Origin of the sequence: Sneathiella glossodoripedis JCM 23214 (genome assembly GCF_000616095.1) — a bacterium.
Taxonomy (GTDB): domain Bacteria; phylum Pseudomonadota; class Alphaproteobacteria; order Sneathiellales; family Sneathiellaceae; genus Sneathiella; species Sneathiella glossodoripedis.
On record NZ_BAMS01000002.1, the window covers coordinates 1 to 56,560 of the forward strand.

General features: G+C 47.6%; 55 protein-coding genes, 3 tRNA genes and 5 pseudogenes (1 of these 63 cut by a window edge). 38 read left to right on the top strand and 25 right to left on the bottom strand.

The genetic code is table 11. The features are described 5' to 3' along the window. Positions 1–195: 195 nt before the first annotated feature. Positions 196–2,300: pseudogene (locus tag JCM23214_RS25345) on the top strand (sodium-translocating pyrophosphatase). A gap of 73 nt (positions 2,301–2,373) precedes the next feature. Here JCM23214_RS25345 and JCM23214_RS07965 read toward each other — a convergent pair. Continuing rightward, positions 2,374–2,820, bottom strand: coding sequence for an outer membrane protein assembly factor BamE (locus JCM23214_RS07965; RefSeq protein WP_037493277.1), 447 nt, complete (start codon positions 2,818–2,820; stop codon positions 2,374–2,376). Between the two features lie 151 nt (positions 2,821–2,971). Between JCM23214_RS07965 and JCM23214_RS07970 the strand changes: the two genes are divergently transcribed. The 10 genes and pseudogenes from JCM23214_RS07970 to JCM23214_RS08015 all read left to right on the top strand — a co-directional run bounded on the left by JCM23214_RS07970 (position 2,972) and on the right by JCM23214_RS08015 (position 9,445). Continuing rightward, the gene (locus tag JCM23214_RS07970; protein WP_025898492.1) at positions 2,972–3,547 is read left to right on the top strand and encodes a ubiquinol-cytochrome C chaperone family protein; all 576 of its coding nucleotides are present in this window, start codon (positions 2,972–2,974) and stop codon (positions 3,545–3,547) included. A gap of 164 nt (positions 3,548–3,711) precedes the next feature. Then, entirely contained in the window at positions 3,712–4,281 is a 570-nt protein-coding gene (locus JCM23214_RS07975; RefSeq protein WP_025898493.1) for a YceD family protein, read from the top strand. 65 nt (positions 4,282–4,346) lie between these two features. Then, positions 4,347–4,532, top strand: coding sequence for a 50S ribosomal protein L32 (rpmF, locus tag JCM23214_RS07980; protein WP_025898494.1), 186 nt, complete (start codon positions 4,347–4,349; stop codon positions 4,530–4,532). Between the two features lie 53 nt (positions 4,533–4,585). Next, a complete protein-coding gene (plsX, locus tag JCM23214_RS07985) occupies positions 4,586–5,683 on the top strand; it encodes a phosphate acyltransferase PlsX (protein ID WP_025898495.1) in 1,098 nt (365 codons plus the stop codon). A 51-nt stretch (positions 5,684–5,734) separates the two neighbouring features. Next, positions 5,735–6,705: pseudogene (locus JCM23214_RS19705) on the top strand (beta-ketoacyl-ACP synthase III). 194 nt (positions 6,706–6,899) lie between these two features. Next, complete coding sequence (locus JCM23214_RS07995) at positions 6,900–7,196, top strand: integration host factor subunit alpha (RefSeq protein ID WP_025898496.1); 297 nt, start codon at positions 6,900–6,902, stop codon at positions 7,194–7,196. A gap of 23 nt (positions 7,197–7,219) precedes the next feature. Beyond that, positions 7,220–7,690, top strand: a complete 471-nt coding sequence (locus tag JCM23214_RS08000) for a MerR family transcriptional regulator (RefSeq protein ID WP_025898497.1) — start codon at positions 7,220–7,222, stop codon at positions 7,688–7,690. A gap of 96 nt (positions 7,691–7,786) precedes the next feature. After that, a tRNA-Pro gene (locus JCM23214_RS08005) sits at positions 7,787–7,863 on the top strand. A 79-nt stretch (positions 7,864–7,942) separates the two neighbouring features. After that, positions 7,943–9,037: a COX15/CtaA family protein gene (locus JCM23214_RS08010; protein ID WP_199899428.1), complete on the top strand. Its 1,095-nt coding sequence runs from the start codon at positions 7,943–7,945 to the stop codon at positions 9,035–9,037. A gap of 15 nt (positions 9,038–9,052) precedes the next feature. Next, a complete protein-coding gene (locus JCM23214_RS08015) occupies positions 9,053–9,445 on the top strand; it encodes a VOC family protein (protein ID WP_025898499.1) in 393 nt (130 codons plus the stop codon). On the opposite strand, the gene JCM23214_RS08020 is transcribed toward JCM23214_RS08015, so the two are convergent. Genes JCM23214_RS08020 through JCM23214_RS08030 form a run of 3 tightly spaced genes read right to left on the bottom strand, consistent with a single transcriptional unit; the run spans position 9,446 to position 12,020 of the window. Next, a complete protein-coding gene (locus JCM23214_RS08020; RefSeq protein ID WP_025898500.1) occupies positions 9,446–10,723 on the bottom strand; it encodes an O-acetylhomoserine aminocarboxypropyltransferase in 1,278 nt (425 codons plus the stop codon). After that, positions 10,723–11,214 carry a CoA-binding protein gene (locus tag JCM23214_RS08025; protein ID WP_025898501.1) on the bottom strand — a complete coding sequence of 164 codons (492 nt, stop codon included), beginning with the start codon at positions 11,212–11,214 and terminating at the stop codon, positions 10,723–10,725. The genes JCM23214_RS08020 and JCM23214_RS08025 overlap by 1 nt, the downstream gene beginning before the upstream one ends. Continuing rightward, entirely contained in the window at positions 11,214–12,020 is an 807-nt protein-coding gene (locus JCM23214_RS08030) for an enoyl-CoA hydratase (protein WP_025898502.1), read from the bottom strand. Before JCM23214_RS08030 ends, JCM23214_RS08025 begins: the two co-directional genes overlap by 1 nt. 157 nt (positions 12,021–12,177) lie before the next feature. Here JCM23214_RS08030 and JCM23214_RS08035 point away from each other — a divergent pair, with 157 nt between their 5' ends. The 3 genes from JCM23214_RS08035 to rpsI all read left to right on the top strand — a co-directional run bounded on the left by JCM23214_RS08035 (position 12,178) and on the right by rpsI (position 13,751). Further along, the gene (locus JCM23214_RS08035; protein WP_025898503.1) at positions 12,178–12,603 is read left to right on the top strand and encodes a PaaI family thioesterase; all 426 of its coding nucleotides are present in this window, start codon (positions 12,178–12,180) and stop codon (positions 12,601–12,603) included. Between the two features lie 171 nt (positions 12,604–12,774). Next, positions 12,775–13,239 carry a 50S ribosomal protein L13 gene (gene rplM, locus JCM23214_RS08040; protein WP_025898504.1) on the top strand — a complete coding sequence of 155 codons (465 nt, stop codon included), beginning with the start codon at positions 12,775–12,777 and terminating at the stop codon, positions 13,237–13,239. A gap of 2 nt (positions 13,240–13,241) precedes the next feature. Beyond that, the gene (gene rpsI / locus JCM23214_RS19710; protein WP_037493173.1) at positions 13,242–13,751 is read left to right on the top strand and encodes a 30S ribosomal protein S9; all 510 of its coding nucleotides are present in this window, start codon (positions 13,242–13,244) and stop codon (positions 13,749–13,751) included. A gap of 92 nt (positions 13,752–13,843) precedes the next feature. On the opposite strand, the gene JCM23214_RS08050 is transcribed toward rpsI, so the two are convergent. The 5 genes and pseudogenes from JCM23214_RS08050 to JCM23214_RS19720 form a co-directional block, all read right to left on the bottom strand. Then, entirely contained in the window at positions 13,844–14,563 is a 720-nt protein-coding gene (locus tag JCM23214_RS08050) for a transporter substrate-binding domain-containing protein (RefSeq protein WP_025898506.1), read from the bottom strand. A gap of 338 nt (positions 14,564–14,901) precedes the next feature. Further along, positions 14,902–16,164, bottom strand: coding sequence for an ABC transporter permease (locus JCM23214_RS19715; RefSeq protein WP_148301802.1), 1,263 nt, complete (start codon positions 16,162–16,164; stop codon positions 14,902–14,904). Next, entirely contained in the window at positions 16,161–17,090 is a 930-nt protein-coding gene (locus JCM23214_RS08060) for an ABC transporter permease (protein ID WP_025898507.1), read from the bottom strand. The genes JCM23214_RS19715 and JCM23214_RS08060 overlap by 4 nt, the downstream gene beginning before the upstream one ends. 6 nt (positions 17,091–17,096) lie before the next feature. Further along, positions 17,097–18,209: an ABC transporter ATP-binding protein gene (locus JCM23214_RS08065; protein ID WP_025898508.1), complete on the bottom strand. Its 1,113-nt coding sequence runs from the start codon at positions 18,207–18,209 to the stop codon at positions 17,097–17,099. 110 nt (positions 18,210–18,319) lie between these two features. Next, positions 18,320–19,464, bottom strand: a pseudogene (locus JCM23214_RS19720) (substrate-binding domain-containing protein). 518 nt (positions 19,465–19,982) lie between these two features. Between JCM23214_RS19720 and JCM23214_RS08075 the strand changes: the two are divergent. Continuing rightward, complete coding sequence (locus tag JCM23214_RS08075) at positions 19,983–20,678, top strand: nitroreductase family protein (protein ID WP_025898509.1); 696 nt, start codon at positions 19,983–19,985, stop codon at positions 20,676–20,678. A 7-nt stretch (positions 20,679–20,685) separates the two neighbouring features. On the opposite strand, the gene JCM23214_RS08080 is transcribed toward JCM23214_RS08075, so the two are convergent. Beyond that, positions 20,686–21,330 (bottom strand): CatA-like O-acetyltransferase, encoded by a 645-nt coding sequence (locus tag JCM23214_RS08080; protein ID WP_025898510.1) that lies wholly within the window; start codon positions 21,328–21,330, stop codon positions 20,686–20,688. Positions 21,331–21,346: 16 nt separating this feature from the next. Continuing rightward, a complete protein-coding gene (locus JCM23214_RS08085; protein ID WP_025898511.1) occupies positions 21,347–21,997 on the bottom strand; it encodes a LysE family translocator in 651 nt (216 codons plus the stop codon). 145 nt (positions 21,998–22,142) lie between these two features. Between JCM23214_RS08085 and JCM23214_RS19725 the strand changes: the two genes are divergently transcribed. The 4 genes from JCM23214_RS19725 to JCM23214_RS08105 are packed head-to-tail and all read left to right on the top strand — an operon-like array spanning position 22,143 to position 24,644. Further along, on the top strand, positions 22,143–22,625 hold the full coding sequence (locus JCM23214_RS19725) for a GNAT family N-acetyltransferase (RefSeq protein ID WP_159104318.1): 483 nt from the start codon (positions 22,143–22,145) through the stop codon (positions 22,623–22,625). A 50-nt stretch (positions 22,626–22,675) separates the two neighbouring features. After that, positions 22,676–23,008, top strand: a complete 333-nt coding sequence (locus JCM23214_RS08095; protein WP_025898513.1) for a hypothetical protein — start codon at positions 22,676–22,678, stop codon at positions 23,006–23,008. A 28-nt stretch (positions 23,009–23,036) separates the two neighbouring features. Next, positions 23,037–24,098: an N-acetyl-gamma-glutamyl-phosphate reductase gene (argC, locus tag JCM23214_RS08100; protein ID WP_025898514.1), complete on the top strand. Its 1,062-nt coding sequence runs from the start codon at positions 23,037–23,039 to the stop codon at positions 24,096–24,098. A gap of 24 nt (positions 24,099–24,122) precedes the next feature. Further along, positions 24,123–24,644, top strand: a complete 522-nt coding sequence (locus JCM23214_RS08105) for a gamma carbonic anhydrase family protein (RefSeq protein WP_025898515.1) — start codon at positions 24,123–24,125, stop codon at positions 24,642–24,644. Positions 24,645–24,706: 62 nt separating this feature from the next. Here the strand turns inward: JCM23214_RS08105 and JCM23214_RS19730 are convergent, their stop codons facing one another. Then, positions 24,707–26,473, bottom strand: a complete 1,767-nt coding sequence (locus JCM23214_RS19730) for a PHA/PHB synthase family protein (RefSeq protein ID WP_199899431.1) — start codon at positions 26,471–26,473, stop codon at positions 24,707–24,709. An 88-nt stretch (positions 26,474–26,561) separates the two neighbouring features. Here JCM23214_RS19730 and JCM23214_RS08115 point away from each other — a divergent pair, with 88 nt between their 5' ends. The 7 genes from JCM23214_RS08115 to JCM23214_RS08145 all read left to right on the top strand — a co-directional run bounded on the left by JCM23214_RS08115 (position 26,562) and on the right by JCM23214_RS08145 (position 33,926). After that, entirely contained in the window at positions 26,562–27,887 is a 1,326-nt protein-coding gene (locus JCM23214_RS08115) for an OmpA family protein (RefSeq protein WP_025898516.1), read from the top strand. A 101-nt stretch (positions 27,888–27,988) separates the two neighbouring features. Continuing rightward, complete coding sequence (locus tag JCM23214_RS08120) at positions 27,989–29,209, top strand: LL-diaminopimelate aminotransferase (protein WP_025898517.1); 1,221 nt, start codon at positions 27,989–27,991, stop codon at positions 29,207–29,209. 1 nt (position 29,210) lies between these two features. Continuing rightward, positions 29,211–30,491 (top strand): homoserine dehydrogenase, encoded by a 1,281-nt coding sequence (locus tag JCM23214_RS08125; protein WP_025898518.1) that lies wholly within the window; start codon positions 29,211–29,213, stop codon positions 30,489–30,491. Positions 30,492–30,533: 42 nt separating this feature from the next. Continuing rightward, entirely contained in the window at positions 30,534–31,490 is a 957-nt protein-coding gene (glpX, locus tag JCM23214_RS08130; RefSeq protein WP_025898519.1) for a class II fructose-bisphosphatase, read from the top strand. A gap of 14 nt (positions 31,491–31,504) precedes the next feature. Beyond that, positions 31,505–33,289: a single-stranded-DNA-specific exonuclease RecJ gene (gene recJ, locus JCM23214_RS08135; RefSeq protein ID WP_025898520.1), complete on the top strand. Its 1,785-nt coding sequence runs from the start codon at positions 31,505–31,507 to the stop codon at positions 33,287–33,289. Positions 33,290–33,406: 117 nt separating this feature from the next. Beyond that, a tRNA-Glu gene (locus tag JCM23214_RS08140) sits at positions 33,407–33,481 on the top strand. A gap of 142 nt (positions 33,482–33,623) precedes the next feature. After that, positions 33,624–33,926 (top strand): hypothetical protein, encoded by a 303-nt coding sequence (locus JCM23214_RS08145; protein WP_025898521.1) that lies wholly within the window; start codon positions 33,624–33,626, stop codon positions 33,924–33,926. On the opposite strand, the gene JCM23214_RS08150 is transcribed toward JCM23214_RS08145, so the two are convergent. Beyond that, positions 33,927–35,159, bottom strand: a complete 1,233-nt coding sequence (locus JCM23214_RS08150) for a pentapeptide repeat-containing protein (RefSeq protein WP_159104319.1) — start codon at positions 35,157–35,159, stop codon at positions 33,927–33,929. A 188-nt stretch (positions 35,160–35,347) separates the two neighbouring features. On the opposite strand from JCM23214_RS08150, the gene JCM23214_RS08155 reads away from it, so the two are divergent. Further along, positions 35,348–35,602: a hypothetical protein gene (locus tag JCM23214_RS08155; protein WP_025898523.1), complete on the top strand. Its 255-nt coding sequence runs from the start codon at positions 35,348–35,350 to the stop codon at positions 35,600–35,602. Between the two features lie 11 nt (positions 35,603–35,613). Here the strand turns inward: JCM23214_RS08155 and JCM23214_RS08160 are convergent, their stop codons facing one another. Next, the gene (locus tag JCM23214_RS08160) at positions 35,614–35,952 is read right to left on the bottom strand and encodes a PilZ domain-containing protein (RefSeq protein WP_025898524.1); all 339 of its coding nucleotides are present in this window, start codon (positions 35,950–35,952) and stop codon (positions 35,614–35,616) included. 236 nt (positions 35,953–36,188) lie between these two features. On the opposite strand from JCM23214_RS08160, the gene JCM23214_RS08165 reads away from it, so the two are divergent. Next, a complete protein-coding gene (locus JCM23214_RS08165; RefSeq protein WP_025898525.1) occupies positions 36,189–36,449 on the top strand; it encodes a hypothetical protein in 261 nt (86 codons plus the stop codon). 91 nt (positions 36,450–36,540) lie between these two features. On the opposite strand, the gene JCM23214_RS08170 is transcribed toward JCM23214_RS08165, so the two are convergent. From JCM23214_RS08170 to JCM23214_RS08180, 3 genes are all read right to left on the bottom strand, one after another. Beyond that, complete coding sequence (locus JCM23214_RS08170) at positions 36,541–37,290, bottom strand: substrate-binding periplasmic protein (RefSeq protein ID WP_025898526.1); 750 nt, start codon at positions 37,288–37,290, stop codon at positions 36,541–36,543. Between the two features lie 237 nt (positions 37,291–37,527). Then, positions 37,528–37,863, bottom strand: coding sequence for a hypothetical protein (locus JCM23214_RS23310; protein ID WP_025898527.1), 336 nt, complete (start codon positions 37,861–37,863; stop codon positions 37,528–37,530). A 262-nt stretch (positions 37,864–38,125) separates the two neighbouring features. Continuing rightward, positions 38,126–38,199: transfer RNA gene (locus JCM23214_RS08180), tRNA-Gln, on the bottom strand. A 228-nt stretch (positions 38,200–38,427) separates the two neighbouring features. Between JCM23214_RS08180 and JCM23214_RS08185 the strand changes: the two genes are divergently transcribed. The 4 genes and pseudogenes from JCM23214_RS08185 (at position 38,428) to JCM23214_RS22295 (ending at position 43,199) form a co-directional block, all read left to right on the top strand. Further along, positions 38,428–39,528, top strand: coding sequence for a Ppx/GppA phosphatase family protein (locus tag JCM23214_RS08185; RefSeq protein ID WP_199899432.1), 1,101 nt, complete (start codon positions 38,428–38,430; stop codon positions 39,526–39,528). Then, positions 39,528–40,244, top strand: a complete 717-nt coding sequence (locus tag JCM23214_RS08190) for an RlmE family RNA methyltransferase (protein ID WP_025898529.1) — start codon at positions 39,528–39,530, stop codon at positions 40,242–40,244. The genes JCM23214_RS08185 and JCM23214_RS08190 overlap by 1 nt, the downstream gene beginning before the upstream one ends. A 167-nt stretch (positions 40,245–40,411) precedes the next feature. Beyond that, positions 40,412–41,874, top strand: a pseudogene (guaB, locus tag JCM23214_RS19735) (IMP dehydrogenase). Positions 41,875–41,894: 20 nt separating this feature from the next. Next, positions 41,895–43,199 (top strand): RsmB/NOP family class I SAM-dependent RNA methyltransferase, encoded by a 1,305-nt coding sequence (locus JCM23214_RS22295; protein WP_025898530.1) that lies wholly within the window; start codon positions 41,895–41,897, stop codon positions 43,197–43,199. Between the two features lie 3 nt (positions 43,200–43,202). Here JCM23214_RS22295 and JCM23214_RS08205 read toward each other — a convergent pair whose 3' ends face one another. After that, entirely contained in the window at positions 43,203–44,117 is a 915-nt protein-coding gene (locus JCM23214_RS08205; protein ID WP_025898531.1) for a pirin family protein, read from the bottom strand. A gap of 183 nt (positions 44,118–44,300) precedes the next feature. Between JCM23214_RS08205 and JCM23214_RS08210 the strand changes: the two genes are divergently transcribed. Next, a complete protein-coding gene (locus tag JCM23214_RS08210) occupies positions 44,301–44,783 on the top strand; it encodes a tetratricopeptide repeat protein (protein WP_025898532.1) in 483 nt (160 codons plus the stop codon). A 101-nt stretch (positions 44,784–44,884) separates the two neighbouring features. Continuing rightward, a complete protein-coding gene (gene guaA, locus JCM23214_RS08215; RefSeq protein WP_025898533.1) occupies positions 44,885–46,432 on the top strand; it encodes a glutamine-hydrolyzing GMP synthase in 1,548 nt (515 codons plus the stop codon). A 173-nt stretch (positions 46,433–46,605) separates the two neighbouring features. Here guaA and JCM23214_RS23450 read toward each other — a convergent pair whose 3' ends face one another. After that, positions 46,606–46,776: a hypothetical protein gene (locus JCM23214_RS23450; protein ID WP_159104320.1), complete on the bottom strand. Its 171-nt coding sequence runs from the start codon at positions 46,774–46,776 to the stop codon at positions 46,606–46,608. A gap of 904 nt (positions 46,777–47,680) precedes the next feature. On the opposite strand from JCM23214_RS23450, the gene JCM23214_RS08230 reads away from it, so the two are divergent. From JCM23214_RS08230 to der, 4 genes are read left to right on the top strand one after another with little or no spacing between them, the layout of a single operon-like run. Then, positions 47,681–48,322 carry a tetratricopeptide repeat protein gene (locus tag JCM23214_RS08230; RefSeq protein ID WP_025898534.1) on the top strand — a complete coding sequence of 214 codons (642 nt, stop codon included), beginning with the start codon at positions 47,681–47,683 and terminating at the stop codon, positions 48,320–48,322. 42 nt (positions 48,323–48,364) lie between these two features. Continuing rightward, entirely contained in the window at positions 48,365–48,811 is a 447-nt protein-coding gene (locus JCM23214_RS22300; protein WP_051548094.1) for a hypothetical protein, read from the top strand. Next, positions 48,742–49,707, top strand: a complete 966-nt coding sequence (locus JCM23214_RS19745) for an outer membrane protein assembly factor BamB family protein (protein WP_051548095.1) — start codon at positions 48,742–48,744, stop codon at positions 49,705–49,707. Before JCM23214_RS22300 ends, JCM23214_RS19745 begins: the two co-directional genes overlap by 70 nt. Before the next feature lie 8 nt (positions 49,708–49,715). Continuing rightward, positions 49,716–51,053, top strand: coding sequence for a ribosome biogenesis GTPase Der (der, locus tag JCM23214_RS08240; protein WP_025898535.1), 1,338 nt, complete (start codon positions 49,716–49,718; stop codon positions 51,051–51,053). Between the two features lie 38 nt (positions 51,054–51,091). Here the strand turns inward: der and JCM23214_RS19750 are convergent, their stop codons facing one another. The 6 genes and pseudogenes from JCM23214_RS19750 to JCM23214_RS08270 all read right to left on the bottom strand — a co-directional run. Further along, on the bottom strand, positions 51,092–52,141 hold the full coding sequence (locus tag JCM23214_RS19750; RefSeq protein WP_025898536.1) for a hypothetical protein: 1,050 nt from the start codon (positions 52,139–52,141) through the stop codon (positions 51,092–51,094). Between the two features lie 98 nt (positions 52,142–52,239). Beyond that, complete coding sequence (locus JCM23214_RS19755; protein ID WP_037493177.1) at positions 52,240–52,938, bottom strand: SDR family NAD(P)-dependent oxidoreductase; 699 nt, start codon at positions 52,936–52,938, stop codon at positions 52,240–52,242. Between the two features lie 13 nt (positions 52,939–52,951). After that, positions 52,952–54,405 (bottom strand): annotated as a pseudogene (gene purF, locus JCM23214_RS19760) (amidophosphoribosyltransferase). Positions 54,406–54,424: 19 nt separating this feature from the next. Next, positions 54,425–55,108: a CvpA family protein gene (locus JCM23214_RS19765; RefSeq protein WP_025898537.1), complete on the bottom strand. Its 684-nt coding sequence runs from the start codon at positions 55,106–55,108 to the stop codon at positions 54,425–54,427. Positions 55,109–55,123: 15 nt separating this feature from the next. Then, positions 55,124–56,506 carry a DNA repair protein RadA gene (gene radA / locus JCM23214_RS08265; RefSeq protein WP_025898538.1) on the bottom strand — a complete coding sequence of 461 codons (1,383 nt, stop codon included), beginning with the start codon at positions 56,504–56,506 and terminating at the stop codon, positions 55,124–55,126. 15 nt (positions 56,507–56,521) lie between these two features. Next, positions 56,522–56,560: the 3' portion of an ABC transporter ATP-binding protein gene (locus JCM23214_RS08270; RefSeq protein WP_025898539.1), read on the bottom strand. 738 nt of this gene lie beyond the right edge of the window; the window shows 39 of its 777 coding nt (coding positions 739–777); the start codon falls outside the window, past its right edge; it ends in the stop codon at positions 56,522–56,524.

The window sequence follows — 56,560 nt, forward strand, 5'->3', positions numbered from 1 at the left end:
TAAGTAAATAGTGTAATTAAAATATTCAATTTAAACCAGCTAAACTCGCTGTTGCAGAAGAAATATTTATCTGTCAAAATCCATTTATTAAGTAGATTACCCGGTAACTTGCGTAAAAGTGAAGGTGTGAACAAAAGTTCCAAAATCAAATTATCAAGTGGGCGCACTGCCTGCTAGCAAATAGGGTGGGGTCTTATGTCAGAAGTTTTGTGGATTCCGATCATCTGTGGGGTGGTCGCGTTGATTTATGGTGTATATGCCGGTAGATCGGTTTTATCGGCCGATGCAGGCACTGCACGTATGCAGGAAATATCAGCCGCTGTGCAGGAAGGCGCCACAGCATATCTTAACAGACAGTATTTAACGATCGCGCTGGTTGGAATCGTTATCTTCGCGGTTCTTTGGTGGTTGCTTGGAATGAAAGTGGCCATCGGGTTTTTCATAGGTGCGGTACTTTCCGGTGCTGCTGGTTTTATTGGGATGCATGTTTCGGTTCGTGCAAATGTCAGAACCGCGGCAGGGGCTGCCAAGGGCTTGAAAGAAGGTCTTCAGATTTCGTTTCAGGCCGGTGCCATAACAGGAATGCTGGTGGTCGGATTGGCATTGCTTGCAGTCGCAGGATACTATTTGGCTCTTCTGATGATGAATGTTGATGGTCGGGAGATGATTGACAGTCTTGTTGCGCTTGGTTTCGGTGCTTCTTTGATTTCTATTTTTGCCCGTCTTGGTGGTGGCATTTTCACAAAAGGTGCCGATGTGGGGGCAGATCTGGTTGGCAAGGTGGAAGCCGGTATTCCAGAAGATGATCCCAGAAATCCTGCGGTTATCGCAGATAACGTGGGTGATAATGTGGGTGACTGTGCTGGTATGGCAGCGGATTTGTTTGAAACCTATGCTGTAACCGTTGTTGCCACTATGGTTTTGGCTTCCATATATTTCGCTTCGGATACTGCAATGATGGCTTATCCCTTGATGATTGGGGGCGTCTGTATCGTGACTTCTGTTGTGGGAACATTCTTTGTGCGTCTGGGGGCGAGCAACAACATCATGGGTGCCTTTATAAAGGGTTTGCCGTGACAACTATTCTCTCTGCCATTGCTATCTGGCCAATTACCTCAATGACACTCGGTATGGATACGACATACACTATCGGGGATACCAGTTTTACAGGTATGAGCCTTTTTTACTGTGGTCTAATCGGTTTGGCAGTGACGGCGTTATTGATTTGGGTGACCGAATACTACACCTCAACTGAATACAGGCCGGTACGTAGTATCGCCAAGGCGTCTGAAACAGGTCATGGCACCAATGTTATTCAAGGGCTTGCCGTATCAATGGAAGCTACTGCAGTGCCAGCCATTATTATTTGTGCAGGTATAATAGTAGCGTACAATTTTGCTGCACTGTTTGGGATTGCGATTGCAGTGACGACAATGCTTGCGCTTGCAGGAATGGTCGTTGCGCTGGATGCTTATGGCCCGGTTACCGATAATGCTGGCGGTATTGCAGAAATGGCGGAAATGGATGATGAGGTCCGTAAAACCACTGATGCTCTCGATGCGGTTGGAAATACAACGAAAGCCGTTACAAAAGGGTATGCCATCGGCTCAGCCGGCTTAGGTGCACTTGTGCTCTTTGCCGCTTATACTGAAGATCTGAAGTTCTTCATCAGTAATGCATCGCCTGACCGGTTTTCCTACTTTCAAGGCGTGACATTGGATTTCAGTTTGCAAAATCCCTATATCGTGGTCGGTCTTATTTTAGGTGGTTTGCTGCCCTATTTGTTCGGCGCGTTGGGCATGATGTCTGTCGGGCGTGCTGCTGGGGCCGTTGTTCGTGAAGTGCGGCGACAGTTTAAGGAGATACCTGGTATTATGGAAGGTACAGGTAAGCCGGACTATGGGCGGGCTGTTGATATGCTGACCCGTGCAGCCATTCGCGAAATGATCATACCTTCACTACTCCCACTATTGGCACCAATCGTTGTATTTGTTGTGGTTAATCTAATTGCAGACAAGTCAGCAGCATTCTCTGCGGTTGGGGCAATGCTCCTGGGAGTTATCGTAACAGGTCTGTTTGTTGCTGTTTCAATGACAGCAGGCGGTGGTGCTTGGGATAACGCCAAGAAATACATTGAAGATGGAAATCATGGCGGCAAGGGTACTGATGCACATGCGGCGGCGGTAACGGGTGATACCGTTGGTGATCCTTACAAGGATACAGCTGGTCCAGCAGTTAATCCAATGATCAAGATTACCAATATTATAGCATTATTGTTGCTGGCGGTATTGGCACACTGATGTTTGACTGCTGAAGGTTAAAGCCCCGCATCCGCGGGGCTTTTTTTGTAGATAGAAGTGATTGTATTTTTCGTTATTGGCCAGTATTAAAACGGCCAAAGTTACCAAATATCTGCTCAAAGAAGCCAAGTTTGTTCCCGCCTGTAGGTGTCGTGCGTTCGACAACCTCAATCTCGCGGCGGTCATCCTTGTCGTATTTTTTGATTTCTTTTACGACCTCGTTCTGATCAAAATGTATGACGATTACATTTTGTTCAATGATGTCTTTTTCCAGAAAAGCAATATGTTCAGTTTTCTTGCCAATATAATACCAGGCCTCTCCGGCATCGGGGAAGGTGGAAATGCTGGTCGGTGAGCCCATTTTTTCGATCACGTCATCTTTACTGCTGACACCAGTTTCAACCAAAGCGATCTGTTCGGGGTCAAGCCTGTAGCCTCTTTCCTCACGCACGGGATCACATGCTACTAGGGAAAGAGCAGCAAGCGATGTGCATATCGAAAGGGCCAGAAATTTTTTCATCAGATTTCGTCCGTCAGGCTTCATTTATGCAGTCTTGCAGGGCTCAAGCATCTGAATCATTTGACTCTTAATAATGAACCGCTTAACTGATGCGCTATAAATGACATTTTCAGGTGTGAAATGTCAAATTTTTCCGTCATTGAGTGACACTATGTTTTTGAAAAAATTATTCCGTCGAAACCCTCTCAAACCGATTGCCGACAAATTGTATGATCAAATTGTTGCGCAAGCGCGAAAGCCGGTTTTTTATCTGGAGACTGACGTGCCAGATACGGTTGATGGCCGATTTGAAATGGTCTCGTTACATTGCTTCCTCGTTTTGCGGCGCCTTAAGCGGGAGGGAGAAAACGGGCAGGAACTCGCCCAGACTTTATTCGACCGCATGTTTGCAGACATGGACCATTCATTGCGTGAAATTGGTGTAGGCGATCTAAGTGTGGGCAAACGCATCAAGGCGATGGCGCAGGTATTTTACGGACGTATTGTTGCCTATGGTGAAGCTTTGGATGGCGAGAGTGAAGAAACTCTGGAAATGGCGCTGGCACGGAATCACTATGGAACGTTGGATGAACCCCCATCTGAAGAAAAATTGAGGCGTATGGCAGTTTATGTGCGCGAAAATGATGCTTTGCTTGCCGGTCAGAGTTATACTGCACTCAGTACAGGTGACGTTCGTTTTCTGGATTTGGCTGAAACCGATGCGACAATGCGTGCCGAACCGAGGTGAGCAAACATATTTTTGCCTTTAAATTCATATATTTGTAAAAGCTGTGTAAAATCCGTTGACCAATAGCCGCGAAACGCCTATTTTCGCGCCTTCGAATCGAAGACCGTACGATTTTCAGCGAAACTCGGTCATACTGGATCAGGATAAGTTGGAAAGGATGCTCCATGCAGGATGCCGGGGCAGCATTTGTGAAATGGTTGAAAGTTGATCGCGTAAAGCGTGAACCCCTGACTTTCAGCTTTGCTGCAGATGAACAGGAGCGGTCGGATTTGGCGAACAGGCTCGGAATTCTTGAGCTGAAGTCTCTGGAAGCGTCTGGAGAGATCAAGCGAAAAGGGGCCCGGGATCTGTTAGAACTGACTGGCAGGATCAAGGCGGAAGCCGTACAGGCCTGCGTTGTCAGTCTTGAGCCAGTGCCGCAAGAAATTGAAGAAGAGTTTTCCTTGTGTTACACGTTTAACAAGGAAGACACCGTTCTTGAAGAAGCAGAATATGTTGTCAACAAGAACGAAGAAGACCTTCCCGAGTTAGTGGAAGGTGGACAGATTGATCTTGTGTTGGCGGTGGCTGAGCAAATTGCACTTGCATTGGACCCCTATCCTCGGGCAGAAGGAGCGGAGTTGTCCGGTGAAATGAAAAAACATTTGCTTGAACCCGAGGACGAGGTTGAAGGCGAGACTGAAGAAGTTTATAAGCCTTTTGCCAACCTGAAGGATTTGTTGAATAGAAAATAGCGGTATCTGAGAGGACGTCGCGATTGTTAGACACCCACGCGGGTGCATGAGTGAGAGATAGAGAAATGGCAGTACCTAAGAGAAAGACGACCAAATCTAAGCGTAATATGCGGCGTGCGCATGACGCACTTGGTGGCACACAGGCACAGGAATGCCCAAATTGTGGTGAGCTGAAACGCTCCCATCACGTATGCGATTCATGCGGTTTTTACGGAGATCGCGAAGTTCTGGATACTGCAGAAGTTCTTTAAGCTGATCTAATCCTGTAGATTAGATGAAACAGTCAATAGAACCGGACGGTGGAATGAGCGACAACGTTGTGATTGCCCTAGATGCGATGGGTGGGGACGATGCCCCTGATATTGTCATCAAAGGTGTGGACATCGTTCGCGTTCAGTTTCCGAACGCCCGGTTTTTGCTGTTTGGTGATGAAGCACGTCTGAACCCATTGCTTGATAGTCACCCAGGTGTCAGGGCTGTATGTGAAGTCCGGCACACTGACCAGTCCATTAAGGGTGAGGACAAGCCGAGCCAGGCACTGCGTAAAGGGCGCAAGAGCAGTATGCGTCTTGCCATTGATGCAGTGCGCGATGGCGAAGCTCACGGTGTTGTCTCAGCAGGCAATACGGGCGCGCTGATGGCTATGGCCAAATTCTCTCTGCGCACTCTTCCCGGGATTGATCGTCCCGCGATCGCCTCCGTCTTGCCATCCCCCAAGGGGGAGACGGTGATGCTGGATTTGGGTGCTAATATTGAATGTGATGCTGACAATCTTGTGCAGTTTGCTGTGATGGGCGCTGATTTTGCCCGCGCGGTGTTAGGCCGGGTCCCTCCACGGGTTGGTTTGCTGAATGTCGGTAGCGAAGAGCTCAAGGGCAGTGACACAATCAAGGAAGCGGGTGAGCGTCTTCGCTCCATCGAAAATGCACCCTTTGAGTATTCTGGCTTTATTGAAGGGGATGACATTACGCGTGGTGTGGTGGATGTTGTTGTTACCGATGGATTTACCGGCAACGTCGCTCTGAAAACTGCGGAGGGTGTTGTCGCTCTTTACACTAATTTTCTCAAGGAAGCTTTCTCCAGCTCCTGGCTTTCTAAGCTTGGCTATGTGCTCGCCAAGGGGGGGCTGAAGCTTTTGAAAGACAGGCTTGACCCCAGAGGCTATAATGGCGGCGTATTCCTAGGGCTTAACGGGATATGCGTTAAAAGTCACGGCGGAACGGATGCTCACGGTTATGCAAATGCGATTGCTGTAACTGTTGAAATGGTCTCTGAAGGCCTGCTTGAGAAAATGATCGCACATTTCAAAGAATTTGATGTAGAAATAAAAGCCTCGGATACTTTGTGTTCGTCTGACACTGAGATGCCTGAAAAATCAGCACCGGCAGCGTCAGGATCATGACACTATACAAATAACAAAAGCTGAAACAGGATTTCAGAGAACGGAACATTTATGCGTCGCTCAATCATTACCGGTACGGGTTCTTATCTTCCAAAACGGATCATGACCAATGATGAACTGGCTGATATTGTCGATACATCAGATGAGTGGATTCAGGCGCGTTCCGGTATTAAACAGCGACACATCGCAGCAGACGGTGAGCTGACTTCTGATTTAGGTACACAGGCTGCATTAAAGGCTATGGAGCAGCCGGCCTGGGCCCTGATGATATTGATCTGGTGCTTGTCGCGACCGCTACGCCCGACGAAACGTTTCCGGCCACGGCCACGACCATTCAACACAAACTCGGAATTACCGGTGGTTTTGCATTTGATGTGCAGGCTGTCTGTACAGGTTTTATATATGCACTTGCCACCGCCGATAACTTTATCAAGGCAGGACAGGTAAACCGTGCTCTTGTAATCGGGGCCGAGACGTTTTCACGCATTCTGGACTGGGAAGACAGAACGACCTGTGTCCTGTTTGCTGACGGGGCAGGGGCGCTTGTGCTGGAGGCATCTGAAGAAGAGGGCACAAATCAGGATCGGGGTATTCTGACCAGTCACCTGCATGCGGATGGCCGGCATCACGATTTGCTTTATGTGGATGGCGGCCCGTCTTCGTCGCAAACAACTGGATATTTGCGTATGGAAGGCCGGGAAGTCTTCAAGCATGCAGTTACAAACCTTGCCAATGTTGTGGGTGAAGCACTGGACGCGACAGGATTAAACGCTGATGATATTGACTGGCTGATTCCCCATCAGGCCAACAAACGGATCATTGACGGAACCGGGCGGAAACTGAAGATGGATCCGGCTAAAGTTGTTGTCACTGTTGATAAACATGGAAATACATCAGCAGCTTCTGTACCTTTGGCGCTTGACGAAGCTGTTCGCGATGGGCGGGTCACAAAAGGGGACCTTTTATTGCTCGAAGCGATGGGCGGCGGCTTTACCTGGGGATCTGCTTTGGTGCGATTCTAAATCGGGCGAATCCGTTGAGCTAGATTCGCTTTATATGCGATTTAGTGAATTATGAACCTGATTTGGTCGCAGATTTTATCATTTTTGCCATAAAATCACTGGTTTAGTGGGTGTTCTTCTGTGTTTTTTGTCTTAACAGTTGACGCTTATCACGGCTGTGCTAATCCTTAAATACAGTGCACGAGGTGGGAAACATGAGCAAAAAAACATTGACCAGGGCGCATCTGGCTGAAGCACTCTACCAACAGGTGGGGCTCTCGCGAAATGAATCCGCAGAGCATGTTGAAGCTGTATTGGACGAGATATCAGATCGTCTGATCAAGGGAGAAACTGTCAAAATATCATCCTTTGGCAGCTTTCAGGTTCGCCAGAAAAATGGACGGGTAGGGCGCAATCCGAAAACAGGTGAAGAGGTTCCAATTGATCCAAGACGGGTTCTTGTATTCCGAGCTTCACATGTGTTGAAAGACAAGATTAACAGTAACGACTGATAGATCGATTGTTACCGCTAAACATGTCTGAAACTGAAAACACAGAACAGCGAAAAGCACAAAAGTCACCGGATGCCTTTCGTACAATCAGTGAAGTCTCCGAAGAGCTGGACATACCGCAACATGTCCTTCGATTCTGGGAGACGAAATTCACTATTGTAAAACCTCTCAAGCGAGGTGGCGGGCGACGATATTACCGCCCGTCCGATGTGGAGATTATCCGCGGGATACGGGATCTGCTATATACGCATGGTTTTACGATCAAAGGCGCCCAAAAATTATTGAAAGAACAGGGCGGCAAGATCGAAAATATTGAAGTGCTTTCATCAGGTAGCCCCGCGCCGACAGCGTCTTTGCTGACAACAGAAACTCAACAAGAGCAATCGCCTATAGAGGACGCCGACGCACAGTCCCATAATTCTAATGACTTAAAGGGCGAACTTAAATCGGTGCTTGAAGAGTTGCAGGCAATTCGGCGGCTTCTCCCACGCTAATTTCATTGTAGAAATTTTTTTTAAATGAGCTCTCGGATTGCGTTGCAATGGGGATTTATCAAGGCTATAGTGCGCGCCGCCCCACCCCTGAAATGACGGGCAGTAGCGCAGCCTGGTAGCGCACTTCACTGGGGGTGAAGGGGTCGTCGGTTCAAATCCGGCCTGCCCGACCAATCAAGGAGCCCTTCGAAAATCAGTTTCGAAGGGCTTTTTTGTATTTAAATTCGCGACCATTTGCCGCTGTTTATTGAATTGAAAATCAAAACACTTCCAGAGTATGTTTCCGTCATGATGGATGATGCTAGAAATTACGGGTATTCAATGCCTGATGAAAACAGGATGCTGCTGGTCAACTGGTTGGTCGTAGTTGCCTTTTTAGTCTTTTGTATGGTGGTCTTAGGCGGGGTTACGCGTTTGACCAATTCCGGACTCTCCATGGTGGAATGGAAGCCCGTTACCGGATGGCTGCCACCGCTTAGCGAGCAGGCCTGGATGGATGAGTTTGAAAAATACAAGGCGTTCCCGGAATATCAGAAGATCAATAAGGGTATGAGTCTGGATGAGTTCAAAGGGATATTTGCCTTTGAATATGCTCATCGGGTATTAGGGCGGATTATCGGCCTCGCCTTTTTTGTTCCCCTGGTTCTGTTTGCTCTTATGCGAACGATACCGGTCCATATGCTGCCAAGGCTGCTGGGTTTACTGGTGCTTGGGGGAAGTCAGGGTGTCATGGGATGGATAATGGTAAAAAGCGGGTTGGTAGATCATCCTGATGTTAGCCATTATCGCCTGACAGCACATTTGGGTCTGGCGAGTCTGATATTGGCTGCACTGGTTTGGACTGCACTGGAAGTTCGTAGTCCGGCCATACGAAAGGTGCAGAATTCGACTGTAACCAATTGGTCAAAAGTGGTTCTAGCGCTTGTTTTCTTGCAAATTCTTGTTGGTGGTTTTGTCGCCGGTTTAAATGCTGGTTTTGTTTATAATGACTGGCCCACCATGGGCGGCGGTTTTGTTCCCGATGATATTTTTTATATGACGCCTTGGTATCTGAATTTTGTGGAAAATGTTGCGACAATTCAATTCACGCATCGCTTAGTTGCTTATCTTCTCTTCGGTGTGGCGTTGTGGCTTTTTTATCTGTGCCGGCGACGCGCAGGGGCGCAAAGTAAAAAGCTCGCTCATTGGATGATGGCTGCCGTTGTGCTTCAGATATTCTTGGGCATTTGGACGCTCATCAGTGTCGTACCTGTATCGCTGGGTGCATTTCATCAAGCCGGTGGTATGATTGTCCTTATTTCCTCCGTCATGCTTGTTCATAGTCTGACACGGCAGCAGATTAAATAGAAATCGGGAGATAGCATGCTTGCACGTTTGGATCATCTGGTCATAACCGTCACTGACCTTGAAAAAACGAAATCTTTTTATTGTGATGTTTTGGATATGCGCTTTGAGGCTTTTGGTGAAGGGCGGCAAGCCCTGCATTTTGGCTCACAGAAGATTAATGTGCAAATTGCCGGCAAAGAGCTTGAGCCCAGGGCTCATGTTGCAAAACCCGGAACGGCAGATTTATGTTTTATATGCTACGTACCGTTAAATACGGTGAAAGCAAGGCTGGAAAAAGCGGGTATTGAAATTCTGGAAGGCCCGGTGCGTCGGACTGGTGCTACGGGGCCGATCACATCCTTGTATGTGCGCGACCCCGATTTAAACCTTATTGAATTATCTGTTTATGATGACGTTCAGCATCACTGATCAGCTTTGCATAAGGGCTTGATCCAGATCTGCAATTATGTCATCCGCGTTTTCGATACCGATGGAAAGACGGATAACATCTGGCCCTGCGCCAGCTGCTATCTGTTGTTCCTCGTTCAGTTGTCTGTGAGTTGTTGAAGCCGGATGGATTATGAGGCTGCGGGTATCGCCGATATTGGCCAAATGAGAGAACAGATTCACATTCTCAACCATTTTAATGCCCGCATCGTAACCCCCTTTGATACCAAATGTCATAACCGCACCACCAGCACCACCGGTATATTTTTGAGCGAGTGAATGATAGGCATCATCTTTTAGTCCGGCATAAGAAACCCACGATACTTTTTCATGGTTTTGTAGAAAATCAGCCACTTTGAGGGCATTTTCGCAATGTGCCTTCATACGCAGGGCCAGTGTTTCTATACCCGTAATAATCATGAATGCATTAAAAGGAGACAGAGCAGGGCCCAAATCGCGAAGGCCAAGCGCCCGGCAGGCTATTCCAAAGGCAAGTTCACCGAAAGTTTCATGAAACTTCATTCCATGATAGGAAGGGTTAGGTTCACTTAAAGTAGGAAATTTGTCACTGGCGCTCCAGTCGAATTTACCTGAATCAACAATGATTCCGCCAACTGAATTACCATGGCCGCCTAAAAATTTGGTGGCTGAATGCAGGACAATATCCGCGCCCCACTCAATGGGTCGGCACAGATAAGGACTGGCTAGTGTGTTGTCAACAATTAGAGGAATACCAGCTTCGTGGGCGATTTCTGCGATCGCTGCGATGTCGGTCACTACGCCACCGGGGTTGGCCAGGCTTTCAATGAAGATTGCCTTGCATTTCGGAGTGAGTGCCTCTTTAAAATTGTTCGGATCTGCGGGATCAACAAAAATTGCATTCCAATTAAATTTTTTGAAGGACTGGCTGAATTGAGTAATTGACCCGCCGTATAAGCGTGTCGATGCCAAAAACTCGTCACCGGGTTCCATGAGCGTATGAAAGGCGATCATTTGCGCAGCGTGGCCTGATGCGACGGCAAGTGCGGTTGCGCCTCCTTCCAGTGTTGCGACCCGCTCTTCCAACACCGCATTTGTTGGATTGGTCAAGCGCGAATAGATGTTGCCAAAAGCTTGCAGGTTAAAAAGCTCCGCAGCATGATCAGCATCATCAAATACATAAGATGCGGTTTGGTATATGGGTGTCACCCGTGCACCGGTGGTCGGGTCTGGTGCCGCGCCTGCATGGACGGCAAGTGTTTCAAATTTTGGATCAGTCATCAGCGTTTCCCTAGTAATTTATTTCTTTTGGATGAGATGATTTTGGACCGCCCGCCCATATAGGCGATTTCCCCTGATAGCCGTCCAAATTCGATTTTCGGGCAGCGGTTCATAACCACCTTAAGCCCCGCAGATTCTGCGGTTTCAGCAGCTGTTTCATTAAACACCCCAAGCTGCATCCACAGAACCTTTGCGTTTATGGCAACGGCTTCAGGAACGATGGAGGCCACAGCCTCACTGTTTCGGAAGCAATCCACCATATCGACAGGCACATCAATATCGCTGAGGGAGGCGTAGAAAGTCTCCCCAAGGAACTCCTGTCCTGCTTTTCCCGGATTAACCGGCAAAATTCTATATCCTTTGCGTTTCATATACCGCATTACAAAATTCGAAGGGCGAGAGGGGTTGTCGCTCGCGCCAACAACGGCAATGGTTTTTACCTCTTCAAGGATGTTCGTGAGGTATTCATCGGTATAACTACTGTGGTCCATTATTTATTCTGCCATTCTGGATCACGTTTTTCCAAGAATGCGGAGATTCCCTCTGCTGCGTCATGGGATTGCATATTACTGGCCATCACTTCTGAAGTCAGTTCATAGGCGTCTTTCAAATCCATAGGGAGTTGTTTGTAAAATGCCTGTTTTCCGGTTTTTACCGTATGTGTGGATTTTGACGCAATTTTGCCAGCAAACTCGGCGACAGTGTTATCGAGGTCATCGGCCTCTACCGCTCTGTTAATCAAGCCCATTCTCGCGGCGTCCTCAGCACTGATAAAGTCACCGCTTAAAAGCATTTCCATTGCGTGCTTCGGAGCAACATTGCGACTGAGTGCAACCATTGGGGTTGAGCAGAACAGACCCAGATTCACTCCGGGTGTGGCAAAGCGTGAGGATTTGCTGGCAAAAGCCAGATCACAACTGGCCACAAGCTGGCACCCTGCCGCAGTTGCAATCCCGTCAACCTTGGCAATAACCGGTTGCGGCAGATTAACAATTGCCTGCATCATCTCGCTGCATTTAGTAAATAGCTCCAACATTGTATCTTGTCGTCGATCAGACATGACCTCTTTCAGGTTGTGGCCAGATGAAAAGACAGGCCCTTCTGCATCAATGACCAAAACTGCGATTTCTGCGTTTTGAGCAATATCGGCAAGTCTGTCTGAAATGGCTTCCATCATTTTTAATGAAAGCGCATTTCTGGACTGACTGTCCTTAAGTGTCAGCATCGCTATGCGGTCTTTGACAGTGAATTCGATCAATTGAGTTGCAGTGTTCAGCGCGGTGTTGGTCAGGGACATTTTTCGCTCCCATTATTTACTTTGATTCTGTATTGGGCGCTAGAGTAGCGCATTTTCTGACCTGTGCAATCTCTGTTCTCTACCGAGTGAAGGCTGTTCACGAGTACTTATTCAGGATATAAGCGGCTTCGCATTATAAAAAAGGAGTATTGGCGCGATGCCCAAAATGACACCGCAGATGCTGGAAGCGTTTATCAAAAGTGATTTTCCGGAAGTCGCACATGTAGGGTATAAGGTATCTGAGCTGACTGACAGATCGATCACAGTCACAATTGAAACAAGTGAGAGTGATCTGCGTCCTGGGGGAACCGTTTCCGGGCCTACAATGATGTCGCTTGTGGATTTGACTATGTATCTGTTGCTCCTTGCACAGATTGGTCCAGTGGCTCTCGCAGTAACCACCAATCTCAATATCAATTTTCTTCGCAAACCAAATCCCGGGAAATTACGAGGGGAGGGGAGATTATTGAAGCTCGGAAAATCTTTAGCAACAGGTGATGTTTCTCTTTATTCTGAAGGAGTTAGCGAGCCCGTTGCACATGCGACAGTAACTTACGCAATTCCGCCAGCAAAAAACACTTGAATAAAGAAGGGAGTTTTTGCGGTAATATAATACCGCAATTATAATTGTGTGTTTTTATTGCGTTTTTTCGTTTGACATTAGATTAAAGTGAACATATAAAACGCCCAAGTTTCGGGGAGCATACGCTCCCTTTCTTTTGTTTTGGCACGCTCAAGCGAAGGCTGAATTTTTATGAAAACCTATTCTGCAAAACCTTCTGAGGTTGAAAGCAAATGGCTGGTTATCGATGCCGAAGGGCTCGTAGTTGGTCGTCTTGCTGCTCTTATTGCAAACCGCCTGCGCGGTAAGCATAAAGCAATGTACACTCCAAACATTGATTGTGGTGATCACGTTGTTGTCATTAATGCTGATAAAGTGCATTTCACCGGTCGTAAACTGACTGACAAAAAATTCTACTGGCATACTGGATATCCGGGTGGAATTAAAGAACGCACAATGGATAAGATTTTGGGTGGTGCACATCCAGAACGCGTTCTTGAAAAAGCTGTTCAGCGTATGATTCCAAAAGGTCCTCTGGGCCGGGCACAGCTCAAAAAACTTCACGTATATGGTGGTTCTGAGCATCCGCATGAAGCACAAAAGCCAGAAGTTCTGGATGTTGCTGCGATGAACTCTAAAAACACACGGAGAGCTTAAGAATGGCTGAAGAAGTGAACTCACTTGAGGATCTGAAAAACCTGACAGGTGGCGAAAGTGCCGCTGAGGTTGTTGAAGCTGCAGAAGTTATTGAAGCACCTCTGCCAGAGCCAAAAATCGACGAACATGGTCGTTCTTACGCAACAGGTAAACGTAAAGACGCTGTAGCGCGTGTTTGGGTAAAACCTGGTAATGGTAAAATCACTATCAATGGTCGTGACCAGGAAGTGTATTTTGCACGTCCAGTTCTGCGTATGATCCTTGCGCAAGCTTTTGAAGTTGCTGATCGTGTTGAACAATATGACGTGGTATGCACTGTTAAAGGTGGCGGTCTGTCTGGACAGGCTGGTGCCGTTCGTCACGGTATTTCAAAAGCACTGACACTGTATGAACCAGCACTGCGTCGCCCACTGAAAGCTGCTGGCTTCTTGACACGTGACAGTCGTGTTGTTGAACGTAAGAAATTCGGTCGTGCGAAAGCCCGCCGGAGCTTCCAGTTCTCAAAACGTTAATTTTATTCGATTTATCGAAGAGAAAAGGGCTCCTATTTTGGGAGCCCTTTTTTGTTGCAGTTTCAAGAGATTTTCGATCTTTTATACGCATGTTAATTGGTTGGTTTTAATCGATCATAAAAACCGCCTCGGTGTTTGACTTCTACCAGTGCCGCTGTAAGTTCCGGTGCGAATTTCTTCAACCGCTCCCCAATGACATGGTATATTTTGGTCTGGTGGATAACAGCTTCCTTGATATCTTCGTTGGCCCCGATTTTTTCTTTAAACGAATGAAAAAGCGTTGAAGGCATAATTCCGGCGCTTAATCTCTTACCTGTTAAAACACGATATAGTCGCTCATATCCATCCAGAGGCATTGTTCTGGCACCATATTTTTCCATTATCGCCTTGTCCTGTAATGAACCGCGTAGAATACCGACGGTTCTACCTTTTAATGAGGACTTTATGTCAAAGCTCTCATGTTGACTGCGGTCGTAGAAAATTGAGATGGAAGCGTCTCCAATCGGTTCTTTGATGAATTCGATTTCAGGAGAGCTGGCTTTTAGAAACTCTTCTGTTCGCCATAGATTTGCATCGACTTCCCCGCTTTTTAACGCTTGAAAAGCGCGTGTCCCAGGCATTTCAATAAACTGATGGCAAAGGCCTACTTTATGATACATTTCTGAAATCATTAGTTTGCCAACCTGTACCTCGGGAGTACCACAATCCCAGTAACTTATTTTGTAACAGCCTTTGGAAAGTGCCGGCGATGTGAGCAGGCTACAGATAATCACCAGAAGAAAAGGTTTCGAAAATACCCGTATTGATCCCATTTATGTACCCGGCCTTTTGTTTTGTGCACGAGGAAGATTCACTTGGTATTACAGGATTAATGAATTAATACCTTACAGGGCTTGACCAAAAAGTCAAAAAAACTGGTAGCAGGGCTCACTCCCTAAAATAGAGAGCCTACCTTGACTTCGCATCGCAATGAGCGTGTCTTCATAGTTTGAAAAAGACAGCGTAAGCAAACTATGTTGATACTTTTAGTTGCTGGCCAACGGTCAATCGGAGCTCTCTTCTTTCAGGTTTTTGGGCGCAAATACGCCACCAAATGCTCCAGCACCCGGGTTGACCGGCTCCTCTGAAGTTTCCTTCGGTGCAGTTTCATTTAAATTCTGCGGTGCAAATACGCCGCCAAATGCGCCTTTACCTGGATTGTCCTTCTTGCTTTCCGGAACAGGGGCGGCACCATCAGGTGCATTATTTTCAAGGTTTTGAGGCGCGAATACGCCACCAAAAGCACCTTTGCCAGGCTTTCGATCGCCTGGTTTGAAGAAGGGGCTGCTTTTTGTTGTTCCTGCTGTTTCTTCAGCATTTCTTGACGGCGTTTTTCTTTGATTGCCTGAATTTTCTTCTCTGTTTCAATTCGTTTCTGTTCACGAACATCCAAAATACATTGTTGTGGGCTGTGAACCTGAGCGTACCAGATTGTCGAAATAGCGCCGAGTGTTAAGATGATCAAAAGTATGGCAGCTGGGTTTCCTTTAAGAAATTTAGGGAGTTGAAAACCTTTGCCCGTCACCGCAGAAACGGGAGCGCCGTTTGCCAAAGCGAGCTGTTGTTTGCGGCGATACATCTCATGCGCGAGGGCTCCAAATAACGTGAGTGCTATGATGATGAATGCCAGGGCTGAGATTGAAGGATTGATGCCATAGCGCACTTTTTGAGCCAGCTCTATGGTCAATGTGGGATATTTGCCAAATGTAAATGTTGTGGTGTTGTAATTTTCAAATGATGCCAAAAATGCGAGTACAGCGGCTGAACCAATAGCTGGCTTCATAAAGGGGAGTAGGATTTTGCGAAAGGCTTGAACGTTCGTCGCTCCCAAATCGAGCGCTGCTTCCGTAAGCCCGACATCAAAACGTTGCAATCGGGCTATAAAAACAAGCATGCAATAAGATGCGATAAAGGTGGATTGTCCCAATATTGTAAGGAAAATGCCGTTATGCAGGAAACTGTCACTGCTAAAGCCCAGCATGACATTGATGCGATCCCAGAATACGAGTGTTGAAATACCCAAAACTACACCCGGTATCAGGATAGGCGCGATCACAATGGTGTAATAAGTTGCCCGCAACCGGGGCCAGATCTGCGTTAGTATCAGGGCACCGGCAAGCCCCATGGTAACGGATAAAATGACAGTTCCGGTACCAACGATGAGACTATTACGTATGCCATTTAATATACGTTCGTCATTGGCAAGCACGTCAAACCATTCAAAAGTCAGGCATTCCCAAGGGGTCATTTTGGGAAAACTCGGAGAATTAAAAGCAGTGATGCTCATAACCAGAAGGGGACCCAATAGGTAGCCAAAAAACAGGATCAGGTATGCGCCTAGAAGAATTTTGAGGAAGACATTTTCGGATTTCATTTGCCGATATCCCCCATTTTGACCTTAAATAAACGCATCATCGACAATACAATCACGACGCAGGTCACGAGCAAGACAATTGCAAAGGCCGCACCGCGGGGCCAGTTGCCGCCTTGGTTGAACCATTGATAAATGATCTGCGTGAACCACAGGCTGGATGGCCCACCAAGTATTTGCGGAGCCGCCAAGGCCCCCGCTGTAAGCATGAATACCATTGTGCAACCAGAAGAAATACCGGGCTTTGCGTATGGAATGACAACGCGCCAATGAATTCGTGCCCAGGACGCCCCCATATCCCGCGCAGCTTCTATCTGATTGCGATCCAGACTTTCGATAACGTTGTAAATTGGAAATATCATCAAAAGGATATAAGCGTATCCAAGTCCAGCATAGAGGGCCACATTTGCTCTGATGAAATCGATGGGGTTATCGATAAGGCCCAGCGTCAGCATCATTTCATTAATCAGGCCTGTTTCTCCAAAAATAATCCGAAATGCGAATGCCCGAAGAATCTCGTTGATCCAGTAAGGGATAATCAGCAACAAAACCAGTGCTCGCGCAAAACCACCTGCTTTAGTTTGCGCTAGGTAATAAGCAATTGGATAGCAGATCACCAGATTGAGTATGGTTACAAATACTGCTGCAAGTAATGTTCTGCCAAAAACGCCCAAATCCACCACGTTGTAAGAGCTATCGGCACCGGGTGCACCCAATACCAGATATTTATAATGCTCGAGCGTATATACGTCTTTTGGTCCCCCCATTTCAGGTGGGGGTAAATGGTGGCGAAAAGAGAAATCCAGCATGGAAAGCTGTGGTAAGATGATAAGCACAACGACCCAGAAGAAAACAGCGAACAGTAAAAAACTGCCGAGTGCCAAGCCGTTTCGTTCGAAATAATTGTGAATGGCTTTGGTTACTGACATGGCAGATTACTCACTCGCCAATTCGCCGAAGGGCAAAATGATTGCCTGATCTGGATTATACTCCAGTGTTAAATCCTGTCCGACTTCCGACTGGCGGTCCTGCCCGACATTCACCAGGGACATTTTTATTTCCTTACCCTGATCACCTTCAAGGAAAACGTTATATGTTTGCCCTTCAAACTCTTCATTTTGAACGCGCGCGCGGATTCTGTTGTGCGTTAAAGACGTCTCCGTAGCCAGATTGCAGGCTTCGGGGCGTAAAAACATCATCGCCTGATCACCGACCGAGAGTTGGCCTATGGCCGCAGGTGCTATGCGAGCAACAAGGGCGCCGCTGCGATTGGTTTCAATAATGGCATGTTTGCCATCAATGGATTTGATGCGTCCTCTGAAGACGTTGTTTTCTCCCACAAACGAGGCGACGAAAGGGGTCGCGGGATCATTATATATTGTGTGGCCATCCGCGATCTGGTCAATCACGCCCGCCCTCATCACAGCGACATTATCCGACATGGTAAGGGCTTCGCCTTGATCGTGTGTAATGTAAATGAATGTGATGCCAACGCGTTGTTGTATCTCTCGCAGTTCAGTGCGCATATGCTGGCGTAATTTAAGGTCCAGAGCAGAGAGTGGCTCATCAAGAAGCAATACATCCGGCTCAGCGCATAACGCGCGTGCGATTGCGACACGTTGTTTTTGACCGCCAGATAACTCTGATGGCAATTTGTCACCTTGACCAGGCAGAGCGATCATATCCAGAAGTTCATCTGCTCGTTTGCGGCGCTCCAGTTTGCTGACGCCTTGAACCTCTAGTGAAAAAGTAATGTTTTCCCACACTTTCATCAGTGGAAACAGTGCCAGATTTTGAAAGATAAGGGCCGTCGGGCGCTTGTTGGGCCCAAACCCGGCCATATCCTTCCCGCCAATTAGTATCCGCCCATCGCTGGGCTCCAAAAAGCCTGAAACCGCCCGAAGGATGGTAGTTTTTCCGCAGCCGGATGGACCAAGAAAGGAGAAAAATTCACCACCATTAATATTTACATTTGCTTCGCGAACCGCCACAAAGTCACCAAATCTGATCCAGACATCCTCAAGTGTGACGCCGACACCTCTGCTCATACCGCTCTCCGTGACCTAAATCGCTTACTGTCTTATTTTTTTGGCAGGATCATTTTTACAGGCTGCCCGACCATAACTTTCGGGCCGGGCAGTCGTATTTCTAACTCAGATTATGCGCTCTTGAATTTGTTTTCATATTCAGTGCGAACTTCACCATACCACGGTGCTTGAGGTGGCCACGGATTAAGATTGCTGAGTGATTCACCGGGGTAAGCATCAGAGAAGTTTTTCTTGTAAGCAGCACCAGCAAACCCGTCAGCGCCCAAAACAGGTGAATTATAGCCATGGTCATCAATGGCTTTGCCTGCATTTTTCGCTTCGTATGAGAATTTGATGAACTCATAAATCTGATCAATATTTTTGGCGCCAACTGGCATTGCCATTCCATCTACCATGCCATCGCGCCTTCCTTAGGTGCTTGATACATGATAGGCTCACCAGCGGTTTTCAGCGCCATTGGGGGCCCATCCCATGTCTGTCCGACGATTACGCCTTCGTTTAACAATCCATTTTTCTGGGTATCTGCATCATTCCAAAGAAGTTTGAGGTTCTTCTTACGGGCAATACACCACGAAGTTACTTTATCCCAGATTGGACGCATGGTTTCTTCATTGGAATAGGCTTTCCACATATCACCTGGCTCGAGCTCGCCAATGGTTTCCATGTATAAACCGGCACATAGCATCATGGAGTGCGGACGTCCCATTGTTTTGCCGGCATTTGCTTCATCCCAGATGTCACCGTAGCTCGGTGCGTCGCCAGCAGGTGCCCACTTATCAGTCCGCCATGCAATTCCTTCTGTTCCCCAAATGTGCGGCAGCCAATGGGAGCCTTTACCATTAAAGTTCCAATCTTTGTCGCCGATATTTGTCATGGCTGGATTAACCTTGTCGGTTGGTACACGGCCCATGTCAAACGGTTGAAGCAGTTCCAATGGACCCCATTCAAGTCCCTGATTATTGGTCGGAGATACGATGTCGAAGCCCTGACCTTTATTTGCTTTCATTTTGTTGATGATTTCTTCATTGGATCCGATACCGGTGTAGTTGATCTTGATGCCGGTTTCGTTTTTGAAATCTTCAATAAATTTTGGTGGCAAATAGTCAGACCACATCAGGATATTGATTTCCCCTGATGAGGATAATGCATTTTTGATATAAGCAGGACCAGTGGCTACAAAGGCACCCGCGGCCGTTGCACCTTTCAGTATTGTGCGGCGGTTGATTGAGCTGGATTTGTGTGTTTGTTTCGTCATGTGCGACTCCCCGTTTGCGAAAGTTTTCTACCCGACGGTTATGATCACAGGTTTTTTAATCCCATGTGACAGTCACCAGAAGGTCTTTGCTTTTTCACCCTTACCAGAAAAACGATAACACCACTTTTGTTCGCATGAAAACATTTTTCTTTAAGTTTTTTTGAATGATGGTGAGTTATGATTTTGCTAGGAAGTAATTGATTTAAATGATTTATTTTTCCTGCCTAATCTTTGTTCGATGATTGAATATAATTAAGGCAATGCGCGTTTGACCGTTTAGGGTGCTGTGAATATGGCAAAGTTCCCCGCAAATCACATTGTTTCCCAAATTTAAATACCTGATGTGGTTATTTTTGGGAATCAGATGAGGGTTGTCAGAAATTTTGATGAAAGATTGGGCAATTCGGGTCACTTGTTTGAGTATTAGATTTATTCCTGATCAATTGAGCCTTTGCAAATAAAGAGGCCCTTTGTAAATTGAAAATGATTTGGGTTTTGTGTTTGAGGGGAGAATTAGAATGAGCCGGGTTTTTACGCCGGGTGTCCCATTTGAGCCTGTTCCATTTCCGGATAGGCAAACTATGGATGACAGAGAAATAAAAGAAAGAAGTGAGATTTTTTATCAGAATATTCGAAAACGCCACTCTACTCGCGAGTTTTCAGATCGACCAGTGGACAAATGTGTGATTGAAAACTGTTTGAGATCTGCGGGCACTGCACCTAGCGGCGCCAATCATCAACCCTGGCATTTCTGCGCAGTATCTGACGCCGGGATAAAAGCAGAAATACAAACTGCCGCAGAAGAGGAAGAAAGGGCTTTTTACGGGGGGAAAGCTGCGAAAGAGTGGTTGGATGCCCTTGCGCCACTGGGGACGGATACAGCAAAACCGTTTCTATCGGTGGCCCCATGGTTGATTGTCATATTTGCTGAGCGGTATGGGCGTTTGGAAAACGGGCAAACTTATAAGAATTACTACGTTAATGAATCTGTTGGTATCGCCACCGGATTTCTGATCAACGCGTTACACAGCTCAGGGTTGGCGACCCTCACTCACACACCGAACCCAATGAAGTTCCTGAATAGGGTGTGCGGACGTCCGGATAACGAGAAGCCGTTTCTTATTCTTGTGACGGGCCATCCTGCCGACGACGCTGTTATTCCGAAAAAATCACAGGTAAAAAAGAATTTGAACGAGTTTACGAGTTTTCTCTGAACAGAGTTTAAATGGCTATCGTTTCGGGAAGTTCCGCCATATTGGCTTCGCTTTGGCGAAAAAACTCGGCTGCATGGAAACCGTCAACCAGTGAATGGTGAGCTTGTAAGTTAAGTGCCATGATCCAGCGATCACCGCGTTGTACATACTTTCCCCATACAATTCGAGGAATACAATCGTCTTTGTTCATGGTGGGGTGCAGAGCACCCGTAAAATGAACCCAAGGCATGCAGGATAAATAAGTATAAAATCTTGATTGTGCTTTTTCTTCAAGCTGGGTCTGTTTCTTGGCTTGAGCAATTTCTGATAAGCAGTTGCTTTTAAAAGTTTCCCAACTTGCACTAAACGCAACTTCGCAAAAAGCAAATTCATTGTTCTGAATGGGTACCGTGAAAGAGGGATCAGTTTGATCAGTAATTTCAACCCGATTGCCATCAAAGCGGGTCCGAAGCTCGTCTATTGAATTAACTGCGCGCATAATGCTGAACATGGTGAAAACGAAGTGAGGCAAACCTAACTGCCTTGCATTTTTGACAAATCGTGTGATGTCGATTTCAGTTGTTAAGGAAAAGAATGGATTTTCCGCTTTTCGGAAAAGCTCATAGGCATCACGTCTTGGCCAGTTTTCAATTTCGATTTCTTTAACAGACATACGCTTTTGCACCAGCTTAATTTTGTTCGAACAATGCCCAAATATCCTTCATCGGTATAAGCGCACCCAAGGCCATGACGGCTCCGCCTGCGATTTGTGTCAGCCAAGTGCTGCCGCGTTCGTTTCCGTTGTTCAGTTTTGCCGTGATTGCACCTGCAAATAAACCAACAAATCCCATAATGAGCAGGGCGGTTAGCTGAAACAGGACACCAAAAATAATAAATTGAACTGTTATATATTCACTGGATGTGTCTACGAACTGTGGAAGGAAGGCAAGAAAAAAGAGCGCCACTTTTGGGTTCAGGATACTCATCAGAATTGTTTGGCGGTAGATATGCCCAATGGCAAGCTGCCGGTTGTCAGCACCTATGGAAACTGCTGGTGATTTGTAAATTTGCCAACCGATATACACCAGATAGGCAGCGCCCGCATATTTAACGATAGCGAATAATACAGGTGAACTTGCCAAGATGGCTGACAGGCCAAGAGCCGCCAGTAGAATATGAACAAAGATTCCGGTCACCAACCCAAGTGCAGCAATCAAACCAGCTTTCCACCCTTGTGCCAGACCCCGCATCGCGACGTAAATGATGTCAGGTCCTGGCGCAATTGTAAGCATAAAGACAGCCGATAGGTAAAGAATAACTGTTGATAGTTCCGGGAGCATGAAAAGCCTCAGTGATGTGTGTGTTGACGTCAGGGTATTGGCTTTATTCTTGGCAGACAAGCATCAAAAATCTGATAGGCAAGTTGAATGTGGGTCAGCTTGGTATTATAGGGGGTGGGCTTGGCAATATTCGACAGAGAAGACAATGACAATCCAATATAGATCTGCGCTGGATTCAGACGCATCCGGTTTAATTCAACTGATTGCAAAATGTTATGGTGAGTATGAAGGGTGCATTCTGGATGTCGATCAGGAGGAGCCTCAATTAAATTATATTGCATCCTATTTTAAGGAAAAGAATGGACAGTTTTGGGTAGCAGAAACTCAAAAGAGAATTGTTGGATCCGTCGGCTATACCTATCTTGATGGTATATTTGAGTTAAAACATCTCTATGTTGATAGCGAGACGAGAAGGCAGGGAATAGCTTCTCGCCTTTGCGATTTGGTAGAAGCCGCAGCCATCGAAAGAAAGGCAGAGGCAATTATTCTCTGGACAGACACGCGCTTTCATCAAGCCCATTCATTATATGAACTGCGGGGATATACAGGTGGAACGCGGTCCCGCACGCTACAAGATTTAAGTAACACAATTGAATATTATTATGAGAAATCTTTGCGGGTTGGCTAATTTGGTGTATGAAACTCGTCCCGCAAAAAGATGAGGACTGGGAAACGTAGATGGATTATCCAATCAGGGATATGAAAGAAATTGACGCCAAAGCGCTGGGAATTTTGACCGACGCAGATGGCAATTTTTCGATTGCAATCAAAGGTTACATTCATAGCCTGAGCGAAGAGGAACTGCTGTCTGAAATGACGGATCAGTTGGACGTGAGAAACTCAGTTCGCAATGCACTCTTACGCAAAGCCCAGAAAACCGTTTTGGCTGGATTGAAAAAAGGTCGTCTCCGATTGAGTGAAGAGGAACTTGAAGTTTTCGATCTGAATATATTGATATGGTTTGCTGATAAAGTGCTCAAAGGCGAGCATCAAGCTTATCTGGCAAAGTAATAAGGAGCTGCTCAGGCAGTAAGTTGAAATGGTTCATTCAACAGGTAAAATAAAAGCGGGCATACTTGGTGCAAGTGGGTACACAGGAGCGGAGGCCATTCGCCTTTTGCTTCGCCATCCGAATGTGGAAATAGTAGTTTTGACCGCGGATCGAAAGGCCGGAGAGGCAGTTGAAGACGTCTATCCCCATTTAGGCGGATACGGTTTGCCGGATATGGTGTCCGTTGAAGATGCTGACTGGTCAAAGGTAGATGTTGTTTTCTGTGGTCTACCCCATGGAACGACTCAGGAAATCATTGCGAAGCTACCCTCTACTGTGAAGGTAGTGGATCTGAGCGCAGATTTTAGGTTGCGCGATGCAGATACATATGCGCAGTGGTATGGTCATAAACATATGGCACCTGAACTCCAGAATGAGGCGGTGTATGGTTTGACCGAGTTGAACCGCGAGGATGTGAAAAGTGCACGTCTGGTTGCTTGCCCCGGATGTTATCCAACTGCAACTTTACTTGCCCTTGTGCCACTCGTTAGCGCTGGTCTAATTGATCCTAAAGACTTGGTGATAGACGCCAAATCGGGCATTACCGGTGCGGGTCGCGGACTAAAGCAGAACACATTGTTTAGCGAGGCTGGTGAGGGATTGAGCCCTTATAGCGTTGCTAGTCACAGACATGCGCCCGAAATCGAGCAGGAAATTGCAAAAGCGGCAGGCTTCGCAGCAAATGAGATGCGAGTGAATTTCATTCCGCATCTTATCCCCATGAGCAGGGGAGAACTTGTAACCTGTCATGTAAGGCTTAGTGAAGGAAAAACGGTTTCGGATTTGCGCGCGGAGTTTGCATCTGCATATGCAGATGAGCCCTTCGTAAGGGTGTTGCCTGAAGGGAAAATCCCTCAGACCCAGATGGTCAGAGGTTCCAATCATTGCGTACTGAATGTGTTTGAAGATCGCATTGCAGGAAGGGCAACTATTATTGCGACAATTGATAACCTGGTTAAAGGATCCAGCGGGCAGGCTGTTCAGAATATGAACCTCATGTTCGGCTTTGAAGAAACCTTGGGTCTCGAACAGGTTGCGCTGTTCCCATAGGAAATCAGGCTTTAGGAAAATGAGATGAGTAATAATATTCACACATTCAAAGGGGTCACACCTTCATTTGATGATACTGTGTTTGTCGCCCCTTCAGCAGATGTGATTGGCGATGTAGAAATTGGTGAAGGGTCAAGTATCTGGTTTAACTGTGTTGTTCGGGGTGACGTTAATTCCATTCGAATTGGTAAACGAAGCAACATTCAGGATGGGACCGTTATCCATGTTTCCAACGGGACGCATCCTGCGGTTATTGGAGATGACGTTCTGGTTGGGCATAACTGCATTATACATGGATGCACACTTGAAGATGAAAGTTTCGTCGGTATGGGGGCTACTGTATTGGACGGTGCAGTTGTTGAAAGTGGCGCAATGGTTGCCGCGGGCGCGTTACTTACACCAAACAAACGCGTGCCAACGGGTGAGCTCTGGGGAGGCTCACCAGCGAAGTTTCTCCGTAAACTCTCTGATGAAGAGGTTGCAAACCTGACCAGCGGTGCAAAACACTATGCTGAGTTGGCCCAGATCTATAAATCAGGCAAATAGCCTTTAAGGTCCAGTTTTTCCTGGTTTCGCTTTTACACGCACATAGGAGCCAGGAGCATCTTCTATTGGCTTAAGCTTGCCTTTCTCGGGATCTCTGGCCGGGACTTTCTTGCCTGACTTTTTAGACAGCCATTTGTCCCAATGAGGCCACCATGATCCCGGATGTTCACAGCGTCCTTTAGCCAGTCATCAGCTGTTTCATATTTTTTGCGGGAATTGTTTGTCCAGTATTGGTACTTGTTAGCAGATGGATGGTTCATGACACCTGCAATATGACCTGAACCTGCGAGCATGAATTCAGCCGGGCCGCTCATGAGCTTGGTTGCCTTGAATACTGAATTATAGGGGGCGATATGATCCTCTCGGCTGGCCTGAACAAAGATCGGCGTCTTAACTTTAGAAAGGTCAATTGGTTGCCCGCCAAGGGTTAATCCTCCGGGCTTACTGAGAAGATTCTTCTGATACATATTCCTTAAGTAGAAGCTATGCATCTGTGGTGGCATATTCGTGGTATCACAGTTCCAGAAAAGAAGGTCAAATGGGAAAGGGTCTTTGCCCATCAGGTAGTTGTTCACTACAAAAGACCATATCAAGTCATTGGAGCGCAACATATTGAAAGTTGTCGCCATGTTTTTTCCTTCAAGAAAACCGGCAGCTTTCATTTTGCGCTCAATCATCTGCACCTGCTCTTCGTCCGTAAAGAGGAGCAAATCACCAGCTTCTTCAAAATCGGTCTGCGCTGCGAAAAAAGTGCAGGCCTTAATACGGTCCTCTCCAATAGCTGCAAGATAGGCGAGGGTTGCGGACATTAAAGTGCCACCGATGCAATAACCAATCGCGGTAACTTCTTTCTCGTCAATCGTTGCCTCGATTGCATCAAGTGCAGCCAGAATTCCTTCCGACATATAACTTTCAAATGTTCTATCCGCGTGCCGTTCATCCGGGTTGACCCAAGAAATTACGAAAACGGTATAGCCTTGATCTACGCACCATTTGATGAAGGAATTTTCCTGCTTCAGATCCAGAATATAAAATTTGTTTATCCATGGTGGCGTGATAAGCAATGGACGTTTGTAGACTTCCTCTGTGGTCGGCGTGTATTGGATCAATTGCATCAAGTCATTTTGAAAAACGACCTTACCTGGCGTTACCGCAATATTTTTACCAACCTCAAAAACGCCGTCAGGAACCATGCGGGGATTGAGTTGCCCTCTTCCATTCTTAAGATCCTCCAGCAAGTGCTCAAGGCCTTTGATCAGGTTTTCTCCTTTGGTTTCATATGTGCGTTTTAAAACGTCGGGGTTAGACCAGAAAAAGTTGCTGGGTGACATTGCATCGGTAATCTGGCGTGTATAAAAATCGACTTTCTTGTGGTCGGTTTCAGACAGGCCGTCGACTTCTGCTACCATGTCATTAATGGTTTTTGATGTCAGAAGGTAAGACTGCTTGATATAATCAAATATCTGATTTTTGGTCCATTCTTCTGAACGAAAACGCTTGTCGCTTTTGTCAGGCTCGATGACCGGTTTAACTTCTTGTCCCATTGCAGCCTGTGCTGCGTTTTGCCACAGCTCCATGTAACCTTGCCATAGCTGGGTTTGAGCTTGAATAATTTTTTCAGGCTCGCTGAGCATTTTTTGGGTGAGCTCCAGAAACGCTCCGCTGATGTTCAGCGGGTCGATCTCAACCTGTCCGGCAGATTTTTGTTGCTCATAAAATTCTGTGACCAGCTCCAGGCTTTTTTGGGACAAGCGAGCCAGATTGTCTGCAAATTCCTGAGAGTCTTCAGGAAAAGCGGGTGTAGAAACATTCGGATTCCGGTCTGACATAAGGTGCCTCGTCTGTTTTCTTCTGTTTCTCTTATTTATGTTTACTTTAACAGATGGAATTTCAAGGGCATCATAAAAACAGATAATTATGACATTTTGTCGTGATAACGTTGAATATATTGCGGAAAATCCCCCTATGTGCTTTAAGTTGGTAAGAATACGGGAATTCAAGCGGACATCTTTTGTGCTATTAAGGGCGCAATTACGATGGACTGCGGTAACTGAAACGGGTGCAGCGAATATGGTTGTAACAAAGGATAAACTTGTGAAGCTAGATTTTGGAAGTGCGAAACAAAGAGCTTCAAGGCTTGCAATGGCGGTGGCTCTACTAAGTGTAACTGGCTGTTCCACTCCAGACTGGGTTAATCCTGTTACCTGGTTCGAAGATGACGAAGCAACTGGACCTATTGAAAGTAATCAACCCGATGCAAATGCTGAAGGTGGAGAGTATCCTAAATTGGGCAAGACACCGCCTGTTCCTGGCCAGACGATTTCAATTGCAGAAGCTGAAACAATTGAAAATGGGTTGAGGGCTGACCGGCAAAATGCGGAGTATACAGATCAGCAATTACGGGCTGATACAGCAATACAACCCTTGCCGAAGCCAAAACCAGTCGCTCCACCTCCTGCACCAGAGGCGGAAGAAACCGCAACAGGGCCGGAAATTACTCCTGTCCCACCAGCACCGGTAGCCGCAACGCCTTTGGCCGCACCGGTATCACCACAAACGGCAAATGGCGTTAAATTGATGCCTCAAGCAGCTCCTGTGACGACACCTGAGCAGGCTTACGCGCGCCAGGTTCCCGGAGCGAATACTGTGGTAATCAGTGGAAATGGGGTTCAGGATGTATTCCAACAACAATTGGCAGCGTCTGCGGCGACAACTACAACACTGCCTGCGAACACACAATTCCAATCCTATCCTGTGGCCCCGCTTAACAATTCAGCAGTAACTGTAGCGCCTATCATTCAGGATACTTATAACCAACCTGTGGCACTGGGGTACGGATCCGCAACTGGAAATGCAGCAGGTGTGAGTGGAGTTTCATCGGGTTCCTATGGGACGCCGGATGCTGTGTTGTATTTTGAAACAGGGTCAGCACGTGTTGGGCAAGGGGATATGAACAAACTGCGTCAGATCGCACAGGCTCAATCAGCATCTGGCGCAACCGTGAAGGTTGTTGGTCATGCTTCCAGTCGTACTCGTGAGCTGCCATTGGACCGCCATAAAATGGTAAACTTGAGAATGTCTCAGCAACGCTCGACAAATGTTGTACAGGCTTTGATAAAACTTGGGGTTCCTTCACAAAAAATCATTGTGGAATCCAAAAGCGACAGTGAGCCTGTTACTCGCGAGGCAATGCCAAGTGACGAGGCAAAGAACCGTAGAACTGAAATCTTTCTCGTCAATTAGAAAGTCTTTGTTTAAAACCTAATTCGCGGATCAGTCCTTAAGCGTTTTGGCGCTTAAGGGCTGATTTTACATAACATCCTAACAAAATAGAGAAAAGGTCGATGAATTCTGATTTCCACCGCATTAAGCGCCTGCCACCATACGTCTTTGAAGAAGTTAACCGTATGAAAGCAGCTGCACGAGCGGCCGGAGAAGATATTATAGACCTTGGTATGGGGAACCCCGATCAGCCGACACCGCCACATATAGTTGAAAAGCTTGTCGAGACCGTCCGTGATGGGCGCACACATAGATATTCCACAAGTCGTGGAATTCCGGGATTACGTCGCGCCAACGCCGCCTATTATAAGCGCAGATTTGGTGTGGATATTGACCCCGAAACTGAAACTATTGCGACATTAGGCTCCAAGGAGGGGCTTGCAAACCTGGCAATGGCGATCACCACACCGGGTGATGTTATTCTCTCTCCCAACCCCAGTTATCCAATTCATCCCTATGGGTTTATCATTGCGGGTGCAGTGGTCAGGCATTTCGAAGTAGGGCCTCATATAGATTTTTTTGAAGCGCTGGAGCGAGGTATGGCGCATTGTTACCCAACGCCAACCTGCTTGATTCTGAACTTCCCTTCCAATCCTACAGCTATGACAGTAGATCTTGAATTTTACCGTCGGGTTGTTGCTTTCGCGCGTGAGCATCAAATGTATATTCTGTCAGATTTGGCATATGCGGAAATATACTTTGATGACAATCCGCCCCCATCCATCCTGCAGGTGGAAGGTGCAAAGGATTTGGCGGTTGAATTTACGTCATTGTCCAAAACTTATTCAATGCCCGGATGGCGGATGGGGTTTGCAACTGGAAACAAAGAGCTGGTCGGTGCGCTTACACGTATCAAATCCTATCTGGACTACGGTGCTTTCACTCCTATTCAGGTTGCCGCAACGGCTGCGCTAAATGGGCCGCAAGACTGCGTTGATGCAGCACGGAAGCTGTATCAATCCCGCCGGGATGTCATGATCAGCAGCATGTCAGCGGCCGGCTGGGAGATTCCATCCCCCAGCGCGACCATGTTTGCTTGGGCACCCATACCGGCACCATTTACCGAACTTGGCAGTCTGGAGTTTTCGAAATTGCTTCTTCAGGAAGCAAAGGTCGCAGTTGCACCGGGGCTGGGCTTTGGGGAGCATGGTGATAAGTTCGTCCGAATTGCCATGGTCGAGAATGAGCAGCGTATACGGCAGGCTGCGCGCAATGTTAAAAAGTTCTTGTCAGAAGCAGACCGTCATCTGGCATCCTATCACGAACAAAAGAGTGGTAACTAAAATGAAGATTGGTATCGCGGGTCTTGGAACAGTTGGTGTTGGTGTTATCAAGATTCTGCAGGCGCATGCGGAATTGCTCAAAGCACGTTCAGGGCAAAGGATAGAAATTACGGCAGTCTCCGGTAGATCTCGAAGCAAAGATCGGGGGATCAGTATAGATGATTATACTTGGTATGATAACGCCGTAGATATGGTTTCTGATCCCGAAGTAGAGTTGGTAGTTGAGCTGATTGGCGGCAGCGAAGGCGTGGCGAAGGACCTCTGTGTTGCAGCGCTTGGCGCAGGAAAATCGGTTGTTACCGCGAACAAAGCGTTGCTGGCAATGCATGGGACCGAATTGGCCAGCTTGGCTGAAAACAACAATGTCTCACTTAATTACGAGGCGGCGGTAGCTGGCGGTATTCCGATTGTAAAAGCATTGCGTGAAGGTCTTGCTGGAAATGCCATTAACCGGGTTTATGGAATTCTGAACGGAACCTGTAACTATATTCTGACTGAAATGGAAGAAACAGGCGGGGACTTTGGCGTAATCCTGAAAGAAGCTCAGGAACTGGGTTACGCGGAAGCGGATCCCGGATTTGACATTGATGGTGTTGATGCGGCGCATAAGCTCGCAATCCTAACCAGTTTGGCTTATGGGACACCCGTCGATTTCAACAGTGTCTATATCGAAGGCATTCGCGAAGTCGGGGCCCTTGATATCGCTTTTGCTCAGGAATTCGGTTATCGAATTCGATTGTTGGGCGTGGCTCGCAAAACAGCAAATGGTATTGAGCAGCGGGTACATCCGTGCATGGTGCGGCATGATACGCCTATTGCGAATGTATCAGGGGTATTTAATGCCGTTGTCGCGGAGGGTGACTTTGTTGACAACACAGTGTATGAAGGGCGCGGCGCGGGTGAAGGGCCGACCGCCTCTGCGGTGGTTGCAGATATAGTGGATATCGCTGCAGGTCGGCGGACCCCTACATTTGGCATCCCATGCTCTCAGTTACAGGATATCCCGAAAGTACCTGTCGAGGAGCATGTCGGATGTTATTATGTGCGTTTGACTGTTCTGGATTTGCCGGGAGTTATTGCGGATGTATCAGCCGCTTTCAGAGATGAAGAAATCTCGATTGAAAGTCTTTTGCAGCGCGGTCGAGCGCCAGAGGAAGCCGTTTCAGTGGTTTTGACCACACATGAAGTTAAAGAAGCAGCGTTGCAAAAAGCGCTCGCTGTAATTGAAAAGTTTGATCATAGCGTAGATAAACCGCGTATGATCCGTATTGCAACACTTTGAATATGAGTGAGGTGATTATCACCTCCAACTGGATGATAGAGAATGTCTGAAATTTCCAAACTGGATCGCAAATTAACTCTGGAGATTGTTCGCGTAACCGAGGCTGCAGCCAGAGCTGCTTGTAACCTGGTTGGGCTGGGTGATGAAAAAGCAGCAGATCAGGCCGCAGTCGACGCTATGCGGACTGCCCTGAACGAGCTTGATATCGACGGAACCATTGTTATTGGTGAAGGTGAGCGTGATGAAGCACCTATGCTGTATATCGGTGAAAAAGTCGGTACTGGAAATGGCCCTAAAATTGATATCGCACTGGATCCGCTAGAAGGCACAACTCTAACTGCCAAAGGGGGGCCGAACGCGTTGGCCGTTATCGCTTTTGCAGAATCAGGGAACTTTCTTCATGCACCTGATACCTACATGGAAAAAATTGCAATCGGTGGTGGCTATCCAGAGGGTTTAATTGACCTGGACAAATCAGCTGGAGAAAATATGCGTGCGTTGGCAGATGCCAAAGGGGTGCCGGTAAATCAGACTATCGCCTGTGTTCTGGATCGCCCTCGTCATGCAGAAATTATTGCCTCTATCAGAGAGACCGGAGCCCGTATCAAGCTGATATCCGATGGTGATGTGGCGGGTGTAATGGCAACAGCTAACCCTGATACAGGCGTTGATATGTATGTCGGAACCGGCGGCGCACCAGAAGGTGTTCTCGCGGCGGCTGCGCTGCGCTGCATCGGCGGACAAATGCAGGGGCGTTTGGTCTTCAGAAACGAAGACGAGAAAGCCCGTGCGATCAAGTGGGGCGTTACAGATTTCAGTAGGGTCTATAATCTGGAAGAACTGGCGGCGGGAAGCGTAATTTTTGCTGCAACCGGCGTGACAGATGGTTCAATGCTGCGTGGGGTTCGACAGATCAGGGATCGTGTTCATACTGAAACTGTTGTCATGCGGTCGCATACAAGCACAGTTCGTTATATACGTGGAAATCACCGCGCATAAGGCGGGATTAACCGATGACCGGCGGTGATAGCACAGCATTTTTGGGTGTTAGCAGCTCATTGCTGGAAAAACGCTGGCGGCTTCGCAGCGGTGATGAGCGCACAGCCCTTGCATTGTCTCAACGCTTGGGCGTGCCAGAGATCATTGGACGTGTCTTGGTTGGGCGTGGGGTGAGGATTGACGATGCGGAGCGATACCTGCAGCCCACCTTGAGAGATCTGCTGCCTAATCCAAGTCAGTTTAAGGACATGGATGCGGGCGCAGAACGGATAGCTAATGCAATAACCAGCGGCGAAAAAATCGCTGTTTTTGGTGATTACGATGTGGATGGAGCTACATCGTCGGGATTACTAAAGCGGTTTTTCGACCTGATTGGGGTTCCGCTGACAGTCTATATTCCCGATCGCATGAAAGAAGGTTACGGTCCCAATAAAGAAGCCTTTGATAAGTTGCGCTCACAGGGGATTAATCTTGTGATCACAGTTGACTGCGGCATTGTATCTTTCGAACCGTTGGAACATGCTCGTAAAATCGGCTTGGAAGTGATTGTGGTTGATCACCATCAGGCAGAAACAAGATTACCTGAAGCCGTAGCGGTCATTAACCCTAAACGCCATGATGAAACTCAGGAGTATGCCTATCTGGCAGCTGTCGGGGTGAGCTTCATATTATTGGTTGCTCTCAATCGCTTTTTAAGGGAGAGCGGATGGTATGGGAGTAAGTCTCCCCCTGATTTGATGCATCTGCTGGATTTAGTGGCTCTAGGGACGGTTTGTGATGTTGTGCCACTTGTGGGACTTAACAGAGCTTTCGTCTCGCAAGGTTTGAAAATCATGTCGCAGCGACGTAATCCCGGCTTGGTCGCTCTGGCTGATGTCGCTGGAATAGATGAAACACCAGGAACATATCATCTGGGATATATTTTGGGGCCGCGTGTAAATGCCGGGGGGCGCGTTGGTAAACCTGAATATGGGGCCCGTCTATTGGCAAGCACCAATTTCGATGAATGTGTTCAATTGGCCAGATTTCTCGATCAGAACAATACTGAGCGTAAAGAGATTGAGCAGCGGGTGACGGATGAGGCGCTGCAACTTGCTGAGTCTCGTTTGCAAGGCGACGAAGCTGTTCTCGTCGTTGCTGGTGAGGGTTGGCATCCGGGTGTTATTGGAATCGTTGCCAGCCGTTTGAAGGATGCCTTTCAACGACCCGCTATCGTGATTGGCCTTGACGGAGCAGAGGGTAAGGGTTCCGGTAGATCTGTAGTCGGTGTGGACCTGGGGGCAGCAATCGGTGTCGCTCGTCATAAAGGCCTTATAGTGGCCGGAGGAGGACATGCCATGGCTGCTGGACTGACAATTCAGTCCGATAAAGTTACAGAGTTTTCAGAATTTTTGAATAGCCGTTTGAGTGCTGATGTTCGAGCGGCAATTAAAAACGCTTCTTTAGGTGTTGATGGCGCCTTGTCTGTTGAGGGTGCAACTGTTGAGTTGATTGAACAGATGGAGCAGGCCGGGCCTTTCGGTGCGGGTAATCCTGAACCCAGATTCGTGTTAAATAATGTTAGGATCGTACAGTCCTCAATCGTTGGCGAAAATCACGTTCGAGTTATATTAACAGGCGCTTCGGGTAAGGGGCGTTTGACGGGGATAAGCTTTAGAAGTTTGGATACGCCACTTGGTGTTAGTCTCTTGGAGCATCAGGGCGCCAGCTTTCATATAGCAGGGCATCTTCGAAAAAACACTTGGAGAGGACAAACTTCGGCGCAGATATTGATTGAGGATGCGATTAGATTAAGTTGATAAATAAGGCAAAATGCGCACTTGCCCGACCAACTCAAAAAAAAATTAAAAATGTTGAATTTTTTACTTGATCGGCTCGGCAAATATCATTAGAAACTGCCTCCAGCAACACAGTGTGTCCCCTTCGTCTAGTGGTTAGGACGCCAGATTTTCATTCTGGAAACAGGAGTTCAATTCTCCTAGGGGATGCCACCCTTCTTCTGGGGTTGCACAAGAAAGCGTCCCTAGGGACGCTTTTTTTGTGGCCGGTTTTCTTCCTATTTTGAAAAGCGACGGTGCCTTTCCCATATAGGTGATATAATGTTTGCGTTGTGTTAGCTGCAGGAGGCTATTGATGGATTTAAGGCTGTGTTTTGAAAATAAATCAGGTGTGAAAATAGATGAAGCGTCCGTCTTTCGTCATTATGCGGAAAATTATCTGTCTGGTTTTAACGTGGAATGGGGCGGCTCAATCAGTATTCCACATAAAGACACTCACACCGTCCAGATGGAGCCTGCCTGGCAGTATTTTATTCGGGATGCCAGTATTGCCTGCCGTGATTATTTACAGGAGTATCTAACACGAAATCCCATGGCCGGGTATTTCGTGCATATTTATGAATGTGAACGCGGGCAGAATGATCGCAAAATCTATTGATCATTTCTGATCAAATTTGGCGTCCTCAATAATTGCATTGGTCATCACAGCGCCTTCCAGATTTGCGCCTGTGAAGTCTGCATCCATCAGGTTCGCCTCAGTCATATCAGCTTCTGACAGATTTGCGTTCGTAAAACGGGCTGCTGCAAGATTGGCAGGCCATTTTTTGCCCATGGGTTTCCCATCCGGACCCTTCAAATCAACAGCTGTAATCATCGCGCATTTTAAATTTGCATCAGTAAGGTTGGAACGCGTGAGGTTGACGCCTTCCATGACGGAATAGGACATATCAACTCCGACTAGGGTGCAATTGGAAAGATCCGTCATGACCATTTGAGCCCCGCGCATATTGGTTTTGGTCAAATTGCATCCGCGCATATTGGCGCCACTGAGCGCACAGTCACTTAAGTCCATGTTCGACAGGTCCATTTCATGCAGATCTGCACGTTCCCCCGCAGATCCATTTGAGGCAACCCATTTGAAGTGCTTTTCCAGAATAGTTTTGAGACTTGGCGGCAGCGGTGTGGATTCCCTCGTTTTTTCTGTCGGCATGGATTTGGCCTGATCGTCGCTCAAATTCACACCTTCCAGATTGGCTCCCTGCAACGACGCACCTTTGAGGTCCGCACCGTCGATCGTCGCACCGCTCAGGTTTGAACCGGTAAGATCAGCGCCTTTAAGGTTGGAGTTGCTCAGATTGCAGTTTTCCATATTGGCCCCTGCAAGCATGGCGTTATCCATTTCACTTTCAGACAAATCTGCGCCATTGAGCTGAGAATAGGCCAAATTTGCGTTGGATAGAAATGCTCCTGAAAGATTTGCTCCTGTCAGGTTGGCTTTTTCAGCGATGACATCTTCCATGTCTGAGCCGGAAAGGTTGGATGATCCAAATGTGACGGTTTTGCCGCCAGCCAGAATCATTGATCCACCCCGAAAATCTGCTTCTTGTAGGTTGGCACCATTCAAGCGCGCGCCGCGCAGTTCCGCCCCGCGTAAGTCGGCTCGAATGAGGAGGGCGTTAGTCAGGTCCGCTTTGGTGAAATCAACAGCAAACAGGTCCGCTTGTATGAGGTTGGCACCCCGCAATATAGCGCGCGACAGATTGCACCCTGAGAATACTGATTTCTGAAGCTTGGCACCTTCAAGATTGGCACCAGAGAGATCGACCTGCTTGAAGACTGCTTGTCGTCCTTCCTTGGGGTTACGCAGCCATTTTTTGTGTTGCTCCAACATTATTATTATCTCTTGTGGAGTAATGGTTGGCATTTGTTTCCCTTTTGGACCTAGACTTTTACACAGCTAAAATTAGTTAAAAAACCACAATTTGGCTATAATTTTCTGTATTAAGGCCCCAAGGTTAATAACTCGTTTCCTTTATGATTGTTACAGTCGGATGAGATAAATTTTACAGGGTGGTAATAATGAATATTACGCAGGAACAGGTTGACGCTTTACTGCTATGGATTGAAGATCGCAAATCAGCTTATCTGGCCAAAGGGTTTTCGTTGGCAGCGGAAGCTGGAATTGAAAAGCTTGGCGGTATGGATGCAGCGGCTCACTTAAGCGACGCTGACAGGGAAAAGTCGTTATCCGATCTTAGGTCGGAAATGCTCTTGGCGGAAGAGTTCTACAAGGATGCCCGGCAGATATTGTTTGCTGGTAGGCAGGGTGGCTGACACAGCAGAAGCTATGCCAGTTTTTTGGCTTCCTCACGACGTTTCAATTCAACAATCTCTGTGATTTGCTCAATGAAGCGCTCTTCTTTTTCTTCGGAAATTTCAAATTTTACTGCGACGCCGTTTTGCAATTTGCGCACAACGCGGGCCGGGATCATCCCCAGATCTTCGATATTTACGGTTAGCCGCGTGTCATCTTTGAGCTGAACATCCATGCTGATGCCAGCACCACCGGCTGAAATATTCAGAATTTTTCCTTTAAACTGATCGTCACCAGTTTGCACAACTGCGGGAGCAGAAATGATAACCCTTTTATGTTCCCGTCTGTTTTCTACTGCTTCACTCGTCATTAAATCCCCCGATTAAATTTTTGAAATCAAGCGTGCTTCCAGTACCCATACCCAATTAAGTGCTGTGACTTTGGGAGAAAATAGTTAAGAACATATTGTCAAAACGCGGTTTATTTTGAATTTATTGAAAATTTTTGCTAATATCCGCTTTAAGGATTTGTTTACGCTATCCCGTTAAATTTCCTTAAGTGCTGGTCTTTTTGAAGGCCATTTCCTTAAGAGTAAGAGGATACAGAATGCAGCAGGTCGAACTCAAATCACTGGTCAGTGATTTCAAAACAGATTTCTCCAGCAAGTCGCGAGTTAATCGTAAAACTGTCGCTGATCGGGCCAATGTCGCCAATATCGCTGCTCTCGCAATGCTCTCTGATACGGTATCGGAAAAGAACACGGACAGTTTTCTTGCCAAAGCGAAAGAGATGAAATCTTTGACAGCCGAGTTGGGGGAAATGACCGATTTTCTGGAAGATCTGGGAAAGCGTGCTCGCAAAGGGTAATTGATCCTGTAAATTTGAAATTCCGTTGGGGCAGGCCAACTGGACCTGCCTTTTTTTGTGGCCAGCGTCCGCTCTCACCACTGGCGGCAAGTCATCGATGGTAGAGTTTATAGTTTCTGACGTGGCCATTTCTGATAAGTGTTTCCAGGGCCGCATTGAATTTTTTCAGTAACTCTTCTGCTCTGGGATGATTTTTGGAAAAAATCATATGTCCAAGATCGAAGCTGATACTTTCTCCTAAAATGGTAATCTGGTCTTTCTTGTCGCCCAGCGTATTCAATAGCTGAGAGGTGGCGACTTCCTTGTCTTCAATCATGAAATCCGCGCGCCCACGTAGAAGCATTTTCCAGCAATTGACAGGAAATACCCGCATAATTTTCCCTTTTCGATACATTCGATCGAGGCGTGGATGACCCGCATTGCCAAGTGGAAGGCATTGGGTGTAACCGACCAGATCATTCCAGTTCTGAAATTGAATTGGTGAGTTTACGGGAGCGTAAATGTGGCTCTCCCACACCACAATAGGGGAGCTGTACAGAAAATCGCGGTTGCGCTCTTCCGTCTTCATATATGGAAATGTCGCGATATATTCTCCTCGCAGAGCCATGGAGTACCCCCGCTTCCACGGAAGATAATCGATCACAACCGGCTCATTCATTTCCTCGAAGACGCGTTTGACAAGCTCGGTTGTGATGCCGCCAACGGGATGCTGTCTGGAGCTGTAGGGAGGGTATTCCCCGGTCGCTAGTCGCAGTTGGGCGAAACTATTGCTCGTGAATGTGAAAATGACTGTTAAGCCCAGACCGAAAATCCAGCAGATGCAACCAACCCAAGATACCATTCTGAACCTAAGCTCACTTGTTGCACAAACAAACATGACGCATCACTAAAGTAACGCGCGCACAGTGTTAGTCAATATTTCAATTTTTCGAACATTTGAGAGAACTGGTATTGGGATTTATCGATCAGGTAACACTGCGAACCGCTGGGCTAAAGTGGTTGCATCAGCACTCCATATAGATCTCTCTAGTGAAATCTGTGCCTTATAGTGTTGTTGGCATAAGGCGTATCACGCTTATCATCCAGTGTATACAATTTCTGATATATGAAGTGAACTTAATAAGATAAAGCAGAACAGTGCAGTTGGAAGACTCCCAAGGATGCTTGCTGAAATTTTTACAGTTAACTCATCTTGCGCCTTAAACGTAACAACTAAAAGGAGCAGCCAAGAGCACAACATTAGTACAGTATAGGCTAGCGTGCTTAAACTCCATCGGTACGTTAGCCAATCTAACTTGCCATCAGCATCATAATATCCTTCGATATAACCTGATAAACCTAAAATCTGCGTGCTTAAAAATACTATAAAGAATGTGATCCACTGCCCACGGGTTCTTGAGATGCCTGCAATCATTTGCGTTTACCTTCATTTAAGCGTTGCCACAACTGAACGAGTTATTAGATTGCGACACGAACTTTGATCAAAGTAGCACTGGAGCTAAGTAAATAGAGTAGTTTCCTTGGGATCGTACAAACTCGACTTGCACTATACATCTTGGTAGGGGAGAGAATTAAGTTTGAAGTTAACAGGTGCGATTTGTACAAAAATTATGAAGGTGAGGGAAGATAAAATGTCTGATGCTTGAGTTTGATGGTACAAAAGAGCATTGAAGTTTTGGCTGGGGAACCTGGACTCGAACCAGGATTGACGGAGTCAGAGTCCGCTGTCCTACCATTAGACGATTCCCCAGCAGGATCACACTCAATCGTGTGAATAGGCGGCTTCACTACCAATTCAGATCAAAGCTGTCAATGAGGTAATTGCCTGTTTTAAAAAAAATTGGCGGGGCCGGGAGCGTTGGAAAACTGCAATTGAGATAACTTTACAAATTTTTTTGTGAAAACTTCCTCGGAAAACTGTTAGTCTATCTACAAACAGCCAATTGGCTAATTCTTTATGTCCTGGAGGGCAGTTTGAGTGACTGTGTCAAATAGTCCGAGCAAGGTACGTGACAACAGGCGGAGATATCGACAAAAGCCAAGACCGGCGAGATGGAACAAAGGAAGATGGTCCCATACATACGGGGCAGTAGATCTTGGAACCAATAATTGTCGGTTGCTTGTCGCAAAGCCTGAGTCCCGCAGCTTTCGTGTGATCGATAGCTTTTCGCGGATTGTGCGCCTCGGCGAAGGTGTGAGCCAGAGTGGCCAGCTTTCAGAGGCTGCGATCAATCGCACCATTGAAGCGTTATCCATTTGTGCTGACAAGATGGATCGCCGCGGTGTCTCCCGCATGCGCTGCGTTGCAACTGAAGTCTGCCGAAAAGCAGCAAACAGTACCGAATTTCTGGAGCGGGTCCGCGCTGAAGTTGGTATTGAGCTGGATATAATCTCGACGGAGGAAGAAGCAACGCTCGCGCTCAACGGATGCGCGCCGCTGTTGGACTATCGCAACAAGTTTGCACTTGTATTTGATATCGGCGGAGGCAGTACAGAGTTGGTCTGGCTTCGCTTAGGGCGAAACCGTGAAAACCGGATCGTTGGATGGACCTCAATTCCTTATGGTGTTGTGTCTTTGACTGAACAGCATGGAGATGTCTCGACGGATCCGACAGCTTATCAGCGAATGATCGCAGATGTGGCCGTTCATGTGAAAGCCTTCGAAGAAAAATACCGAATACGGGAAGAAATTCGAAGGGGCAGAGTTCAGATGCTGGGGACATCCGGTACGGTGACCACGCTAGCCGGTGTGTTGTTTGGCTTGCCACGATATAATCGGCGCCGCGTGGATGGTGCTTGGCTGCAGACTTCCAAAATACTGAAAATCTGTGACCGTTTGGCGAGCAGCGATTATAACGCACGGGCGGGGGAGCCTTGCATCGGGGTTGAACGCGCAGATCTGGTTGTCTCGGGTTGCGCAATTGTGCAGGCAATGTATAACACATGGCCCGTACGCAGGTTGCGCGTTGCGGACCGCGGCGTCAGAGAAGGTTTGTTGATCGGCTTGATGAAAGATGCCGATAGGGAAATCGAGCAGGCTGCCGAACTAACCCCCAAAGTAGCAGAGAAGTTGATGTAATGGTGAATAAAGGCAATAAGGGCAAAAAGGCCGGTATTGGTGCGAGTGAGACAACAGGACGTCTGTTGCACACGAAAGTGAAAACTGCACGCGGCCGGAAATATTCGTCAAAGCTTTGGCTTGAGAGGCAACTGAATGATCCATGGGTTGTAGAAGCTAAAAACCGCGGTCTACGGTCTCGCGCCGCATTTAAACTGATGCAACTCGATGATAAATATAAATTACTTAAGCCCGGCGATTCCGTTGTGGATCTTGGGGCGGCACCTGGCGGCTGGACGCAGGTTGCTGTGGAGCGTGTCGGGGCCTTAAAAGGCAAAGGGCAGGTTCTTGCTGTCGATATCCTTGAAATGGAACCCATGGCCGGTGCAGAAGTCATGCAACTCGATTTTACGACGGAGGATGCGGACAAAAAGGTCAAGGACCGTTTGGGCGGACCTGTCAATGCCGTGATATCCGACATGGCTGCGCCAACAACAGGTCATCGGCAGACAGATCACTTAAGAATTGTGTATATGTGTGAACTGGCACTGGATTTTGCTATTGATGTGCTGGCACCAGGCGGCGTGTTTGTGGCCAAGGTACTTAAAGGTGGTACCGAGAATGATCTCCTTGATCTGCTTAAGAAAAGCTTCGCAACGGTCCGTCACGCAAAGCCTGACGCAAGCCGCCTGGATTCGCGAGAGGCTTACGTAATCGCGACCGGTTTTCGCGGCTAATTTAACTGGCGTAATTTTATTGCGCAGTGAGCAGATTTACCGCTTTAAAATTAGTCGACCGACCGGTTCTTTTAGGTGAATTTCAAAAAAATTTACGTCCTGCATTTTTGCTCTAGGAATTTCAAAACTTGCCGTTATGATTGCGCTGCAATTCTTAAGGAGTTGCTATGAAAATCCGTGAAGCCTATACGTTTGACGATGTCCTGCTGCAACCCGCAGCCTCTGACATTCTACCGGCACAAGCCAAAACTACGACAAAACTGACAAATAAAATTGAACTTGGAATCCCGTTGATTTCCAGTGCTATGGATACTGTTACCGAGGCCCAGATGGCAATTGCCATGGCGCAGGCTGGCGGTATTGGCGTTATCCATAAAAACCTGTCTATCGAGGAACAGGCGCAGGAAGTCCAGCGGGTCAAGAAGTTTGAAGCGGGTATGGTGGTAAACCCTCTGACAATATCACCCGATGCACCATTATCAGAAGCCCTTCGCCTGATGCAGGTTCATAAAATTTCCGGCATTCCCGTGACTGAACGCAAGAACGGTAAGCTTGTCGGTATTCTGACGAACCGGGATGTGCGTTTTGCAACTGATGAAAGTCAGGCCGTTTATGAGTTGATGACACGGGATAATCTGGTCACCGTGACGGAAAGTGAAGCAACGCAGGAAGATGCCAAAATCCTCTTGCACAAACATCGGATTGAAAAACTGCTGGTCGTCGATGATGCATATCGCTGCATTGGCTTGATTACAGTTAAAGACATTGAACGCTCGACCCTTTTCCCGAATGCTTCCAAAGACAAACAAGGCCGTTTGCGGACAGCTGCAGCCATCGGCATTGGTGATGATGGTATTGAGCGAGCCCAGGAATTGATCAACTCAGGCGTTGACGTCCTAGTGGTGGATACGGCGCATGGCCATTCCTCCGCGTGCTTGAAGCAGTTGGAAAAGTCAAAAAGCTTAGCAACGAAGTGCAGGTAATCGGCGGGAATGTGGCGACGTCTGAAGGGACAAAAGCCTTGATTGACGCCGGTGTGGACGCCGTTAAAGTTGGGATTGGCCCAGGTTCAATCTGTACGACTCGTATTGTTGCTGGTGTCGGTACACCTCAATTGACAGCGATAATGGATGCCGCCGAAGTGGCTCAAAAAGCAAATATTCCCATTATCGCTGATGGGGGAATAAAAACATCAGGCGACCTTGCCAAGGCGTTGGCTGGGGGCGCCAGCAGCGCTATGGTTGGATCACTTCTGGCAGGTACAGATGAAAGTCCGGGAGAAGTATTTCTCTATCAGGGACGATCCTTTAAATCTTATCGCGGCATGGGTTCGTTGGGGGCAATGGCCCGTGGCTCTGCAGATCGATATTTCCAGGAAGAGGTTTCGGATAATCTCAAACTGGTGCCGGAAGGAATAGAAGGGCGTGTCCCTCATCGTGGTCCCGCCAATGCAATTATCCATCAACTCGTTGGTGGGCTGAAGGCTGCTATGGGTTATACCGGAAATGCGACAATTCCCGAGTTGCAAAAGAATGCGTCTTTCGTTCGTATTACCAATGCGGGACTTAAAGAAAGTCACGTTCATGATGTTGCGATAACCCGCGAAGCACCAAACTACCGTCAAGGCTAACAGCCCTACAGGATATTCAAATGACTCCATCCGCCCGGTTAAGTGCAGTAGTTGAACTGCTTGATATCAGTTTTAACAGCACCGGGCGGGCAGAGCAGTCTGTCGGTTCATATTTTCGCGCAAGGCGCTATGCGGGATCAAAGGATCGACGGTGGATTACTGAGCAGTTTTTTCAAATCCTGCGCCGGCTCGGTGAACTTGATTTTCTCCTCGAAGAACTGGATCTCGCGGTAAATTCTCGAAACCGGGCGATTCTTTCTCTGATGGTGTTTAATGCATTACCTTTGGCGGAGATAATAGCGGGTTATTTTACAGGAACGCATGCCCTGCAAGAGCCTGATGACGCGGACATCGCCAAATTTACGGGATATTCCTCACTTGATTTTAACAGAGAGCACCTACTGGCTCGTAAGAATTTTCCGCAATGGATGCTCACAAGGCTGGAGCGTGTATACGACTCAAAGCTTACCAGCATTGTGAAAGCTTATGCGGATCGGGCACCAGTCACTCTTCGGGTCAATCCGCTTAAGGCAGATCGTGATAGCGTTCTTGAAAAACTTGCAAAGCAGGACATCCCGTCGCAACCGACTGATATCTCACCGTTAGGTATTCGGTTGCAAAAGCCACAAAACCTAAGTGCTAATGCTCTTTATAAAGAGGGTTATCTGGAAATTCAGGATGAAGCTGCACAAATCTCCGCATTACTTGCTGGGGCCAAACCCGATAGCAAGGTCATAGATTATTGCGCTGGAGGGGGCGGCAAGTCGCTGGTTTTGGCGGCATCCATGGAAAATAGAGGCAAGCTCTATGCATTTGATATTAATTCGCGGCGTATGAAGGATATTGCCGAGCGATGTCAACGCGCCGGGATTGATATTGTTGAACAGTATGTGCTTTCCGAAGATAAACAGAACCAAGCGTCGATTGAGAAGTTGTTGGGTGCAGCAGATCTTGTTTATGTTGATGCACCCTGCACAGGATCCGGAACCTGGCGACGACAGCCCGAGCAGAAATGGATTTTGACTGAGGAACAGTTCAGTGACTATGTCACGCTACAGCGAACAATTTTAGCTGACGCCTCTCATTACGTGAAGGTAGGCGGACAACTGGTCTATGCCACTTGCTCCATATTCGCGGAAGAAAATGCTGAGCAGATAGATCTTTTTCTGTCTGAGCATTCGAATTTTGAACGAACTGATGTTTCCATGGTATGGCAAGGCGCAGGTTTGCAGCAGTATCCGATAGAAGGGCCGGACTTGCAAATTACGCCTGATCAGTTTGGCGCAGATGGATTTTATAGTGCGATTTTACGTCGCGTGTCCTGAGTGTTAATCAGGCAGGGGAATATAGTCTGCGTCATCCCCAGGAATTTTGGCAAAACGCCCTGCTTTCCAGTCTTCTTTCGCCTGTTCGATCCGCTCTTTGCGTGTTGAAACAAAATTCCAGTCCATGTACCGCTTTTCAATTGCTTCACCGCCAATCAGCACAACTTTACTTCCGGCTGTTGCCGTGAGGGTTATGTCCTCCTGATCAGAAAGAATGGCCATCGAATGTTGCTGAATTTCAGTGCCTCCTATTTGCGCTGAACCCGCAACTACATAAATTGCGCGCTCCTTCGCTGTGGGTAGTATTATTGTATTTTCCGCTTCGAACTGCGCTTCCAGATACAGCGTCTCAGCAAAGGTTATGACTGGCGATTTTACGCCAAATGCCTCACCCATCATGACCCTAATCTGTGTTGATTCTGCGTATAAGGTTGGTATGTCATTTGCGCTGTAGTGAAAAAAATCAGGAGGCATTTCTTCTTTGTCCCGCGGAAGGGCGAGCCAAAGCTGCAAACCATGCGCTCTATGGTGAGAGTTTTTTATTTCCGGGCGTTCACGTTCAGAATGAACAATTCCTGACCCGGAAGCCATCAGATTAATTTCACCAGGCCTTATGACCTGTGTGGTGCCCAGGGAATCCCGATGCAGCATTTCCCCCTCAAATAAATAGGTGACTGTAGCCAGTCCAATATGAGGGTGAGGTCTGACATTTACGCCGTCGCCAGGGTTAAAGTCGGCAGGCCCCATATGGTCGAAAAAGACCCAAGGACCGACTTTCCTGTGTTGCCGGCTGGGAAGAAGTCTTCTGACTGAAAACCCTCCAAGATCACGATCTCTACCTTGTAACAGAACTGAAATTGCAGAGCAGGAATTCAAAATACCGCATTCACTTTCAAGTTTTCCGGTTTCATTGCTCATTGAATTATCTCTCCTGCGGCTATTTTATTTCAGATAGGAGGTCTGATCCGTCTGTCCACTAAAATCCATAGCTGGAGCTAATCCTATAAACTTAGTGACTTGCGATACAGTATTTTTGATCCCATATAGAGTGAAAGACGTATACAGTTTAAACATAACTAATCTAAACGGGCGAGGTTGATCATGAAACTCAAGGGTCTGGCATTAGTACTTTATGCGATGGCCGCCACCCATTTTCTAAACGCTGAAATGGTGTTTGCAATGGGCAGCAGCTCTAGCCCGTCAGCTGTTGAAAAGGCTGCGGATCCAGATTTTGCAATGGGAAAGAAGCAAATCGACTCGAAAAATTGGGAAGGTGCAATCAGCTCATTCTCCAAAGTAGTTGCAAAAGACCCCAATAACGCTGACGCGTTTAATTACCTCGGCTATGCGGAGCGCAATGCCGGAAATTACAGTGCCGCTTTTGAAGCTTATAACAAGGCGCTTTCAATTGATCCGAATCATAAAGGGGCCAATGAATATATAGGGGAAGCCTATTTAAAAACTGATAATCTGGCGAAAGCAGAGGAACATCTGAAAAAGCTCGACGAAATCTGTACATTTGGCTGCGCAGAGTACACAATGCTGCAAAGAGCAATTGCTAAATATCGAGGCGCCAATAGCTAGCAGGGCATGAGAAGTGCCCGCTGATAAAGAAGCGTCAAAAAATGGCGAAATGGTGTAGAATCTGGCTGGACTTTAGCTATCGCTGCCGTTAAATACCGTCTATGAAAAATAGCATTCTGATCATCGACTTTGGAAGTCAGGTCACCCAGCTTATTGCGCGCCGCGTCCGTGAGGCTGGGGTGTACAGTGAAATCGTTCCTTTTAATACGGCTGCAGCGAAGCTGGACAGTTTCGATCCGAGCGGCATTATACTGTCGGGCGGGCCCGCGTCAGTTATTGGCGACGAAACGCCTCGGGCACCTGAACGCGTGTTTGAAATGGGGATTCCTGTCCTTGGCATTTGCTATGGTCAGCAAACCATGTGCGCACAGCTTGGCGGAAAGGTCGAAGCACCTGAGCATCGGGAGTTTGGCCGTGCCCAATTCAATATCGTAAAAGAATGCAGCCTGTTTGAAGGATTTTGGGAAGCGGGATCCAGCGATCAGGTTTGGATGAGCCACGGTGACTCTGTAACAGCGATCCCACAAGGGTTTGAAACGGTAGGGACTTCCAAAGGCGCCCCTTTTGCAGCCATTGCTGATGAAGAGAGGAAATTTTTTGGCGTTCAATTCCATCCTGAAGTTGTTCACACTCCAAAAGGTCATCTACTGATTTCGAATTTCGTCCATAAAATCTGCGGCCTTGCCGGTGATTGGACTATGGCAGCTTTTAAAGAGCAGTCCATTGCAGCTATCCGCGAGAAGGTTGGTGATGCAAAGGTAATCTGCGGACTTTCTGGCGGGGTGGACAGTTCAGTTGCAGCCGTATTGATTCATGAAGCAATTGGTGATCAGCTAACCTGCGTTTATGTTGACAACGGTTTGATGCGTAGCGGGGAATCTGAACAGGTCGTTAGTCTGTTTCGTGACCACTATAATATTCCACTCATTCATCGTGATGCATCAGAGCTTTTTTTGAGTGAACTTGAGGGTGTTTCTGATCCTGAAGTGAAGCGCAAGACAATTGGCCGAATTTTCATTGATGTGTTCGAAGAAGAAGCCAACAAAGTTGGCGGAGCAAAATTCCTGGCCCAAGGCACGCTTTATCCGGACGTCATTGAATCTGTATCCTTTTCCGGCGGCCCAAGTGTGACAATCAAATCTCATCATAATGTGGGCGGATTGCCAGAGCGTATGGACCTTGAACTGCTGGAGCCGTTCCGCGAGTTGTTCAAGGACGAGGTTCGGGCACTTGGCCGTGAACTTGGCATGTCAAAGGATCTGGTTGATCGGCATCCTTTCCCTGGGCCGGGGCTTGCAATTCGTGTGCCCGGAGAGCTCAGCCGGGAAAGGCTGGATATTTTGCGAAAAGCGGATGTGATCTATCTGGAAGAAATTCGCAATGCTGGTCTTTATGATGAAATATGGCAGGCTTTCGCTGTGTTGTTACCTGTACGCACAGTTGGTGTGATGGGGGACAACCGGACTTATGATTATGTTTGCGCCTTGCGGGCAGTGACATCAACAGATGGCATGACTGCTGATTACTACCCATTCTCCCATGACTTCTTGGGACATGTATCCACTCGAATTATCAACGAGGTGCAGGGCATAAATCGCGTCGTGTATGACACAACCTCCAAACCTCCTGGAACCATTGAGTGGGAGTAGGGTATCGATAAAGGCAATCAGCTGGAATTAATCTGCGCAGAGCAATTCAGCGGTTTCTTGCCCGTATTGATCCCATTAATGCTGCAAGGTTCGGAGCACGCTTTTCGAAGAATGAACGCGACACTCAAACTTATGTGTGAGGCAATTAAAATCTCTGAGCCCGTTATATCGTATTAATGACGGGTGTTTGGAAAATTATTCTGTTCCAGTTTTTCCGAGATTGAAGTTGCGATGTCATGCCAACCGAACTGTTGGGCTGCGTGAAAGGCGCGTTGCAATCCACATGTATCAATTAAATTCTGCGCGATTGCCTGTTTCTCTTTGCTCAATAAGGTGCTGGCCATAAGCTTACTCCCAGCTAAATACTTGCACTATTATGAAGTTTACCAACAACTTCTGAATTTAAGGTAAACATGAAGTGAGGCTAATTCCAGGGCAGAAATAAGGCAATTTAGTGATATTAGAAAACTTGCATTTAATTGTCGAATGTGGCATAATCCTCACTATCAATAATGGTCTGGATCAGGCGGAAAATAAGGGTTCCGCATTCCATCAACAACAAGCAGACCCTTATTGATCATAACGATGCCAAGGACGAAAACTGATCATTCTATTGGTTTCGCCGTTCGGATATTGGATGTTGATTATGGACGCCAGTTGCTTTGGCGCCTTGCTTTAAGAAAAACGATCTGTTTCCGAAATCATGAGGATTGGCACCGCGAGGATTAAATGGATAAATGACAGCAATGCATGGGTCTGTCATCTTCTTGAAAATCTTTTGCACGCCCCGGGGATAGCCCTTGGACGAAATTTATAGCGCCATAATTCCGAGTTTTCAGCACCTTGGTGGGGGCAAAGTCAATTTAGGCTGTTTTTCGGATATGGATCTGATCTACTGAAAATTGTCGAAATTTCCCCCAAATGCCGAATACAGGATCGCGGCCAGCATGCCGATGATGATCCATATGGCTATATTTCGAAACGCGGCTTTTGATCCGCCTGCCGGGTATAATATAAAAATCCGGGAGCAATCAGAAACAGAACCATAATTAACGCGACCAAATTCAAAATCTGACCTTCACTCATTGTTGAACTCCCAAATGGCATTTGATGACTGTAAATTTACCTTATTTAAGGTCAATTGCCTAATCGAGGCCACATTTTTGCACATATAAAACAACAGCGTTTGCGTTCCTATGACAGTCGGTTTATTTTATCCCGCAAATTCAAGCCAATCTGGAGTTATTCGTGTCCGATATTTTTAGTGAAGTAGATGAAGAAGTACGCAAGGAAAAGTCCCTTGAGCTCTGGAAAGCCTATGGAAAGTATATAATTGGCGCATCCGTTTTGATTGTTGGCGTCACAGCAGCAGTTGTCGGATGGAAAAACTACCAGCTTGGACAAGCTCAGACTCAGGGTGATCAATATTTCTCTGCGGCTCGCATGTTGCAAGAAGGAAAGTATGTTGAAGCTTCTGATGCTTTTGCAATGTTGGCGGGAGAAGGTTCTGAAAGCTATGCTGCCCTTGCGGCGTTAAGTCAGGCACGTGCATTGATCGCGGCGGGTAAAGGCGATGAAGCTGTTGCCGTTTATGATACTCTCGCAGCTAGTGAGGCCGCACCAGAGTTTACTGCTGCTGCCAAAATAATGGCCGGATATTATTTGATAGACAATGGGTCGGCTGATGATGTTCGCGCTCGTGTCTCCGATCTGGAAGGGGCCGGCAGCCTTTGGTCTGCTTCGGCGCAAGAGCTGTTGGCTCTAGCTGCGCTCAAGGATGGAAAGAAGGAAGAGGCAGCGGCGCTTCTCAAAGCTTTATCTACTGATGCAGCGGCACCACACGGCATTAAAAGCCGCGCGTTGCAGCTGTTAAGCACTTTGGGTAACTAGCGCAAACACTATTTTCACAGAAAAAACGGGCGGGGCAATAGCGTGATAAAAACAGCAGTTTTGATTGGTAAGCAGGTTGCTATGGCGGGATTGCTCGTTTCAATAGCTGGCTGCTCGTGGCTTCCTGACTGGTTGGGGGAGTCAGAAGCGCCGCCACTACCTGGTGAACGGATTTCAATTCTGGCGCTGGAACAAACGTTGGAGCCGGATGAAGAGCTCGCTGATGTAACAGTGCGCTTGCCCGCTCCCTATCAAAATGAAAATTGGCCACAGGCTGATGGCAACGCAAGTCACGCTTTGCACCATTTAATATTGGATGGTGAATTGCAGGAGCAATGGCGTATTGATATTGGCGAAGGCTCCAGTGATGAAGCCCGGCTGATGGCGAAGCCATTGTTGCAGATGGGCGCATTTTTGTTATGGATGCAGAAAGCCACGTTCGTGCTTTTAACGCCAAAACGGGCAAAAAAATCTGGGAAGTCAATCTGACACCGCGCGGTGAGGAATATGGCACAATCGGTGGTGGGCTCGCGATTGAATATGGGCGCCTTTTTGCTACTACTTCTTATGGGGATGTTTGGGCGCTTGATCCAGCCTCAGGCGCTATGTATTGGAAGCAGAGCCTGAAAGTCCCACTGCGCGCCGCGCCAACAGTTGCGGAAAATACCGTCTTTGCGGTTACTTATGATAGTCGTCTTTACGCCTTGGATGTCTTAAGCGGTGACATCAACTGGGATTTTGAAGGGGGACTGGAAGTAACAGGGTTGCTGGGAGCAGCAACACCTGCCGTAGATAACGGAATTGTGCTTGTCCCGTTTTCTTCAGGTGAACTTTATGCCCTTCGGACAGATAATGGAGAGCAGGCTTGGAGTGATCAGTTGCAGCGTAAACGCCGCTCCAGTTCTTTGACCTCACTGACCGATATTAACGGTAGCCCTGTCATTGACCGTGGGATAGCGATTGCGGCCAGTTTTTCCGGACATATGGTCGGGATTGATGTGCGCACAGGCGAGAGAAAGTGGGAACAGGAACTGGCCTCGCTGCAGACACCGTGGGTTGCCGGTGATTTCGTTTTTACCGTCACCACAGATGGCGAGCTGGTTTGCCTGACGAGACAAACGGGCAAAATCCGGTGGGTTCGGGCGCTTGGAAAATATGAGGATCCGGAAGATAAAACTGGCGTTATTGTCTGGTCAGGACCTATTTTGGCCAGTGATCGTTTGATTTTATTATCCAATTACGGTATTGGGGTGTCTGTTTCGCCTTACGACGGTACGATTTTGGGTAAAGTGGAGTTATCTGACTCTGCTTCTATGGCCCCAATCGTAGCCGGAGGCATGTTATTTATTTTGACGGACGATGCCGAACTAGTTGCGTATCGCTAATTACTCTTATGTCATTTACTGTTGCCATCATCGGGCGCCCGAATGTGGGTAAGTCCACTTTGTTTAATCGTCTCGTCGGAAAAAAGCTGGCACTTGTAGACGATACTCCCGGCGTGACGCGTGATCGCCGCGAAGGAGATGCGCGTATTGGCTCGCTCAAATTCAAAGTGATCGATACTGCCGGGCTTGAAGAAGCTTTTGATGATAGTCTCGAAGCACGGATGCGCCGACAGACGGAAGCTGCACTGGAAGAAGCTGACGTTATTTTAATGCTGTACGACGCTCGCATCGGAATTTCACCGATGGATCGGCATTTTGCCAGCTGGCTCCGGAAATCCACTGTGCCAGTTATTCTGGTTGCCAATAAATGCGAACGCAAGGATGCGTTGGCAGATTTAGGGGAGGCCTACGCCCTGGGTCTTGGCGATCCCCTTCCGCTTTCTGCTGAACATGGCGAGGGAATGGGCGAGCTTTTTGACCTTTTACTTCCCTATGAAAAAGAACAGGTAGAAGAAATCGCAGCCAAGGATCGACCTATCCAACTCGCTATTGTCGGACGTCCTAATGCAGGAAAATCAACATTAGTGAACAAGTTGATTGGTCAGGACAGGCTGCTAACAGGACCAGAGGCGGGTGTAACCCGTGATGCCATTGCCATCGAATGGGAATTTGAAGGGCAAAAAATCAAACTGGTGGATACAGCCGGGATTAGAAAACGGGCGCGAGTTCAGAAAAAACTGGAAAAGCTCTCAGTTGCGGACAGTCTGCGTGTTATCAAGCTCGCTGAAGTTGTTGTCCTTGTAATTGATGCTGATATTTCGTTTGAAAAACAGGACCTTACACTTGCATCTCATGTGATCAACGAGGGACGTGCTCTTGTTGTGGCGGTAAATAAATGGGACACGGTCAAGGATAAGAATGCCGTCTTGCAGCATATTCGTGACAAGCTCGAAATTTCTCTCCCACAGGTGAGGGGAGTTCCCGTTGTAACCTTATCCGCCTTGACAGGTAGAGGTCTTGAAAAGTTGATGCCAAGGGTTCTTAAGGTATATGAGCTTTGGAATACACGTATTTCAACGTCGCGCCTGAACAGGTGGTTAGAGCTGATGCTGGAGAAACATCCACCACCGATGGCAAAAGGGCGCCGCTTGAAGGTCCGTTATATGACTCAGGTGAAAGCGCGCCCACCAACCTTTTCCCTGTTTATGTCATCGCGGGGTGAATTGCCGGAAAGTTATATTCGGTACTTGATTAACGGTATTCGCGAAGATTTTGATATGCCGGCGGTGCCCATCAGGATTTCACCGCGCACAGGTAAAAACCCATATGTGGATGGTAAAAAATAATTGAGTGGGCTTGTTTGGTTGCAAGCCCACTTTTTTTATTAGCCGTTTCGCCTATTGAAAATATGCCAAACGATTTTTTCTTCGTTTATTTTTTCTACATTCAGATCAAGCATCTCTCTGTGGGAGCGTAAACAGCCGACCCAGAGTTCCTGCCAGCATGCGAACAGGAGTTGTCTCTCTTTGCCTTCCAACCCTTTTAAGATCCGAAGTCCGGTTTGTTCAAAACTAGCCTGATCCAAAGTGGCGTGATCAGTTGCAAAAACGTCATCGCCGAGCCCTATCATGACGTCCATAAGGAAGTTGCGGGCATCAATGCAATTGCCATCGGCCGCTTCCATAAATTGGGCAATCTTTGGATAATATTGCAATCCAATAAGGCGGGCGCTTAGTTGCCCGATTTCCAATGTGCTTTCTTCACCAATTACCTGAGAGAGTTCTGTAAGCCCGTTTCGAACATATTCCATCGCATAGTTGCGGTTGGCCTTGGCAAGGCGTTCCGCGCTCCAGTCACTTGCAGGGGGTGCGGGTTGGCTATCCGCATCGAACGGAGGAGGCAGCTCACCTTTTGAAAATTGCAGGCGTTCCTCGTCTTTCAGATCATGGTCATATTCTTTAAAATATCCGCAGAAGCCAAATTCACCTGTGACATCCTCTGACACACAGACATAGCCAAGTCTGGGGTTTTTGAGGGATATTCCGTTATGTGCATACCAGCCCCGCAGAAACCCTCTACCAACTCCGGGGGTGACCCCGCAGAGGGTAGGGCCGTCATACATCCAACGGGGATAGCGAAAACGAACCCATGCTTTCTTGGGGCTCTCCTCCATATATTCAACCGGAACACCTCCGATGGAATTGGAAATAACGTGGTAGCGGGCGCACGCCACAGCATCTGGAAGGCCACTCAGTCCCAGTTTTTCAAAGCTGCTCAGGAATTTGTCCAGATGCTGCCGATGAAAGAGGCGAAACATCCATTCCTCCATGGTTTTTTCCCCATGTCGGGTTGCAACCATTAACTGGAGTCCTAACAGATAGGCGTGATGAAGTTCTGCCTGCGCTTTTATGGCAGCTTGCTGGGGATTGGCCATTTTGTGATCCTTCCATTGTTGGAATGTTTTTATTTTATTTGGAAGTCCACAATACGCCTGAAAACTGGATGAGGGAATAAAAATCCCTCATCCCGCCTTTAACGGATAATTTCACCTGATTTGCTAAATTCCGGGCTCAGCGCGTCCAAAAACAACGCTGCCTGTTCATCCGCGGTTGCAAGTTTGGACTGATCTTCACCGGGATAGGCGGAAAGGCGCAGTTTAGTCGCAGTTGGTGTGGGTTCTATCAGGTTGACACACAGGTTTGATTTGGCCGTTTCGGCAGCATAGGTTCGGACCATTTCCTGCAAAGCCGCTTTTGAAGACGCATATCCCGCCCAAAATTGCTTGGCCATGTTAGCTTCTTTGGCGGTTACAAAAAGTGCACGGCCGTGTTCAGCATTACGCAAGAGCGGATCAAGAGCTCTTAGCAGGCGCCAATTGGCATGAAAGTTCAGTTTGAAGACATCTTCCCACAATTTTGGGTCATATTGATGAACCGGCGTAAGCTTTCCAAGCGTGGCGGCAGCGCCGACCAGAATATCCAATTTCTTCCACCGCTCATATAGTGGGGCGGCGAGGCTGTCGATCGCATTAAGTTCAAGCAAATCCAGGGGGACAAGCGTCGCCTGTCCGCCCAGTGCCTGAATTTCATCATCAACTTCTTCTAGGCCCCCAACCGAGCGGGCAACCAAAATCACATGTGCCCCTTCTTTTGCCAGAGCTTTGGCAACGGACGCACCGATACCACGGGAAGCACCTGTAATGAGAGCCGTTTTATTCTCAAATCTTTTCATTTTATATATCCGTTCAGGATCGTTCCGCGAGCAGCGTCAGTTCTTTTTCTGCGCCGCTGTCGTTATCCACCAGATCGATGGGATAATCACCTGTAAAACAGGCGTCACAATATTGGGGGAGCTCGGCATTCCTGCTCGTTTCACCCATCGCTTTATAGAGACCGTCAAGGGAGATGAAGCTCAGACTGTCAGCCCCTATGAATTTGCACATCGCATGCAAGTCATATTGCGCGGCGAGCAATTTCTGACGCGAAGGCGTGTCCACACCGTAAAAACACGAATGTGTTGTGGGGGGACTTGCGATGCGCATATGAACCTCTGTCGCTCCCGCTTCGCGAACCATTTGAACAATCTTGGTCGATGTTGTCCCGCGGACGATACTGTCATCCACCAGTACAACCCGTTTACCTTCAATCATTGCGCGGTTGGCATTATGTTTAAGTTTTACACCCAAATGGCGGATTTGGTCTGTAGGCTCGATAAAGGTACGACCCACATAGTGATTTCTGATAATCCCGAGCTCAAAGGGAACACCAGACTGTTCAGCATAACCGATCGCCGCAGGGGTTCCACTATCCGGAACTGGTATGACCGCATCCACATCAACCGGGTTTTCGATTGCCAGTTGGCGACCGATATCTTTGCGAACTTCATACACCGACCGGTTTTCCAAAACACTGTCAGGGCGAGCAAAATAAATATGTTCAAAAATACAGAAACGCGGTGCCGGTGGAGTGAAAGGATGACTTGATGACATCCCATTTTCATCGATGACAATGACTTCACCCGGTGCGACATCCCGAATGAATTCGGCGCCGATAATATCAAGCGCACAAGTTTCTGACGCCAGTATATAAGCATTGTCCAATTTCCCGAGGACAAGCGGCCGTACCCCGTGTGGATCGCGCATACCGACCATTTTTTTGCTGGTCAGCGCAACCAGTGAATATGCACCGGTTATTTTGTGCATTGCATCAACAATACGGTCTACAACCTTGATTTTCTTGCTGTTTGCAACGAGATGAATAATCACCTCCGTGTCCATGGTCGACTGGAATATGCTCCCTTCGAGACCAGTTGCTTGCGCAACGTAGCCGCATTGGTAAGGTTACCGTTATGGGCGACTGCAAGCCCGCCATTTGCCAGATCGGCAAAAATGGGCTGCACATTTCGAATAACAGTGCCGCCAGTGGTCGCATATCTGTTATGTCCGACAGCAGCGCTTCCTTTAAGACTATTGATAACCTCTTCTGAGGAAAAACTGTCACCGACTTTTCCCATGGCTTTGTGGCTATGGAAATGGCGTCCATCATGACTGACTATTCCCGCAGCTTCCTGGCCGCGGTGTTGCAGGGCGTGCAGGCCCAGCGCAGCCAGGGCCGCAGCCTCGTCATGACCATAGATGCCAAAAACACCGCATTCTTCGTGGAGTTTGTCATCATCAAAGGGGGTGGTGAAGAGGTCCATGTCTTGCTCAGTCATAGTCTTACTGGGTACCCTTGCTTAGTTTTTCCAGTTGCTGGCGGGATTTCTCATCATATCCCTTATCCAGTGTTTCAATAGCGTCTTTTACAGTCTTTTCAACATCTTTACGCAATCCTTCAGGAATTGCTTCGTAAGTCTGTTTAGCTGCGCCCGCACCCTGTTCAGCGTTTTCCACTGCGATTTTCAGATTAGCCTGCATGTCAGGTGGTGTCAGTTGTGCAACGAAAATTCCACTTGCCCTTGCGACTGGAAGCAATTTCGCTTCAGTAACATAAGTAGGGCGGTCGTTTGGTGGAATAAACTGTACAAAGACCAACCATGCAATGCCGACAATCACGACGGCGCGTGCAATTCCAAAAAATATACCGAGACTGCGATCCAGTGCCCCAAGAGCTGAGGCTTTCACCCGTTCAGATATCGCATGGGTCAGAAATGAAATAATGACCAAACTGAGAATAAAAATTCCGGCGCCCGTAATAATATCGGACAGAAGTAGGTTCTCAATATACTGACGGGTATAGGGCTTGAGTAGTGGAAACAGATAAAGTGCTAGAAATGTGGCTCCGACCCAGCCACTTATGGACAGGACTTCTTTCACGAAGCCTCGCATAAAGCCAAAGACTGCGGAAATCAGTAGCACCAGTAAAATAACTGCATCTGTAATATTGATTGGCAGTTCTTCCATAAACTCAACGTCCCATCAAACTTCAACCGCATTTTGCGATTTGCTGCCTGTAAACAGGCGAACGATTTCGGATAAATGTTCAACTTCAATTATTTTCAGCGAAGGATCCTTTACCTTACTTCCACTGGGTATAATCGCATTCGTAAATCCGAGCTTTGCCGCCTCTTTCAAGCGGGCATCAGTTTGCCCCACGGCACGTATCTCACCAGATAATCCAATCTCGCCAAAAATGATACTGTTTTCCGGTACGGGGATGTCAGAAATTGACGAAACAAGTGCTGCTGCCACCGCCAGATCGGCCGCAGGTTCATGTACCCGCAATCCTCCTGCAACATTAAGATAAACCTCGTTACCCGCCAGTGACAGCCCACAACGAGCATCTAGAACTGCCAAAATCATCGCAAGCCTGCTTTGATCCCAGCCGACCACTGCCCGTCGCGGTGTTGCTTGTTGGGATGGTGCAACAAGCCCCTGTATTTCCACAAGCAAGGGTCTGGTCCCCTCCATCCCTGCGAAAACGGACGCGCCGCTGATTTCCTTGTCCTGATTGCTCAGGAATAAAGAGGATGGATTTGCGACTTCGCTCAGCCCCGCGTCCGTCATTTCAAAAACACCGATTTCGTCAGTTGCTCCAAATCGGTTTTTTACGGCGCGTAAAATCCGGAATTGATGTCCTCTATCTCCTTCGAAATACAGAACCGTATCAACCATATGTTCGAGCACTCTTGGACCAGCGATTTGACCATCTTTGGTCACATGCCCGACTAGCATCAGGGCGCATTGCAGCTTTTTGGCAAGGCGTATCAATTCCTGCGAACAGGCACGCACCTGTGAAACCGAACCGGGCGCACTGTCGATATTATCGGCATACATGGTCTGGATACTATCGATAATAAGCAAATCAGGTGGATCAGCCTTTTCCAGACTGCTGATAATGTCCCGCACCGAATTGGCGGAAGCCAGTTGCACGGGACTATCCGCTAACGCCAGTCTGCGTGCCCGCATGGAGATTTGAGCTGTCGCTTCCTCGCCAGAAATATAAGTGCATTTATGGCCAAGTCTTGCCATCAGCCCAACAGCCTGAAGCAGGATGGTTGATTTGCCGATTCCGGGGTCTCCGCCGATCAGGACTGATGATCCGGGAACAAACCCACCGCCTAGAACGCGATCGAGTTCGTTCAGCCCGCACTTAAGGCGGACATATTCCTCGTGGTCTGTGTTGAGGGATGTGAACGCAATCTCACGGCCTTTGCCCGTTGACAGCCCCTTGGGTAAGGCATCCCGGCTTGTATCCTGTATAATGCAGTTCCACTCACCGCAGTCATCGCATTTGCCTTGCCACTTGCGGTAGCTGCTTCCGCAATGCTGACAGACATACTGTTCACTTATGCGCGCCATTTGGCCCCTTCAGTATCAGGGTTTCAAGATATCCAGTTCAATGGGGCCATCCAG

What these genes read in the sequence shown, in the direction of transcription:
- JCM23214_RS07965 (WP_037493277.1), bottom strand. Translation starts at nt 2,820, where the DNA reads ATGAAAAAATTTCTGGCCCTTTCGATATGCACATCGCTTGCTGCTCTT.
- JCM23214_RS07970 (WP_025898492.1), top strand. Translation starts at nt 2,972, where the DNA reads ATGTTTTTGAAAAAATTATTCCGTCGAAACCCTCTCAAACCGATTGCC.
- JCM23214_RS07975 (WP_025898493.1), top strand. Translation starts at nt 3,712, where the DNA reads ATGCAGGATGCCGGGGCAGCATTTGTGAAATGGTTGAAAGTTGATCGC.
- rpmF (WP_025898494.1), top strand. Translation starts at nt 4,347, where the DNA reads ATGGCAGTACCTAAGAGAAAGACGACCAAATCTAAGCGTAATATGCGG.
- plsX (WP_025898495.1), top strand. Translation starts at nt 4,586, where the DNA reads ATGAGCGACAACGTTGTGATTGCCCTAGATGCGATGGGTGGGGACGAT.
- JCM23214_RS07995 (WP_025898496.1), top strand. Translation starts at nt 6,900, where the DNA reads ATGAGCAAAAAAACATTGACCAGGGCGCATCTGGCTGAAGCACTCTAC.
- JCM23214_RS08000 (WP_025898497.1), top strand. Translation starts at nt 7,220, where the DNA reads ATGTCTGAAACTGAAAACACAGAACAGCGAAAAGCACAAAAGTCACCG.
- JCM23214_RS08015 (WP_025898499.1), top strand. Translation starts at nt 9,053, where the DNA reads ATGCTTGCACGTTTGGATCATCTGGTCATAACCGTCACTGACCTTGAA.
- JCM23214_RS08020 (WP_025898500.1), bottom strand. Translation starts at nt 10,723, where the DNA reads ATGACTGATCCAAAATTTGAAACACTTGCCGTCCATGCAGGCGCGGCA.
- JCM23214_RS08025 (WP_025898501.1), bottom strand. Translation starts at nt 11,214, where the DNA reads ATGGACCACAGTAGTTATACCGATGAATACCTCACGAACATCCTTGAA.
- JCM23214_RS08030 (WP_025898502.1), bottom strand. Translation starts at nt 12,020, where the DNA reads ATGTCCCTGACCAACACCGCGCTGAACACTGCAACTCAATTGATCGAA.
- JCM23214_RS08035 (WP_025898503.1), top strand. Translation starts at nt 12,178, where the DNA reads ATGCCCAAAATGACACCGCAGATGCTGGAAGCGTTTATCAAAAGTGAT.
- rplM (WP_025898504.1), top strand. Translation starts at nt 12,775, where the DNA reads ATGAAAACCTATTCTGCAAAACCTTCTGAGGTTGAAAGCAAATGGCTG.
- rpsI (WP_037493173.1), top strand. Translation starts at nt 13,242, where the DNA reads ATGGCTGAAGAAGTGAACTCACTTGAGGATCTGAAAAACCTGACAGGT.
- JCM23214_RS08050 (WP_025898506.1), bottom strand. Translation starts at nt 14,563, where the DNA reads ATGGGATCAATACGGGTATTTTCGAAACCTTTTCTTCTGGTGATTATC.
- JCM23214_RS19715 (WP_148301802.1), bottom strand. Translation starts at nt 16,164, where the DNA reads ATGAAATCCGAAAATGTCTTCCTCAAAATTCTTCTAGGCGCATACCTG.
- JCM23214_RS08060 (WP_025898507.1), bottom strand. Translation starts at nt 17,090, where the DNA reads ATGTCAGTAACCAAAGCCATTCACAATTATTTCGAACGAAACGGCTTG.
- JCM23214_RS08065 (WP_025898508.1), bottom strand. Translation starts at nt 18,209, where the DNA reads ATGAGCAGAGGTGTCGGCGTCACACTTGAGGATGTCTGGATCAGATTT.
- JCM23214_RS08075 (WP_025898509.1), top strand. Translation starts at nt 19,983, where the DNA reads ATGAGCCGGGTTTTTACGCCGGGTGTCCCATTTGAGCCTGTTCCATTT.
- JCM23214_RS08080 (WP_025898510.1), bottom strand. Translation starts at nt 21,330, where the DNA reads ATGTCTGTTAAAGAAATCGAAATTGAAAACTGGCCAAGACGTGATGCC.
- JCM23214_RS08085 (WP_025898511.1), bottom strand. Translation starts at nt 21,997, where the DNA reads ATGCTCCCGGAACTATCAACAGTTATTCTTTACCTATCGGCTGTCTTT.
- JCM23214_RS19725 (WP_159104318.1), top strand. Translation starts at nt 22,143, where the DNA reads ATGACAATCCAATATAGATCTGCGCTGGATTCAGACGCATCCGGTTTA.
- JCM23214_RS08095 (WP_025898513.1), top strand. Translation starts at nt 22,676, where the DNA reads ATGGATTATCCAATCAGGGATATGAAAGAAATTGACGCCAAAGCGCTG.
- argC (WP_025898514.1), top strand. Translation starts at nt 23,037, where the DNA reads ATGGTTCATTCAACAGGTAAAATAAAAGCGGGCATACTTGGTGCAAGT.
- JCM23214_RS08105 (WP_025898515.1), top strand. Translation starts at nt 24,123, where the DNA reads ATGAGTAATAATATTCACACATTCAAAGGGGTCACACCTTCATTTGAT.
- JCM23214_RS19730 (WP_199899431.1), bottom strand. Translation starts at nt 26,473, where the DNA reads ATGTCAGACCGGAATCCGAATGTTTCTACACCCGCTTTTCCTGAAGAC.
- JCM23214_RS08115 (WP_025898516.1), top strand. Translation starts at nt 26,562, where the DNA reads ATGACATTTTGTCGTGATAACGTTGAATATATTGCGGAAAATCCCCCT.
- JCM23214_RS08120 (WP_025898517.1), top strand. Translation starts at nt 27,989, where the DNA reads ATGAATTCTGATTTCCACCGCATTAAGCGCCTGCCACCATACGTCTTT.
- JCM23214_RS08125 (WP_025898518.1), top strand. Translation starts at nt 29,211, where the DNA reads ATGAAGATTGGTATCGCGGGTCTTGGAACAGTTGGTGTTGGTGTTATC.
- glpX (WP_025898519.1), top strand. Translation starts at nt 30,534, where the DNA reads ATGTCTGAAATTTCCAAACTGGATCGCAAATTAACTCTGGAGATTGTT.
- recJ (WP_025898520.1), top strand. Translation starts at nt 31,505, where the DNA reads ATGACCGGCGGTGATAGCACAGCATTTTTGGGTGTTAGCAGCTCATTG.
- JCM23214_RS08145 (WP_025898521.1), top strand. Translation starts at nt 33,624, where the DNA reads ATGGATTTAAGGCTGTGTTTTGAAAATAAATCAGGTGTGAAAATAGAT.
- JCM23214_RS08150 (WP_159104319.1), bottom strand. Translation starts at nt 35,159, where the DNA reads ATGTTGGAGCAACACAAAAAATGGCTGCGTAACCCCAAGGAAGGACGA.
- JCM23214_RS08155 (WP_025898523.1), top strand. Translation starts at nt 35,348, where the DNA reads ATGAATATTACGCAGGAACAGGTTGACGCTTTACTGCTATGGATTGAA.
- JCM23214_RS08160 (WP_025898524.1), bottom strand. Translation starts at nt 35,952, where the DNA reads ATGACGAGTGAAGCAGTAGAAAACAGACGGGAACATAAAAGGGTTATC.
- JCM23214_RS08165 (WP_025898525.1), top strand. Translation starts at nt 36,189, where the DNA reads ATGCAGCAGGTCGAACTCAAATCACTGGTCAGTGATTTCAAAACAGAT.
- JCM23214_RS08170 (WP_025898526.1), bottom strand. Translation starts at nt 37,290, where the DNA reads ATGGTATCTTGGGTTGGTTGCATCTGCTGGATTTTCGGTCTGGGCTTA.
- JCM23214_RS23310 (WP_025898527.1), bottom strand. Translation starts at nt 37,863, where the DNA reads ATGATTGCAGGCATCTCAAGAACCCGTGGGCAGTGGATCACATTCTTT.
- JCM23214_RS08190 (WP_025898529.1), top strand. Translation starts at nt 39,528, where the DNA reads ATGGTGAATAAAGGCAATAAGGGCAAAAAGGCCGGTATTGGTGCGAGT.
- JCM23214_RS22295 (WP_025898530.1), top strand. Translation starts at nt 41,895, where the DNA reads ATGACTCCATCCGCCCGGTTAAGTGCAGTAGTTGAACTGCTTGATATC.
- JCM23214_RS08205 (WP_025898531.1), bottom strand. Translation starts at nt 44,117, where the DNA reads ATGAGCAATGAAACCGGAAAACTTGAAAGTGAATGCGGTATTTTGAAT.
- JCM23214_RS08210 (WP_025898532.1), top strand. Translation starts at nt 44,301, where the DNA reads ATGAAACTCAAGGGTCTGGCATTAGTACTTTATGCGATGGCCGCCACC.
- guaA (WP_025898533.1), top strand. Translation starts at nt 44,885, where the DNA reads ATGAAAAATAGCATTCTGATCATCGACTTTGGAAGTCAGGTCACCCAG.
- JCM23214_RS23450 (WP_159104320.1), bottom strand. Translation starts at nt 46,776, where the DNA reads ATGGCCAGCACCTTATTGAGCAAAGAGAAACAGGCAATCGCGCAGAAT.
- JCM23214_RS19745 (WP_051548095.1), top strand. Translation starts at nt 48,742, where the DNA reads ATGGATGCAGAAAGCCACGTTCGTGCTTTTAACGCCAAAACGGGCAAA.
- der (WP_025898535.1), top strand. Translation starts at nt 49,716, where the DNA reads ATGTCATTTACTGTTGCCATCATCGGGCGCCCGAATGTGGGTAAGTCC.
- JCM23214_RS19750 (WP_025898536.1), bottom strand. Translation starts at nt 52,141, where the DNA reads ATGGCCAATCCCCAGCAAGCTGCCATAAAAGCGCAGGCAGAACTTCAT.
- JCM23214_RS19755 (WP_037493177.1), bottom strand. Translation starts at nt 52,938, where the DNA reads ATGAAAAGATTTGAGAATAAAACGGCTCTCATTACAGGTGCTTCCCGT.
- JCM23214_RS19765 (WP_025898537.1), bottom strand. Translation starts at nt 55,108, where the DNA reads ATGGAAGAACTGCCAATCAATATTACAGATGCAGTTATTTTACTGGTG.
- radA (WP_025898538.1), bottom strand. Translation starts at nt 56,506, where the DNA reads ATGGCGCGCATAAGTGAACAGTATGTCTGTCAGCATTGCGGAAGCAGC.